Here is a 57,013-nt window from a genome sequence, read left to right on the forward strand (position 1 = left end):
CCAGGACATCTGGCAGCGAGTGTTCACCGCTCGCAGCGAAAGTGTGGCGAAAGTGGCTGGCACCGCCGCCGGCCTGTACTGCGTGCTGTACGGCCTGGCCGGTGCATTGATCGGCATGGCGGCCAAGGTCTTGCTGCCGGACCTGGCGAACGTCAACAACGCCTTCGCCAGCATCGTCCAGACCAGCCTGCCCAACGGCATTCGTGGATTGGTGATCGCCGCCGCCCTGGCAGCCCTGATGTCCACCGCCGCAGCGGGCCTGCTCGCGGCGTCCACCACGGTCGTCCAGGACTTGCTGCCCCGCCTGCGCCAGGGTCGTGAAAGCGGCAGCGGCGACGTCCATGAAAACCGCATCGCAACCTTGTTGATGGGAGCGGTGGTCTTGGTGATCGCCCTGGTGGTCAGCGACGTCATCAGCGCCCTGACCCTGGCCTACAACCTGTTGGTGGGCGGCATGCTGATCCCGCTGATCGGCGCCATCTACTGGAAACGCGCCACCACCGCCGGCGCGATCACCAGCATGTCGCTGGGCTTCCTGACCGCGCTGTTCTTCATGCTCAAGGACGGCCTGGACGCCAACACGCCGATCTACTACAGCCTGAGCGTGGCACTGGTGAGTTTCGTCGTGGTGAGTGTGTTGTCGCCACGGCCGAGTGCGGTGGCCAAGGTGGTTTGACCGCCAACTCTCGGCAATGAGATCCCTGTGGGAGCGAGCTTGCTCGCGATGACGGCGGTACATTCAACATAAATGCATCCCCGTCCACCGCTATCGCGAGCAAGCTCGCTCCCACAGATTCTGTCTTGAACAATAAAAAGATCGCAGTTCCGGGCCATCTCTATTGAAATGGTCCGGAACTGCGATCTCTCCAAATTCCTGGTGGGTTTACCGGCGGCGCGGTTGGCGGCGGCGTTGATCGTCATCGGTGCGGATCGGTATCGGTTGCATCGGTGGCTCGATCAGGCCAAGCGCAACACCCAGGTCGTGAAGCCAATTCTGGATTTTCTCTTTCATCGTGGTGCCCCCTCAGGGTGGTACGAGCGGCAAATTACTGTGGCCCCTTCGCACTGATAATAGTCCGATGTTCTACGCAATGCTCGTCTCAGTTTGCAATGATCTGTTACTGAATTGATCCAAATCCACCTCCCGGAGTTCAAGCCGATTGCGCCGTCGTCATGGACGCTCGCGGCCAGGCCTGTTGTTGCAATTCGATCCAGGCGTTGAGGTTGGCCCCGACCATGCCTTTGCGCCACATCAGCCAGGTCGTGGCGCTGGCAAACGGCTCGGCCAGCGGATGCACCGTCACCCGCTCGCGGCCCGGCAGGCTGGCCAGCATCGACTCGGACATCAACGCCACCCCGGACCCGGCGATCACACACGCCAGCATCCCTTGGTAAGACTCGATTTCCATCGCCCGGCCCATGGTCGCGTGGTCATGGGCAAACCAGGCCTCCAAACGCATCCGATAGGAGCAACCACGCCGGAACGTGAACACCGCGCGTCCCTGCACATCCAGCGCGCTGCGTACCGGCGCATGATCGGCCTCGGTAATCAGTACCAACCGCTCGTCGCACAACGGCACGCCGTCGAGCCCCGCCAGCTCCAGCGGGCCGTCCACCAACGCCGCGTCGAGACGATTGGTGAGCAGGCCCTCAAGCAATTCGCCACTCGGCCCGGACTGCACTTGCAGGTTCACCGCCGGATACGCCCGGTGATAAGTCGCCAGCAAGTCCGGCAGATGCGTCGCCGCCGTGCTGTACATCGTGCCCAGCAGAAAATCCCCGGCCGGCTGCCCGCCCTGCACGGCGGCATGGGCCTCGTCGTGCAAGGCGAACAGCCTGGCCGCATAGTCCAATAGGACTTTTCCTGCCGGTGACAACTGCAAACGCTGACGCTCACGCAGGAAAAGGTCCACGCCCAGTTGCTCTTCAAGCTGCTTGAGCCGGGTCGAAAGGTTCGACGGCACCCGGTGCAGGCGCTCGGCGGCCCGGGTGATGGAACCTTCCTCGGCCACGGCCTGGAAAATCCGTAATTGGCTGAACTCCACGACATTCTCCAAAAAAGAACAAGTTACTCACTATTATTCATTTTTAATGAAAGTCAATCGGTCCTAGCCTGACGGTCATTCGCCTCGACGCTGGAGAACGACCATGTCACCTCTTATTCGCCTGCTCGGCAGTTTCATCGCTCTGATGATGGCCATGGGCATCGGCCGCTTCGCCCTTACGCCCCAGTTACCTCATTTGATCGGCGAAGGTCAGATCGACTTGACCGCCGCCGGTCTGATTGCTGCGGCCAACTACCTGGGTTATTTCCTCGGCGCGCTGGATGCCATGTTCGCCCGCCGTCCGGAACAGGTGCGGCAGCGGTTGCTCGGCGGCTTGTGGTTGTGCGTGCTGCTGACCTTGTCGTCGTTCTGGGCCTGGGGTTTCTGGCCACACCTGGCCTTGCGTTTTGGCACTGGCGTGGCGAGCGCCTGGGTGCTGGTGATGATCACCGCCCTGAGCCAACCCTTGGCAGCCACGGCGGGACGGCCACGGCTCGGCGCACTGGTGTTTGCCGGACCGGGGCTGGGAATTTTCCTGACCGGCCTGCTCGCCCTGGGTTCGAACCTGCTGGGCCAGACCTCCGCGACGCTGTGGCTGGTGTATGCCGGCGTGGCGTTGGTGATGCTGCTGGTGATCTTGCCGATCCTGCCACAGCCCGCCGCCGCGGTCGTTGCAACACCCGTCAGCGCCTCGCCAAACCGTGGCATCACTCGACTTGGCGTGGTGTACGCCCTGTACGGTGTGGGCTACATCATTCCGGCGACATTCCTGTCGCAGATGGCCTCGGCGCAGTTCCACGGGCAATGGCAAGCAGACCTGTTCTGGCCCTGCTTCGGCTTGGCGGCCGCCAGCGGCGTGTTGCTGGTCAGCCTGCGTCGCCCCAACCCGAACACCACCGGTCGCTGGCTGATGGGTACGCTCTGGCTGCAAGCCGCTGGAGTATTTGCCTGCCTGCTGGGCAGTGGACCGGGGCTGGCGTTGGGGGTGATCCTGTGTGGCACGCCGTTCCTGGCTTGTATGCAGCTGGTGATGCTGCGCTCCCGGGAACTGGCGCCCCACGCCACCCAGCGCAACGCTGGCCTGTTGACCGCCTGCTTTGCCGTGGGCCAGCTCAGCGGGCCTCTGCTGGCGGCGTTGAGCAGCCATTTCAGCGGCGGCCTGCAACCAGCGCTGATCATCGCCGGCAGCGGTCTGCTGCTGGCCGGCGGCCTGCTGCTGCGGCCCGCCAGCCGGGGCGCGGCAAGGCCATGCGCCCAGACCGCGCTGCGTTGATCAGGCCTGGCTGAGCGATGGGCTCAGGTGCGCAGCCAACTCGCGTCGCGCCAAGGCGAAATACAACACCCCGCCGAGGAAGCAACCGGTGAACCAGGCAAAGTTGGCCATCGGTTGCAGCAGCGGTGTGAAGGTGATCGCCACGCCCATCAACGTCGCCGGGATCAACGCCTTCACCGCAGTCCAGTTAATGCCGCCACTGTAGTAATAGCGCCCGCTCGGCCCGTCATTGAACAGCGCGTCGACGTCGATCTGCTGTTTTTTGATCAGGTAGTAATCCACCAGCAGGATCCCGAACAGCGGGCCGATGAACGCCGCCAGCACGTCGAGGGTGTAGTGGATCACTTCAGGGTTATTGAACAGGTTCCACGGCGTGATGAAAATCGAGGCCACCGCCGCGATCATGCCGCCGGCGCGCCAGCTGATCTTGCTGGGCGCGACGTTGGCGAAGTCGAACGCCGGGGAAACGAAGTTGGCGACAATGTTGATGCCTATGGTGGCGGTCACGAAAGCAAAGGCGCCCAGCAAGACGGCCACACTGTTGTCGATGCGCGCCACGGTGGCAATCGGGTCGTGGAGCATTTCGCCGAACACCGGCAAGGTCCCGGAAACGATCACCACGGTGACCAGGGAGAACGCCAGGAAATTCACCGGCAGCCCCCAGAAATTCCCCCGGCGTACGTCAGACATGCTCCGGCAGTAACGGCTGAAATCGCCGAAGTTCAGGGTCGGACCGGAAAAGTACGACACCACCAGCGCCGTCGCCACGATTACCTGGCCGAACGCTTGCCAACCGGACAGGGACTTTTCCCCCAGGGTGAAGCTGATGTTGCTCCAGCCGGCCTTCCACACGATCCAACCGGCCAACAGGAACATCACCGCATAGACCACCGGCCCGGCCCAGTCGATGAAACGACGGATCGATTCCATACCGGTCCAGAACACCAGCGCCTGGACGAACCACAAGCTGAGGAAACCGAACCAGCCCAGGTAGGACAAACCGGCAAAATGCGGCGTCGCGTAGGCTTCCATCGAAGGAAAAAACCGCAACACCACAATGATCAACGCACTGGAGGCCAGGTACGTCTGAATGCCGTACCAGGCCACGGCGATCAAGCCACGAATGACGGCAGGAATATTCGCCCCGAACACGCCGAACGCCAGCCGACAGATCACCGGGTACGGTACTGCCGCCTGCTGGCTCGGCTTGGCGACCAGGTTGGCGATCAACTGCACGATGCAGATCCCACCCAGCAAGGCGATCAACACCTGCCAGCTTGCCAGGCCCAACGCGAACAGGCTGGCGGCGAATACGTAGCCACCCACGCTGTGCACATCGCTCATCCAGAAGGCGAAAATGTTGTACCAATTCCATTTCTGCGGCAGCGGGCCCAAGTCCTCGTTATAGAGGCGGGGGCTGTAGCCGTTGGGCAATTGCTCGGACATTGCGGGGCTCCTTTTGAGTACCGCCGTGCCCCCGCATCGACCTGCTCACCATACTGCGCACGGGAGCCGGCATGGTTTGTATACGAAGCGCTACGCAGAATGCGTGCCACAGGCGAAGAATGTGAGACAAACCGCGGTGTGCAGCGAGGTTAAAAGCCAAGCAAAAGCAGGCACACGCCCATGAACAGGGCGTGAGTGCATGCTAAAGGTGCAGGATTTTGTATACAGAGGAAGGTCGTAGCGCGCCGCGGTGTGGGAGCAAAGCTTGCTCGCGAAACAGGCGCCTCGGTATCAGAAAGACCGCATCGCCTTCATCGCGGGCAAGCCTTGCTCCCACAGCTGGCCTCCCTGGCCACATTAAATCCTTACTTGCCACAGATGCTGTGGCTCGGCTGAGATCAACTCAATTCAATGCGATCGGCATGAATGACAATCTGCCCATTCTTGTACAGCGCACCAATGGCTTTCTTGAAGTTGCCCTTGCTCACGCCAAACAGGCTGCTGATCAGCACCGGGTCGCTCTTGTCACTGACCGGCAACGTGCCGTTGTTCTCACGCAACTTGGCGAGGATCTTGGCGTTCAGGCTGGTGGCGGCTTCCTGGCCCACGGGCTGCAGGCTCAGGCTGATCTTGCCGTCCGGGCGGATTTCCTTGATGAAGCCTTTTTCCTGTTTGCCAGCACGCATGAACTTGAAGATTTCGTTCTTGTGGATCAGGCCCCAGTGCTTGTTGTTGATGATTGCCTTGAAGCCCATGTCAGTGGCTTCGGCGACCAGCAAGTCAACTTCCTGGCCCGGCGTGTAGTTGGCCGGGGTCTTGTCCAGATAACGATCCAGACGCGCGGTGGCGGTGATGCGGCGGGTGTGCTTGTCGAGGTAGACGTGCACCACGCAGTACTCGCCGGCGGTCAACTGGCGCTTTTCTTCGGAGTACGGCAGCAACAGATCCTTGGGCAGCCCCCAGTCCAGGAACACGCCGATGCTGTTGACTTCAGCCACTTTCAGGCTGGCGAACTCACCCACCTGAACTTTAGGCTTTTCCGTGGTGGCGATCAGTTTGTCGTCGCTGTCCAGATAAATAAAAACATTGAGCCAGTCTTCATCTTCACTGGGAATATCCTTGGGAATATATCGGTTGGGCAGCAGGATTTCGCCGTCCGCACCGCCGTCCAGATATAAACCGAAGTTAGTGTGTTTAACCACTTGCAAACTGTTGTAGCGCCCGACTAAAGCCATTTCCAATACCCTCATTGCGTGGGCGGCATTCTACCCGGTTTTGCGGCGCGATTCGTGGCCGCAGGCGATGTTTGCTGGCAAGGCCCTGCACAGCCATTGATTTTCCTGGGCTTTCGACGCAGGCACGGCCATTCGTCAGGCGGCCGACGGTGCGTACAGCTCGCCCTCAACGCCGTATTTCGCCCAGTGTGTTATTTAAAAACAGAGGCTTAGGGCAATAATTGCCAGATAACCGCTCATTATTCCCATCACGACAGCGATAATTCAGAAGGATATTTACCAAGCAATTGTCAAGTATTTCCTGTACGATGCCTGGCCCAATTAATTATCTACAGGTTAATGGCCGTCATGCGCGTAAAAGCATCCAACAGCAAAGCAAAGCCAGCTCCAGCCGTTGAAACCAGCGAGTCGATCAACGACCAGATCGCCGCGTTTCTCAAGTCCGGCGGCGAGATCCAGCAAATTGCCAAAGGCGTCAGCGGCCAGACATTCGGCCCGTCCAAGCAGATCAGCCTGGGCAAGAAGTAACCAACGCGTCACCTGGTCCCAAAGCGCTTTGAGCTTCGAAGCGCTTGGACTGGAACCCTCCCCCGCCCCACCCATTTCCCATGAATCGACGAACGGCCTTCGCAGCCGAGCATTCGCCGGTATGCTTTCACCTCTCTAGCTCAAGCGTTTCAGCTTCGTACCGATCCTGCTTCTCGCTATTTCTGGAGTGAAGCATGCGTATCCCTATTGTTGTGTCGATGATCGGCCTTATGACCTGTTCCCTCGCTCAGGGGCAGGTGTTCCAGCGCGAGCTCGGCGACTTCGACCTCAAGCTCGGCACCACGCCCAGCCGCAGCATGGCCCAGGGCCTGGTCACGCCGTCGAGCACCGGCTCGTTCCATGGTGGCCTGGACCTGAGCCATGACAGCGGCTGGTACGTCGGCCAGTGGTCACCCAGCGCCGGCCTGACACCTTCCGCCGATCTTGAAGTCGATTCCTACATGGGCTTTAAACAACCCTTCGACCAGACCCTCGGCTACGAAGTCGGCCTGATCCACTACAGTTACCCCACCGTCGATACCCTCGACAGCCAGGAGTTCTTCGGCGGCCTGACCGTGCTCGGCAGCCGCTTCGGCGCAGCCCTGAGCAACGACCCGGACAAACAGAACAGCACGCTGTTTGCCGACTTGGGCGGCAACATACCGTTCGGCATTGGCATCAGCGCCAAATACACCACCCACCAACTCAACACCCCTGTCTCGGTCGAGAACGGTTATGTCGGCAGTTTCAGTGACTGGTCATTGAAAATTTCCCGCCCATGGAAGGGCCTCGACCTGGACCTGATCTACAGCGACTCAAGCCTCAGCGGCAGCAGTTGCTCGGCGTATTCCGGCCACAACAGCGAATGCGACAGCCTGCTGACCCTCAAGATGGCCCACCCTTTTTACTAAGCGTTACGCATCTAATCGGCTGAACTGCCGCGCCTCTGCAATGCTCAAACAAAGCACCTACGCCCTCGCAAGGACTCGCTCATGCCGCGCTGGTTGACCCGCATTGCCATGTTCATCGCCCTGCTGCTGACGCTCACTGCCTGCAGCCGCATCGGCCTGGCCTACCGCAACCTCGACTTGATCATTCCCTGGACCCTCAACGATTACCTGGAGATCAATGGCGAGAAAAAGGACTGGTTCAACGAACGCCTCAAGGAACACCTGAGCTGGCATTGCACCACCCAACTGCCCGGCTACCTCGACTGGCTGGATCGCCTCAAGACCATGGTACAAACCGACCAGGTGACCGACGAAGCCCTCCAACAACGCACCCGGGAAGCCAAGGCCGCCATCGCCGAGACCGCCCGGGAAATCACCCCCTCGGCCATCGAACTGCTGCAAGGCCTGAACGACGACCAAGTCGATGACATGGACGCCGCCTTCGTCAAGGACCAGCGCAAACGCCAGAAGGAATACCTCAAGCCGTCCTTGCAGGAGCAGATCCAGGCACGCAGCGACCGCATGGAGAAACGCCTGAACGACTGGCTCGGCCCGCTCAATGATGCCCAGCGCCAGCGCGTGATGGCCTGGTCCACCGCCCTCGGCGACCAGAACCAGCAATGGATCGCCAACCGCGCCCACTGGCAAAACCAGTTCAGCCAAGCCGTGGCCCAACGCCACAGCCCCGACTTCCCCAAACGCATCGAACAATTGCTGGTCAACCGCGAAAGCCTCTGGACCCCCGCCTACCGCGAGGCCTTCAGCAAAACCGAAGCCCAGGCCCGCAGCCTGCTGGTGGACCTGATGGCCGAAAGCACACCGACCCAGCGCGAACGGCTGCTGAAGAAAATCGACGGGGTAAAGAAGGATTTCACTGATTTGAAGTGCCTGAAGGCAGCACGTTCCTAAAACCACTGAGATCCCATTTGAGAGCGAGCTTCTGTGGGAGCAAGGCTTGCCCGCGATAGCATCACCTCGGTCCATCTGATAGACCGTGTTGCCTGCATCGCGGGCAAGCCTTGCTCCCACACAAGCCCAGCTCCCACGGGATTCAGTACAGGCCTGTCAGGCAATCTGCGCCTTCGAAGCCAAATCCTCGAACGTAAACTCATCCAGCGCATCGTCCTGCTCATCCAGCACCTGGCGCGGATGATCATTGCCCGGGATGCTGCTGTCGATCAGGCTTAACAACCGCGAACCACGCGGCGTCAGCACAAAGTTCTCGCCATTACCGCCCTCTTCCTCCGGCCTAGGCTCGATATAGTTACGCTGCAGCAACAACTTTTCATACTCCCCGGCAACCGCTTTCAGATGATCGAGGTTCTCGATCGCCTCGCCTTCAGCCGCTTTCGCTGCCGCGTACTGCTCCGCGTAAGCCCGAGGAGCAAAGCTGTGACCGGCGCCGTTCTGCACTTCGTGCAACAACAGTTCGATCAAGTCCCAGTTATAAGTCGTCATCCTGGTCCATCCTCCAAAGAGTGAGATGCCTACCTAGGTTGTGACCGAGGCGCTGCGCCGCCGTTCAGCCGGGTTTCCAGGCGGTCTCAACCTTGAACCGACCAACGGCCTGTCGAATTGCTCCCAGGCCAGACGACCAACTGTTGAAGGCCGATTTAGCGGCCCTGACCACAGGAGACATCACCATGAACGTAGAGAATCATCCAGTCGTCTCGCGGGAAGAATGGCTCGCCGCCCGCCGCCAACACCTGGCCCACGAAAAAGCCTTCACCCGCGAACGAGACAAACTCAGCGCCGAACGCCGCGCACTGCCCTGGGTAAAAATCGAAAAACCCTACCGCTTCCAAGGCCCACAAGGCGAACTGAGCCTGACCGACCTGTTCGGCGGACGCAGCCAACTGATCATCTATCACTTCATGTTCGGCCCCGGCTGGACAGAAGGCTGCCAAGGCTGCTCGTTCCTATCCGACCACATCGACGGCGCCAACCAACACCTGGCCCACCACGACGTCGCCGTGGTGGCCGTTTCGCGAGCGTCCTTCGCCGAATTCCAACCCTTCAAGCACCGCATGGGCTGGAGGTTCGACTGGGTCTCGTCGCAAGCCTGCGACTTCAACTACGACTTCGGCGTCAGCTTCAAAGCCGAAGACACCGCCGCCGGAAAAGCCACCTACAACTACGAAAAAACCGACAGCGCCGAAGGCGAACTCCCTGGCCTGAGCGTCTTCTATCGCAACGAAGCCGGCGACATCTTCCACACCTACTCCACCTACGCCCGTGGCCTGGACATCCTGGTCGGTACCTACAACTACCTCGACCTGACGCCCAAGGGCCGCAACGAAGACGAAATCATGGACTGGGTGCGGCATCACGATAAGTACGAAAAGGCCGAGCCACGTAGCTGCTGCCATGGTTGATGCGCCAACCCGCGCAAGTCGAGCGCGATCCCCGTGGCGCGGGAGCTTGCTCCCGCTCGACTGTGCAGCAGTCGCCCGTTTTTGCCTTAACCACAGCGCTGCGCAACAGGTTTGAGGTAATCGGAAGAGCTGCGAGCGCAGGTAACAGAATTAATGACAACGGGCGACTTCTCAGTCGCCCGCTTCATAGCATTAATTTGCTTATCGACGATGGCCCTGCTGAGCCTGCATGTATTGGCGAAGAAGCTGATTGATGCGTGTTTGATAGCCCGCGCCCTGCCCCTTGAACCACTCGACCACATCGGCATCAAGGCGAATGGTCACCGCCTGCTTGACCGGCACACGCAGCTCAGCGCGCCGGAAGAAATCCTCATCTAGTTCAGGGATATCGCTGGTATCGATGTCCGCGTCATTCAACTTGGCCAAGCGCTCCCAGTCAGTTTTCGATGTTTTCGACATAACGTATGGCCTCTTGTTTAGTGGCTTTACGAGCGGAGATGATGCGAATCACATTACCCCGTCGCTCGGTGTACACGACCACGCCAATCATCGCTTTGATCAGTCCAATAGTGATCCAGCGCTCTTCGCCGTAGTCCATTCGCTCATCGTGCAAGGCCAGCATCGGGTGCTGAAAGATGTCCGGCACGTCGTTGAAGTCGATACCGTGCTTAAGGACGTTGGCCCGGTTCTTGGCTTCGTCCCATTCAAATAGCATGGGACCTTCTGTACTTACTTACGTACATACACACTACTCTCCTCCGCAAAAATACACAGCCCTTGGTAGCTCAAGAACTGACCATCGGATCACTAGCGACATTGGAAAAAATTCAGGAGACGAAAACGTGTTCGGCGCAGGACGCCTCGTTCCCTAAGATTATTGTCGTAACTGCCCATCTAAAATCAGTCGCATCCGGTAAAGAAGTGCGAAAGGTCCTGTACGGAGATGGAAACCTCCTGCGAAACGGACAGACAAGATGACAAACAGGTCCTAAGTAGGAAACGGGGGCTCACTCCGCCATTACGATGAATACGAAGGAGCCAAGCTCCACGCTCGCTGCTGCTAAGCACAACCCTCAAATCAATCGCTGCTCCCGTGGCGAGGGAGCTCCCGCTCGGCTGCGCAGCAGGCGCTTGCTTTACCTGGGCCAAAGCCAACAACTGCTAGGTCAAAGGTCCTACATAAAGCTCGGAAAGCGGCGTCTTGTGAGCTGAGAGCGGACCACCCTATATTGCTTCGTCGCCCAAATAGACGACCGGGTTTGGCGACCCGAATCGACAGAGAGACTCACCAACTTTCGAGGCTCTTGCTATGACCAGATACATGCCCATCACCGGCATCGACTGCATCCCCGCCACCCTGCTCATCGACACCGAAGCACCACTCGACGTCCTGTTCGAAACCGCCGACTACCGCATCCGCACCGTGACCCAAGTGCTGGAAAACATCGCATTCCGCTCGGATATCAGCTCCGATACGCTGGTGCTTTCGGACTTTTGCAAGATGCTGACGATAGCCTTGCGTGATGGGTGCGACGTGATGGATGTGATTGGAAGACGGCTGCGAGCTCAAGCGGCTGAATAACGAAAACGGGCGCCCCTTGGGTCGCCCGTTTTTCACATGCACAGATAGCAAAAGTGATCGAGATATTTACAGCGTTTGACCCCGCAGAATATCTCAGCACACCAGAGGCCATTGCGAGAAAACCAGAGAAAAGGCCCCGCCTCAGAAAGCGGGGCTATTTTGCTTCGCAGGTGCATGGCGACTACTTGCCCGCCTCCTCAACTGCCTCCGTGTTCCGAGGACCGAAAGAATATTTCAGGGCCCGTGCCTTCATGGTCCGCGGATCAGGTAAACCTACAGTCTCTGGGCCCGCAAAGCCGGTGACACCTTTGCTGAACGTGGGATTGATCGCATCGAACAGGAAGCTGAAACCTTGTTTGAGCGAGCTCTGGGCGATGCCGTGACACCCCATGCAGCCGCCCATGGTCAGGCTTTGAGTGCTGTGGTCGTAATCCGGTACCTTGATGTTTGGCTGGTTGCGCGCATTGGTCAGGATGTTGGTATTCGGGATGGGGAATACGTTGCTCCCACGAAACAGCTGGATTCCCGGCTGGCTGCTTTCGACCATGATATTGGCCAGGTAGTAATCCGGATCGGTTTGAGTGCTCGACGGGATGGCCTGTACCCCCTTGAGCCGATAGTGCTTCCAGACCGAACTGTTGAACTCGCTGCTGCCGTCCATGAGCTGCTTGACCTGGTCGTTCACCGCTACGACTTCGGAATGCATAGTGAGCGGTTGCACGACCCGGATCGGCCCGGCCTGCCCTTCGGGGATCCCGTTACTGCCGGAGTACACCGGCGGATTAAGGGCCGCGTTTGCGACTTCGCCCTCTTTCGGCAGGGAAACCGTGTAGGTTTTATTGCCGTCAGAGAAGGTGGCGGTCGGGGGATTGTTTATATCGAAACCGGGATAATCAATCTTGTTGTAGTTGGCGATGTAGTAGAGCCCGGTCGGTGATTTACCGTCGGCCAGCGTCAGGGCGTCCTCGTGCTCGAACGTGGCGAAGATGAAGGTTGGGTAGTTGGGCGTCTTATGGATGATGTGCAAGGCTACCAGTGCGTAGTCTTCGTTCTGCGCCACCGGGTCACTGTCGAGGCCCTTATAGGTCACCACCTTCGCCGTATGGTAGCGCCCGCGATTTTGTGCCGGGATGTCTGCCAGCTTGCGCCATGTCGCCTTGACCTCAACCGCGCCGTCGGGCAGCACTACATGGGTATCCGGGAAGCTGCTCAGGCCTTTCGCATACTCATAAATGACGGGGTTCGCCTTGGCCTCGAACAGAATCTGGCTGTCGTTTGACGGGGCATAATCGCCCCGTGTCTTCGCCACATTTGGCGGATTGGTCGGGAAGAAAATAGCGTTTTGTCCTATTTGGGTCGCTTCATCCAGATTGTTGTAAAGATTAAAGGTGGCGCCTGGCGCCAAACGAATACCCTTGGGAAATTGTATATAGCTGTATTGCGGGTCAGAACCAAACGGACGCGTCGGACCACCTGCGGTGTTTTTTTGTGGTCCTGCTGGAAACAACTCGGTGCGGTGAGCGAAGGTTTGCCATAACAAGGGGCTGGGAGACGTTGGCATCATGCCCGAATCGGCAAAGCTGCTGCCGGGGTTGCCGACGCCACGGTTGGCCGGCAACGGTGCCTTGGCGGTATTGTTCAGTGCGAAAAAGCTCCGCCAGGCGAACGTTGCATAGTCGGTATGACTCAGGCCCGTCGCCAGGTCAGCGGGCAATTGCGGGTTGTTCCCCGTGAGATCGTTTGTAGTAATGCCATAGGAAACACCCAATCCGGAGGGGTAGGCAGAACGTCCGGAAAAAGCGAAATAGGGTGCCCATTTGAGCCCATCGGTTGAATAAAAAGTATTGGGGCCACTGCTGATGAATAGGCGGTCATTGAACATCGTCGCGCTGTTCAAGAAACTCTTGCCAGGGATCCCCGTCAGTCCCTGCTTCGCGCCCCAATTACCTCCTCGGTCATAAGTACGTTCGAACAGGCCGCCGTTAAAAAAAGTGTAATAGACCCTCAAATTACCGTTATAGACGACCGGTACCAGGTTCCCAATCGTGTCGGGGCCTTCCTGGAATGCGGTTTTTTCCGGGCTCCATCTAAGGCCGTCGTAGGTCACGTAGTAAACCGCCTTGCCGCCGTTCTCGTTGTACAAGACAAACAACTGACCGTTGTACACGACGGCTTTGTTACTCAGCGCGGTATGGATTGTATTGACCGAGTCCACAGGGGACCAATGGGTGCCGTCGTCGGAACTGATGGTCTTTAACTGTTGGCGCGGGGCGTCGGCAAAGGTCAGTACCAGCTTTTGCTTGAATACGGTGACGGAGACGCCACTGTAGATGTTACCGACCGGGATAGTGTTCGGTGCAGACCAGGCCTTCCCCTCTGTTGAATACGAGAAATAGATATTTTTTTGATCAGTGTTGCTGGCCCAGAACATGTAGACCTTGCCCTTGAACGACTGCACCACGGGGACAAAGTACGATGAACTGTAGGGCACCACGCTCGTTGAAGAAGGCTTGCCACTTGAGGCATCCGGATGATCAAAAACATCGACTTCAATCCCCACGCCTTGTTGCGGCGTTGCGACAATCACACTCTGCGCATAGGTCGAGGAGATAATAAATAAACCACACAAGCACAACATCAGCCGACTGAGTATTGCTTCAATGCTCATAGATTCATTCCTTGAGTGAGTGTCTACCACAGGCCTGACATGTGCCTGGGTAGTTATTCCATTGCTGAAGCGTGATCTGCACTGACCGCGAAGTGCCAGGCTCAACCGTTTTTGTACTCACCTGCGTTGTTATTCATGGATAACACATGGGGTTGGAGGGCATCGACTGCAGGCACGCTCCGGCTTTTGCAGGCGGATGTGCGGCAGGCGCATCCTCCATGGTAGTCGACTGTTTAATATCGGCTAGGCGAACGCCGAAAAAGACCTCAAGCGGTGGCGACTCAAGGTGAACTTTCCATCCAACTCGGGCCTCAACCCATTATCTGCCCAACAAGGAATACGAGGCTCCATGATGAAAAACCTCCTGAAGCTCACCCTCGCCGCCGCCCTCACCTGCGCCTTGCCAGCCTGGGCCACTTGCACGCCAGAGGAAGCGACCGCCAAGCGCGAACAATTGGCAAATGAAGTGACCAAGCTCACCGAGCAGAACCCGGACAAGGCCAAGGAAATGAACGACGAGTTGCAGGCCATGGACCTGGAGACTGCCAGCAAGGATGTGCCGGACAAGTGCCAGTTGATTGATAAGCGCTTGGAAGAGTTGAAGAACGCGAAAAAGAAAGCCGGGTAATCAGCCAAAGCCGAGCATCACCCGCTTTTTGTGGCGAGGGGATTTGTGGGAGCAAGGCTTGCCCGCGATGAAGGCGACGCGGCTTTTCAGAAATCGAAGCGCCTGTGTCGCGAGCAAGCTTTGCTCCCACAAATCCCTCACCACAGGGCCTGGTTCACTTCCTCGCCACGGGGCTTTGCGTTAGATTCAATTACCCATAAAAAAACCGGACCCAAGTCCGGTTTTTTATGGGGCACAGTCGCCAACTCACTCAGCCGCTGGCGCCTCTGGCTTGCGGCGCTTGAGCGGGGCCATGCCGTCCTTGCTGACCAGCGACAGGGCGTCGGTCTTCGGGCGGTTGGCGATTTTGCGTTTGGTTGGAGCCTTGGCGCCGGTTTTCTTCTTGTCGCCCTTGGCGTCGACCTTTTTCTTCTTCACGCCAACCGCTTTGCCCGAGGCCTTGACCTTCTTCGGCCCGCCGTAGGTGCCTTTGACTTCCTTGATGGTGCGGCGCTCGAAGCTCTGCTTGAGGTAGCGCTCGATGCTCGACATCAGGTTCCAGTCGCCGTGGCAGATCAGCGAGATCGCCAGGCCGTCGTTACCGGCGCGGCCGGTACGACCGATGCGGTGCACGTACTCATCGCCGCTGCGAGGCATGTCGAAGTTGATGACCATGTCCAGGCCGTCCACGTCCAGGCCGCGAGCGGCGACGTCGGTGGCGACGAGGATTTTCACCCCGCCCTGCTTGAGACGGTCGATGGCCAGCTTGCGGTCCTTCTGGTCTTTCTCGCCGTGCAGCACGAACGCCTTGTATTCCTGAGCCACCAGGCGGCCGTAGATGCGGTCGGCCATGGCCCGGGTGTTGGTGAATACGATGGCTTTTTCGTAGGTCTCGTTGGCCAGCAACCAGTTGACGATCTGTTCTTTGTGCTGGTTGTGGTCAGCGGTGATGATCTGCTGGCGGGTGGTGGCGTTCAGTTGGCTGACCGCGTTGAGCTGCAAGTGCTCAGGGTTGTTCAGCACCTTGGCGATCATCTCGCGCAGGCCCGAGCCGCCAGTGGTGGCGGAAAACAGCATGGTCTGCTGGCGATTGACGCATTCGTCCACCAGGCGCTGCACGTCTTCGGCAAAGCCCATGTCGAGCATGCGATCGGCTTCGTCCAGCACCAGTACTTCGACTTCCTTGAGGTCAAGGTTGCCGGCGTTCAACTGCTCGATCATCCGCCCTGGGGTGCCGATCAGAATGTCCGGCACCTTGCGCAGCATGGCGGCCTGGACCTTGAAGTCTTCGCCGCCGGTGATCAGGCCGGACTTGATGAAGGTGAATTGCGAGAAGCGCTCCACTTCCTTCAGGGTCTGCTGGGCCAGTTCACGGGTCGGCAGCAGGATCAGGGTCTTGATGCTGACGCGGACCTTGGCTGGGCCGATCAGGCGGTTGAGGATCGGCAGCACGAACGCGGCGGTCTTGCCGCTGCCGGTTTGCGCCGTCACCCGCAGGTCACGCCCCTGGAGCGCGAGCGGAATAGCCGCTGCCTGCACCGGCGTTGGCTCGACAAATTTAAGCTCGGCCACGGCTTTGAGCAGGCGTTCGTGCAGGGCGAATTGGGAAAACACGGGTGCTACCTCGAAGAAATGCAAAAAAACAGCTGCATAGGGTAACGGTTTCGAGCGCGAAGGCCGAGTTTCTTTATACAAACGGCGGTAAATCAGTGCATTTTTATCAGCCGTTATTGCATCAACGGTCACTTGAGCGGGCTTAAATGCTCTAATCGTCCCGTCGCGTCTTTATAGAAGAACCCTTTTTTCCATGGACATCAAACAACTCTGGGTCAACATTCAAGACCTCTGGGGTGCCCTTGACCAGCACCCGCTCCTGCATTCCAGCCTAGCCCTGATGTTGCTGCTGGTCATCGCCCTCGTGCTTGGGCGCGTGGCGCGCTACCTGATTTTGCACGCCGCCAAGTTGCTGGGGCGCCAACCGGCCTTGAACTGGGTCAACGACCTGCGCCAGAACAAGGTCTTTCATCGCCTGGCGCAGATGACGCCGTCGCTGATCATCCAGTTCGGCCTGCACCTGGTGCCGGAACTGAGCAAGACCAGCATGATTTTCCTGGGCAATGTCGCCCTGGCTTTCACCATCCTGTTCATGGTGTTGAGCCTCAGTGCCCTGCTCAGCGCCCTGCTGGATGTCTACGCCCGCACTGAGCATGCACGTACCCGCTCGATCAAAGGCTACGTGCAACTGACGAAGATGGTGCTGTATGTCTTTGGCGCGATCATCATCGTTGCCACCCTGATCGACCGTTCGCCACTGTTGCTGCTGTCGGGCCTGGGGGCGATGTCGGCGGTGATCCTGTTGGTCTACAAGGACACCCTGCTGTCGTTCGTCGCCAGCGTGCAACTGACCAGCAACGACATGCTGCGGGTCGGCGACTGGATCGAGATGCCCCAGGTCGGCGCCGACGGTGACGTGGTGGACATCACGCTGCACACGGTCAAGGTGCAGAATTTCGACAAGACCATTGTCTCGATCCCGACCTGGCGCCTGATGTCCGAATCGTTCAAGAACTGGCGCGGCATGCAGCAATCCGGCGGCCGGCGGATCAAGCGCAGCCTGTTCATCGACGCCAGCGGCGTGCGTTTCCTGCATGACGAGGAAGAACAGCGCCTGACCCAGGTGCGCCTGCTGACCGACTACATCGGTCGCAAGCAGGCCGAACTCAAGGCCTGGAACGAGGCCCAGGGCAACGTCGCGGCCATGTCGGCCAACCGTCGGCGCATGACCAACCTGGGCACGTTCCGCGCCTATGCGCTGGCGTACCTGAAAAGCCACGCCGAGATCCAGCCGAACATGACCTGCATGGTCCGTCAGCTACAGACCACCGCCCAGGGCATCCCGCTGGAAATCTACTGCTTCACCCGCACCACCGCATGGACCGACTACGAGCGCATCCAGGGGGATATCTTCGATTACCTGCTGGCGGTGATGCCGGAGTTCGGGCTGAACCTGTACCAGCAGCCCAGCGGCACGGACTTGCGCTCGGGCTTGCTGCCGGCGGTGCTGGGGGTGAGCCATCTCCCGGAGCCACAGAAGCAGGTGGTCTAAAGCCAACCCCCATTCCCCTGTGGAAGAGATGCGTGACAGCCCAAAACAGCAAAACCCCGGCGGGGCGAGCAAGCTCGACTCCCACCAGGGTTGTGTCCCGACGCCGGGTTACTTGACCTGGCGCTGCGGCGCCTTGTGCACCATCGTGTAGGCGTAGTCCACGCCCATGCCATAGGCGCCGCTGTGTTCCAGTACCAGTTCCATGACCGCCTCGTAAGTGTCCTTGTGCGCCCAGTCACGCTGGTATTCCAGCAGCACTTGTTGCCAGGTCACCGGCACCGCGCCAGCCTGAATCATCCGCTGTACCGACATGTCGTGGGCTTCTTTGCTGGTACCACCGGAGGCGTCGGTGACGATGTACACCTCGTAGCCTTCGGCCAATGCTTCCAGTGCCGGGAAGGTCAGGCAGACCTCGGTCCACAGCGCCGCGATGATCAGTTTCTTGCGCCCGGTGGCCTTTACCGCGTCAACCAGCGCCTTGTCTTCCCAGGAGTTCATCGAGGTGCGCTCGATGGGTTTCTGGTCCGGGTGAACCGCCAGCAACTCAGGCCAGATGTAGCCGCTGAAGCTCTCGGTTTCGACCGAGGTGTAGATCGTCGGCACGTTGAAGATCTTCGCCGCCTTGGCCAGGCCGACGGTGTTGTTCTTCAAGGTCTGGCGGTCGATCGACTGCACGCCGAAGGCCATTTGTGGCTGGTGGTCGATCAGGATCAGAGCGGAGTTGGTTGGGTTCAGCAGTTCGCGGATAGACATGATGTGGTCCTTTTTAATTTCGTCAATTCAATGAGTTAGGTAAGTTTTCGTGGCCTTCGTCAGTGTTGTCGTCGGCATGGGTGCTACTTTAGGGGCTAGCACCTTTAGGGACAATTACCTAAAATTGAGAATCATTGATTCTAAAAAAGGGACAGTCATGGATCGCATCGAATGCATGCGCGCGTTCGTCGTTACGGTCGGCGAGAACGGCTTCGCCGCAGCCGCACGGGCCATGGACGTACCGAGGTCGAAAGTCAGCAAACAGATTCAGGCGCTGGAAGATGCGATCGGCGTGCAGTTGCTGCAGCGCACCACCCGCAGCCTGCACCTCACCGAGGCCGGTGCGGAGTATTTCGAAGCGGCGCGGGAGGTCCTGGCTGCCCTGGACGAAGCCGAACAGCGGGCCCGGGACGGGATCGGTGAGCTGCGGGGGGTATTGCGGGTCAATGCACCGATGTCATTCGGCCTGAGGCGGCTGGGCAAGCTGATTCCGCTGTTCCATGAGCGGCACCCGAACATCGAGCTGCAGGTGGTGCTCAGCGACCAGCAGGTCGATCCGGTACGTGGCGGTTTCGACGTCACCATCCGCATCGCCAGCATGCCCGACTCGACCATGATCGCCCGGCAACTGGCGCCGGCACCGCGAATCATGGTGGCCGCCCCCGCGTACCTGGCGCGGGCGGGCGTCCCGCAGGCACCCCAGGACCTGCGTAATCACCAGTGCCTCAACTACGGCTACCTGCAAAGTGGTGTGAGCTTACAATTGAGCAACGGCAAGGAGACGCAACGGGTCAACGTCACCGGCCCGTTGCACGTCAACAACGGCGACCTGCTGGCCCAGGCCGCCGAGGCCGGCATGGGCATTGCGCTGTTGCCGGATTTCATCGTTGAAGACGGCTTGGCTGCCGGGCGGCTGGTACCGGTGCTGTGCGAATGGCAGGCGCCAGCGATCAGCATCAACGCGGTGTATTCGTCAGCCCGGCGCCTGCCGCAGAAGACCCGGGCCTTCATCGAGTTCCTGGTGGAGCAATTGGCGGCTAGATAGCCGGCGACCTGCGCAGGCCCAGGCGACTGATCCACACGGCCGCCAGGATAACGCCACCGCCCAGGAACAGCCGGCCCAGTTCCTCGTGCTGGTTCCAGATCAGCAGGTTCACCAGCAGCCCCACCGGCACGTGCAGGTTATTCATCACCGCCAGCGTCCCGCCGTTGACCAGACACGCGCCTTTGTTCCACCAGTACAATCCCAGCGCCGTGGAGACCAGACCGAGAAACACCAGCACGCCCCATTGCAGCGGCGCTTCGGGCCAGAAATCCGCCTTGCCGAACAGCAGGAAAGCCGGCAACGCCACCATCAACGCACCGAGATAAAAATAACCGAAACGCCGGTAATGCGGCAGGTCACTCGGGTGACGGGCCACCAGATGCTTGTACAGCACTTGCCCGGCCGCGTAGGTGAAGTTAGCCAGTTGCAGCAGCAAAAAACCCATGAAGAAATCCGGGTTGATCCGGTCATAGCGAATCACCGCCGCACCGGCCACGGCCACCAACGCCGCGATCAGCGCCCAAGGGTTGAAGCGGCGGTTCAGCGCGTCTTCGATCAGGGTCACGTGCAGCGGCGTGAGGATGGTGAACAGCAGCACTTCCGGCACCGTCAGCACGCGAAAGCTCAGGTACAGGCAGACGTAGGTCACGCCGAACTGCAAGGCACCGATCACCAGCATCCCGCGCATGAACGACGGTTCCACCTGGCGCCAGCGCGTCAGCGGGATGAACACCAGCCCGGCCAGCAGCACCCGCACCAGCACCGCGAAGTAACTGTCCACGTGCCCGGCCAGGTACTCGCCGATCAGGCTGAAGGAAAACGCCTGGATCAGCGTCACAAAAAGTAGATAGCCCATACGCCCCTCGTTTCGAATGGCGGCGAAGATAGCGGTTTTGCACGGTGGGGGCGAGTTTGCTTGCGATGGCATCGACCAGTCAGCCCATCTGCCAACTGACCCACCGCCGTCGCGAGCAGGCTCGCTCCCACCTGGACTGGGGCCAGGCCCATACCTGCGCAATAAACACAGATCCCCTGTGGAAGCGAGCCTGCTCGCGATGGCGGAGTGTCAGGTGATCTCTCTGTCACAGTCACACCGCAATCGCGAGCAGGCTCGCTCCCACAGGGTTATGCAGTGGCCATGGAATAGCAGGCAAAAAAAAGCCCGATCTCGCTAAAGCGTTCAATCGGGCTGATGCACTCAGGAGCAATAAGTGCAAAGGGAGGTTCGATGCGCAAAACGGTTTGAAGGGAAGCGCCAGGTCAATAGACCACCTGGCGATTATCCGAGGATTAACGGATCAGGCGACCTGGGACAGTTTGGCGTTGGCCTGATTCAGGCCCTTCTCCTGGAAGTCGCCGCCCAGGTTCATGCCCTCGGCATGGATGAAGGTCACGTCATGGATCCCGATGAAGCCCATGACCTGGCGCAGGTAGGGTTCCTGGTGATCAGTGCTGCCACCGGCGTGAATGCCGCCCCGGGCGGTGAGCACGAAGGCACGCTTGTCGACCAGCAGGCCTTGGGGGCCGGTGGGGGTGTACTTGAACGTCACGCCGGCACGCAGTACATGGTCGAGCCACGCCTTCAAAGTGCTGGGAATGGCGAAGTTGTACATCGGCGCGGCCATCACCAATACGTCGGCAGCCAGCAACTCATCGGTCAGTTGGTTGGAGCGCTCCAGCGAAGCGTTTTCAATGTCGTTGCGCTGCTCGACAGGCTTCATCCAGCCACCCAGCAGATTGGCATCCAGGTGCGGCACCGGATTGATGGCCAGGTCGCGAACATTGATTTCGTCGGCCGGGTGCGCCGCTTTCCACTGGCTGATAAAGGTCTGGGTCAGTTGGCGGGACACCGAGTCTTGCTGGCGGGCACTGCTTTCGATGATCAGAACGCGGGACATGGCTTGTAGGCTCCATCTGAGAATGTTGTCAGTCGATGGAGTGAAGGTTAAACGCGAGCATATCGATGAAAAAGCGCAAATAACTGCTGTAAAGCATCGATAAATTCGTTTATAAGCGGAGCAAGCAATATTGCTTGCCCCACTGCTGGGCTATTTCGGCTGGCAGGTCAGCTTGATGCGCAGCTTGATGATGTTGCGGTTGAACTTGGCCGTGGCGTTCTTGAACTTGCCGGCGGCGACTTCGATCTTGCGGGTGCGAGGGGCTTCAGGGCCATTGCTGAAGACCACGGTACAAGCCGCGTCGGTGCTGCCGTAGTTGTTGACCTGGATGGAACCGATATCGGCATCGGTGTCGTAGGCGTTGTAGTCGATGCTCAGGCCGTTGAGGTGTTTTTCCACATCGATCGGGTAGGCAAACGCAGTCAGTGGCAGCAAGGCCAGCACCACACAACAGATTTTCTTCATTCGGCAGTCTCCACCAGGGGACTGCCAGCTTAGGACAAGAGGAGCCCGATATGAAAGCGCCCCGCGTGACCCTTGATCAATGGCGCACCTTGCAGGCCGTGGTCGACCACGGCGGTTTCGCCCAGGCCGCCGAAGTGCTGCATCGCTCCCAGTCGTCAGTGAGCTACACCGTGGCCCGCATGCAAGACCAGCTCGGCGTGCCGTTGCTGCGCATCGATGGGCGCAAGGCTGTGTTGACCGAAGCCGGCGGCGTGCTGCTGCGCCGCTCGCGGCAACTGGTGAAACAGGCCAGCCAACTGGAAGACCTGGCCCACCACATGGAACAAGGCTGGGAAGCGGAAGTGCGCCTGGTGGTCGACGCGGCCTACCCCAACGCCCGCCTCGTCCGCGCCTTGACCGCGTTCATGCCACAAAGCCGTGGCTGCCGGGTGCGGCTGCGCGAAGAAGTGTTATCAGGTGTCGAAGAAGTGCTGCTCGAAGGCGTGGCCGACCTGGCCATCAGCGGCTTCAGCATTCCCGGTTACCTGGGCGCGGAATTGAGCGACGTGGAGTTCATCGCGGTGGCCCATCCCGAGCATGCCTTGCACCGCCTCAATCGGGAGCTGAACTTCCAGGACCTGGAAAGCCAGTTGCAAGTGGTCATCCGCGACTCCGGCCGCCAGCAACCCCGGGACGTCGGCTGGCTCGGCGCCGAACAGCGCTGGACCGTGGGCAGCCTGGCCACCGCCGCGAGCTTTGTCGGCAGCGGCCTGGGATTCGCCTGGTTGCCCCGCCACATGATCGAACGGGAACTCAAGGAAGGCGTGCTCAAGCGTCTACCCTTGGAACAAGGAGGCAGTCGCAACTCGACCTTCTATCTTTTTTCAAACAAGGAAAAACCCCTGGGCCCGGCCACGCAAATCCTGATCGAATTGCTGCGCACCTTCGACACCGCGCCGCTGGATGCGCCGTTCGCCGCCCCTGAACAAGCCTGACAAGGACTTCGCCGATGGCCTATTTCGAGCACGAAGGTTGCAACCTGCACTACGAGGAATACGGCCACGGCGCGCCCTTGGTGCTGGTCCACGGGCTGGGCTCCAGCACCCGGGACTGGGAAAAGCAGATCCCGGTGCTGTCGGCCCATTACCACCTGATTGTGGTGGATGTGCGCGGCCACGGTCGCTCCGACAAGCCGCGCGAACGCTACAGCATCAAAGGCTTCAGCGCCGACCTGAGCGCCCTGATCGAGCACCTGGGCCTGGGCCCGGTGCATTTGGTCGGCTGGTCCATGGGTGGCATGATCTGCTTTCAACTGGCTGTGGATGAACCCGGGCGGATCAAGAGCCTGTGCATCGTCAACAGCGCCCCTGAAGTCAAGGTCCGCACGCCCGACGACTGCTGGCAATGGTTCAAGCGCTGGAGCCTGATGCGCCTGCTGAGCCTGGAAACCATCGGCAAGGCCCTGGGCGCCAAGCTGTTCCCCAGGCCTGAGCAGACCGAGTTACGCCTGGAAATGGCCCGACGCTGGGCAAAGAACGACAAACGTGCTTATCTCGCCAGCTTCGATGCGATCGTAGGCTGGGGCGTTCAGGAACGACTTTCACAGGTCGCCTGTCCAACCCTCGTCATCTGCGCCGACCACGACTACACCAAGGTGGCGCTGAAAGAAGCCTATGTAAAACTGCTGCCCGACGCACGGCTGACGGTCATCGCCGATTCACGGCACGCTACCCCGCTGGATCAACCCGAACGCTTCAACCAAACCCTGCTCGACTTTTTGACCGCAACCGACTCCATCACTCAGGATCACTGACCCCATGCTGAAAAAAATCGCCCTCGCCGCCGGCACCGTACTGTTTGCCGCCAACCTGATGGCCGCGCAACCGACCAAGGCACCACACGTGCTGCTGGATACCACCAACGGCCAGATCGAAATCGAACTGGACCCGGTCAAGGCCCCCATCAGTACCAAGAACTTCCTTGAGTACGTGGACAGTGGCTTCTACAACAACACGATTTTTCACCGCGTGATCCCGGGCTTCATGGCCCAGGGCGGCGGCTTTACCACACAGATGCAGCAAAAAGACACCAAGGCGCCGATCAAGAACGAAGCCAGCAATGGCCTGCACAACGTTCGCGGCACCTTGTCGATGGCCCGCACGTCCAACCCGGACTCGGCCACCAGCCAATTCTTCATCAACGTGGCCGACAACGCGTTCCTCGATCCGGGCCGTGACGCCGGCTACGCGGTGTTCGCCAAAGTGGTCAAGGGCATGGACGTGGTAGACATCATCGTCAACTCCCAGACCACGACCAAACAAGGCATGCAAAACGTGCCGATCGACCCTGTGCTCATCAAGTCGGCCAAGCGCATCGACTGAAGAGGCACACGGCAAGCCTGGGCGGCGCGGTGATCCCGCGCCACCCATAGCAATAAGGAGAGCCCCTGCCAGGGCATTGACTGATGGTTTATCGCCGCTTCGAAACACTGATCGATATCTTCCGCGACGCCCCCACCTCGGCCCCGCCGAATCGCGTCCTGCCCTTCTACACCTATTATCTGAAACAGGTCTGGCCCAGCTTCGCCGTACTGCTGGTGGTCGGCCTGATCGGCGCGCTCATCGAAGTGGCGTTGTTCAGCTACCTGAGCCGCATCATCGACCTGACCCAGGGCACGCCCAATGTGGACTTCTTCAAGGTCCATGGCCTGGAGCTGGCCTGGATGGCCGTGGTGGCGCTGATCTTCCGGCCCATCTTCGTCACCCTGCATGACCTGCTGGTGCACCAGACCCTGAGCCCCGGCATGACCAGCCTGATCCGCTGGCAGAACCACAGCTACGTGCTCAAGCAGAGCCTGAATTTCTTCCAGAACGACTTCGCCGGACGTATCGCCCAGCGCATCATGCAGACCGGCAACTCCCTGCGCGACTCGGCGGTCCAGGCGGTGGATGCCCTGTGGCACGTGCTGATCTATGCCATCAGCTCCCTGGTGCTGTTCGCCGAAGCCGACTGGCGCCTGATGATCCCGCTGTTGATGTGGATTGCCGCGTATATCGGCGCACTCTGCTATTTCGTGCCACGGGTCAAGGAGCGCTCGGTGGTGTCGTCCGATGCCCGCTCCAAACTCATGGGCCGGATCGTCGACGGCTACACCAACATCACCACCCTGAAGCTGTTCGCCCACACCAACTTCGAACAGCAATACGCCCGCGAGGCGATCCAGGAACAGACCGAAAAGGCCCAGTTGGCCGGCCGCGTGGTAACCAGCATGGACGTGGTCATCACCAGCATGAACGGCCTGCTGATCGTCGGCACCACAGGCCTGGCGCTGTGGCTGTGGACCCAATCGCTGATCAGCGTTGGCGCGATCGCCCTGGCGACCGGGCTGGTGATCCGCATCGTCAATATGTCCGGCTGGATCATGTGGGTGGTCAACGGCATCTTCGAAAACATCGGCATGGTCCAGGACGGTTTGCAGACCATTGCCCAACCGGTCAGCGTCACCGACCGCGACCAGGCCAAGCCCCTGGCGGTGGCCCGGGGCGAGGTGCGTTTCGAGCATGTGGATTTCCACTATGGCAAAAAAAGCGGCGTGATCGGCGACCTCAACCTGACCATCAGGCCCGGCGAGAAAATCGGCCTGATCGGTCCGTCCGGCGCCGGTAAATCCACCTTGGTCAACCTGCTGCTGCGCCTCTATGACGTGCAAGGCGGGCACATTCTCATCGACGGCCAGGACATCGCCGAAGTCGGCCAGGAAAGCCTGCGCGAGCGCATCGGCATGATCACCCAGGACACGTCGCTGCTGCATCGCTCGATTCGCGAGAACCTGCTCTACGGCAAGCCAGACGCCACCGATGCGCAACTCTGGGAAGCCGTGCGCAAGGCCCGCGCCGACGAGTTCATCCCACTGCTGTCGGACGCCGAAGGCCGCACCGGCTTCGATGCCCATGTGGGTGAGCGCGGCGTGAAACTGTCCGGCGGCCAGCGCCAGCGCATCGCTATCGCGCGGGTGCTGCTCAAGGACGCGCCGATCCTGATCATGGACGAAGCAACGTCAGCACTGGACTCCGAAGTCGAGGCGGCGATCCAGGAAAGCCTCGAGACCTTGATGCAAGGCAAGACCGTGATCGCCATCGCCCACCGCCTCTCCACCATCGCCCGCATGGATCGGCTGGTGGTGCTGGAGAATGGTCGCATCGCCGAAACCGGCAGCCATGCCGAACTGCTGGCTCATGGCGGGTTGTATGCGCGATTGTGGCAACACCAGACCGGGGGGTTTGTGGGGATCGACTAAGTCGAGTTGGCTTCTACAGGCAGGAGGCGCGGGGATCGTGTGGGAGCCAGGCTTGCCCGCGATGAAGTTGACACGGTCTCCCGGATAGCCCGAGGCGCCTGTATCGCGAGCAAGCTTTGCTCCCACAGCCCTGTGCCCGAGCGCCATTCTGAAAAAATCTGTCCAGGATCCATCTAGCCCATACCGCCACCCCATACTCCTCCCCGACCACGGCCAAAACCGCCACCGTCCATGACGCTGGCGTTTTTTTGTCGCTGGATTTGTCGCCGCGCTCTGCTGTACTCAACTCAGGCTCTGGAGATGAACCTGTCGTAATACTGCTGGATGCATAACCGATTTATCACGACTGTTTTATCAAGGATTGCTTATGTCTTTACTCAAACGTTCAACGACTGAGTTGTTGGGTACGTTCTGGCTGGTACTGGGTGGCTGTGGCAGCGCAGTATTGGCCGCCTCGGGGATTGGCGTGCTGGGGGTGGCCCTGGCGTTCGGCTTGACGGTGTTGACCATGGCCTTCGCCATCGGTCATATCTCCGGTTGCCACCTCAACCCAGCGGTGTCGGTGGGCTTGTACGTGGGCGGGCGGTTTCCGGCCAGGGAATTGCCCGCTTACATCATCGCTCAGGTCATCGGTGGCGTGCTGGCTGCCACGTTGATCTACTTCATCGCCAGCGGCAAGGAAGGCTTTGACCTGGCCGCGTCCGGCCTGGCAGCGAACGGTTATGGCGAGCATTCGCCCGGTGGTTATTCGATGGCGGCCGGTTTTGTCACCGAGCTGGTCATGACGGCGATGTTCATCCTGATCATCCTCGGCGCCACCGATAAACGTGCGCCGGCCGGGCTGGCACCGATAGCCATCGGCCTGGCCCTGACGCTCATTCACCTGATCTCGATTCCGGTCACCAACACGTCCGTCAACCCGGCCCGCAGTACCGGTCCGGCGCTGATTGTCGGTGGCTGGGCCATCGGGCAACTGTGGCTGTTCTGGGTAGCGCCGCTGCTGGGCGCCGTCATTGGCGGTGTCTCGTACCGCTGGCTGGGCCAGGAAAACCGCTGAGTCATACCCGCGAAGATCAGCACTGCCGATAAGGCAGTGCTGTTTTCGCCTCTTCGGCATACGCCAACACACCCTCCTGCTCCCGGGCGAGAAAATCTTCGACCGCCGCTTTCAAACCGGGGTGGCGCAGGTAATGCCATGAGCGGGTAATCACCGGCTCGAACCCGCGAATCAACTTGTGCTCGCCCTGGGCGCCCGCATCAAAACGCTGCAAGCCATGAGCAATCGCGTAGTCCATGCCCTGGTAGAAACAGGTCTCGAAATGCAAGCGGTCGAACTCCGCCAGGCAGCCCCAGTACCGCCCGTAGAAACTGTCACCGCCCACCAGGCTGAACGCCATTGCCACCGGCCGCGAACCTTGCTTGGCCAGCACCACGCGAATGGCCTCGGGCATGCGTTCAGCCAGCAGGCTGAAAAACGCCCGGGTCAGATACGGCGCCTGCCGCCGCACGGCGTAGGTGTTGGCGTAACAGGCGTAGACAAAATCCCACTGCGCCTCGTCCAACTGATGACCTTCGAGCCATTCGAACGCGATGCCCTGCCCCGCCACTTGTTCGCGCTCCTTGCGCATCTGCTTGCGCTTGCGGGAACTGAGCGCGTCGAGAAAATCCTGGAAGTCCCGATAGCCGCGATTTTGCCAGTGATACTGACAGCCGATCCGCTGCAGCCAGCCCTCCTGCCCGGCGAGTGCCGCGTCGGTGAAGGCGTCGGTGAAATTGATGTGGGCGCTGGAAAGCCCTTCGATTTCCAGATAACCCGGCAGGCTGCCCAACAATTCCAGGCCGTCCTCCACACAGGCCGCCAGCAATCGCGGACCGCTGACCGGACTGAACGGCACCGCCGTCAGCAGCTTGGGGTAGTAATCGATCCCCGCCCGGGCGCAGGCGTCGGCCCAAGCGTGGTCGAACACGTACTCGCCGTAGGAATGCCACTTGCGGTAGCTGGGCATGGCCGCCAGCAAGCGGCCGTCTTCAATGTGCAGCAAATGCTCGGGCTGCCAACCGGAACTCGGTCCCAGGCTAGCGCTGTCCTCCAACGTGCTCAGGAAGGCGTGGCGCAGGAACGGTTGATTGGCGGGCACCATCGCGTCCCATTCTTGAGACGCGATGGCGGACAGGCTTTTCAAGACTTGAAGCGACATGCGGTTCCTCGACATCCGGACGGCGGTGGGGTGAGTATCGCCGATCTGGACCGGGTGAGACGAGGAGCAAAGTAGTTTTTGAGTTCATGGGCGATGGGCATTGAATCCCATCGCTATTCCATCGATAAATTAAACATCGTCAGGTTGATAACCTAAGTACCGGGTCCTTACGTTTCTCTCGCGTTTTCCTTTTTTTCTGATTTCCTCCATTTCGCGTGCTTGCTGTGCCTTGTCTCTAGCTTTTTTATTAGCAGCTCTTCTTGCCATTATAGAATCGTAATCCGCGGCGACTCTCTTTATTGTTGCAGCGCCTTCCTTAGTGATACCGGGTTGACCTTTGTTTTCTTTAGCATGGTTGTAAGCTTCAGTGGCTGATTCCGCTTCACGTTCTAAATTAAAGAAGTTTGAAGAATCCTCGCGCCCTGCTTTTTCCGTGTCGTCCCAAAACAAAAGCGCTCTTTTTCTCAAACGAGAAACATGCTTGTCCTTAATAGGATACAAAGTTGTCGGATGAGACTTTTTGTTTTTAGCAAGTATCTCTGGCAACTTATTATAACCAGGAGTAGCCGTGGTAACTCTTTGAGATCCAACTATACTCCTAAGGCCTCTAAGAAACCCGCCCCACGGAGTGTGCCCTGTCGGATCCACGCTATTTATCGGATCCCCCACACAATACATATACGCATTCAAGCCCCCTCCCCAAACGGACTCAAGTTGTCCGGGCTGTGAAACCTCATCAACAGCGGATTGAACACTCGGTAGCCATTGCCCAGCAAATACCAACCAGTCTGCCTTTCACGCCGCTCGCCGTTGTAACCCAAATGACTATTCACCAAGCTGCCTTCTAACTGATGACCATACGGCGAATAGGCTATGCCCTTGATGACCTCCCTGCTGATCTCACACAACACACTGTTCTTGTCATCGCCCGCCAGTAAAAGGGCTTTTACGCCGGCCTCCGACCGACGCTCGGCGAGCACAACGCCTTCGGCCCGAACGAAGGTGCTGTTGGCGCTTCCCTGGATCTCGGTGGTCAGCTCATTGTTTCGGTAAAACCGTTGTTCCTTGCCGTCGGCAGTGTCGCGTCCAATCAATGTGTCCATTGCATCATAGTGAAAGCTGACCGCCGTTTGGCCGGACGCAAGGAGCCTTGTTTTATCTGAACCCGTCATGGTGCTCTCCACATCACCATGAGCCGCTCATGGCGCTTCATTTCGACATACAGAGCGAGTATTGCCAGGCACTTACCATCGTTCTGCGACTGAACAAAGTAAGCACTTTTTCCAACCTCCACGAAACTGTCAGGGTTGACAGGTGATTGCACGTACAGTGTTTCAGGGAAATGCGCCAAAAAAAAACCCCGCCAGAGGCGGGGTTCAAAGGAGCGCTTTAACGGATGAAGTCAGAGCGGTGTATCAAGTCAGCACGATTTAGAACACGTACTGAGCACGCATCACAAAACCGTCGCCGTCGTCGTCGCCATTGACGTTGGTGACTTTGTCGGTCTTGGCCTTGATGTAGGCGGCGGAAATTTTTACCGCTTCGTTGGCGTACCAGTTCACGCCCAGGTTGTGCACCTTGGCTTCGGCGTCGCCCACTTCACGGGTGGCGCTGGCGGTGGTGATGTTGTCGTCTTCGACGGTCATGCTGTCGTAGCGATAGAACACTTCCCAGGCGCCGATGGATTTGTTCTGAGGCTTGATCGCATCAAACTTGCCGACTTTATAACCACGGGACTCACCGGTGAGGGTGTAGGCACCCTGGACGTAGAAGCCATGGCCTTTGAGGTCTTCGAAGGCACTGCTGTCAGCCTTGGTCTTGCGGGTGATGTATTCACCCTGGATCGACGCAGGCCCCATGGCGAACGCAGCTTCCAGGCCGAATGCGGTGTCACGGTCGTACGAACCGGCCGGCGAGTTGTTGGCGCCGCCCAGTACGGGACGGTTGCCGTTAGGGCCGGCGTCGTTGCCACCCAGGGTTTCAACGCCACGCATGCCCAGGCGGGAGCGATAACGTGCGTCGAACGCGGTGTCGGAAACGTCGCGCGAAGCCACGTTCAGACCGAAGTGCAGCACGTTGCCGGCTTCGTGCATCGGGGCGAACACAAAGCGACCGTTGACTTGCTTGACGCTGTCGCCGTCGGTGTCGTCGGTGTCCTTGCTGAACACACCGGCCGAGGCATAGAACGAATCGGCGAAAGTGCTGGAAGCTTGGATGCCCAGGCCGTTCTGGTGGCTGTTGGCCCAGTCGATCAGGTCGTAAGCGGCGTTACGCTCAGGTGCAGTGACCCACTTGGAGCTGGTGGCTTTTTCCAGGCCGAAGTCGGGGTCAAAACGACCGACCTTGATCGACACCGGCTTGAAGCCGTTATAGGCCAGGGACGCTTCGTCGAAGTAGCCGTTATCGGAGTCGCCACTGTTGTGGGACATGTCGTAGTTGATGGTGTAGGCCCAATCCGTGTACAGCACGCCGGACAGTTCCAGGAAGGCGCGACGGATGTAAGCGGCGTCGGCCGAGTTGCCGTTGTCGGTGTAGATACCATCGAACTGGCTGTAGTCAGCCTGCAAACGACCACCGAGCTTGAAGCTGAACTCTTTGTCAGTGGTAGCGACCTCAAGGCCGCCCTTGGTTTTGACCACGATATCGGCGCCATCGGTGGTGACGGTGCCGGCGAAAGCCTGGGCGGTTACTGCCATTGCCAGTGCGCTGGCGGCAACACCTGCGAAGTGCTTACGGATCATCGAAGAATTCCCCTGTTGGTAGTCTATGCGTTAGAAAACACGCGGAACTGGGCCCGCTGGTGTTGGGAGGGGATCTTGGCGACCGGTTGTGTCAGGCGAGTTGCTATCACATAAAGATTTTATGACAGCGGAACTTTTTACTTCGAAAGGGAATAACCGCAACCCCCCTGTGGAAGCGAGCTTGCTCGCGATAGGGGTGGTTCAGTTTGCAGTGATTTGATTGATACGCCGCTATCGCGAGCAAGCTCGCTCCCACAGGGGTTGGGCGGCAGATAGAGGTTTAGCGGATGTTTTTGCGACGTTCGGCCGCGAGCTTTTCGGCGAGGTGGTCCAGGTCGGCAACGGGCGGTTCCGGAAGTTTTCTGAGGGTGGCCTGCATCAGGCGCATCTGGCGGATGAATCGCCGGCAATTGGGGCAGAACATCAGGTGATGGCGCACCATCAGGCGTTCACGAAAGCTCAACTGGCCGTCGAGATAATCGCTGGAGCGCGCCACTTGTTCCTTGCAGGTCAGCATTCGCCGGTTTCCTCGAAATGTTCCACGGTCGCGAAGACCTTCAGCCGGGCGCGATGCAACAGCACACGTACGTTGGAGAGCGAGATGTCGAGAAGATTACAGATCTCTTCCAACTCCAGCCCCTGGCGTTCACGCAGGGTCAGCACGCTGCCTTGCAGTTCCGACAGGTTGAGCAAGGTATGCTCAAGGCAATCGCGCAGCTCGCTTTCCGTCAGCAGTGCTTCCGGTGTGTCCTGGTGCCAGGCGAACGGCGCCAGCAGCCAATGGCCATCGGCGGCAAAGCGATCATCGCCCACAGTGCCATGGGGCGACGGGATATCATCGAGCAGCACTTCCCGACGATTCTGTTTGTAGCGGCTCTTGGCCGAATTGGCAGTAATGGTCAGCAGCCAGGTCTTGAGACTGGAACGGCCTTGGAAACCATTGAGATTACGCACCACCGACAACCACGCGTCCTGCACCACTTCATCGGCATTACGGCTGCCGACGATGGCATAGGCCACGGCGCGCATCGGGCCCTGATAAGTGCTGACCAGTTCTTTGTAGGCCTTCTGCTCACCGGCCAGGAGGCGTTGGAGCAGGAGGGTATCGTCGGTGACCGTCATTCAACGCCCTATTGCTGGATAGATCGCTGTGGTGGCGAGGGGATTCATGTGGGAGCAAGCTTTGCTCCCACAACCACTGGGGATAAATCCTTTAACCAACCAAAATGGATCAATGCTTGCGCAAAATCACGCTGCCAATCGAATAGCCGGCGCCGAACGAGCTGAGTACGGCAACCGAGCCGCTAGGCAGATCATCCTGGTACATGTGAAAGGCAATCACCGACCCCGCCGAACTGGTGTTGGCATAACGGTCGAGGATCACCGGCGCTTCCTCTTCGGTGGCTTCGCGCCCCAGCAATTTGCGCACGATCAGGTGATTCATGCTCAGGTTGGCCTGGTGCAGCCAGAAGCGCTTGACCTCGCCAACACTCAACTGGTTCTCCTCCAAGTGAGCACCGATCAGCTCGGCCACCATCGGGCAGACGTCGCGGAACACCTTGCGGCCTTCCTGGACGAACAGCTTGTCGCGGCTACCGGCGCCCTCTTCTGCGGCGCGGTTGAGGAAGCCGAAGTTGTTGCGGATGTTGTTGGAGAACTTGGTCAGCAGCTTGGTGCTGACCACGTCGAACTGGTACGGCGAAGTCGCCAGGTCCGCTCGCTCGATGATCACGGCAGTGGCCGCGTCGCCGAAGATGAAGTGGCTGTCGCGATCACGGAAGTTCAGGTGGCCGGTGCACACTTCCGGGTTGACCATCAGGATCGCCCGGGCCTGGCCCAATTGCACGCTATTGGCTGCTGCCTGAATACCGAAAGTGGCCGAGGAACAAGCCACGTTCATGTCGAAACCGAAACCTTCGATGCCCAGGGCTTCCTGGACTTCGACGGCAATGGCCGGGTACGGACGCTGCAGGTTGGAACAGGCGACGATCACCCCATCGATGTCGGCAACGGTGCGGCCGGCGCGCTCCAGGGCCTGTTTCGCAGCACCGATGGCCATTTCACACAGCACCGACCACTCGTCGTTGGAGCGCTCGGGCAACCGTGGGGTCATGCGTTGTGGATCGAGGATGCCGTCCTTGTCCATGACAAAGCGGCTCTTGATGCCGGAGGCCTTTTCGATGAACGCGGCGTTGGATTCGGTCAAGGCCTCGACTTCACCACGCGCGATGGCGTCGGCGTTGTCGGCGTTGAATTGCGCGACATAGGTATTGAAAGATTGCACCAGCTCTTCGTTGGAGATGCTATTGGCCGGGGTGTACAGGCCGGTGCCGCTGATGACGACGTTATGCATGGTCGTGTCTCTGATCTGTTCAGGCAGAAAGCATTGGCACCGACGTACCAATACACAAAGGGACTTTTCCCATCCGGGGAAGCAGCCCTGGCATCGCTTTATTCCGATCCGCCCGGGGCATTGAAGCTCAAAACCACGGGACCGGCATTTATAGGCGCGAAGTTTGCCATAAACGCTGGCGTTTGGCCCATTCTCAGTTCACTACAGCGCCATACCCTGTGGGAGCGAGCTTGCTCGCTCCCACAGGGTATGGTGGTCTTTGCCATCAGGACTCCACCTGCCCCCACTGCTTGCCCAGGCGCTTGTCCGAGATCGGCACCTTGGTCCCCAGTTGCTGGGCGAACAGCGACACCCGGTATTCCTCCAGCCACCAGCGATACAGCTCCAGTTGCGGGTCGCGCTTGCCTTCCTGGGCGTGTTTGCTGGCGCGGGCCTGATATTGGGCCCAGAGGTTCGACAACTCGCCGCTCCAGACCCGGTCTTTCTGCACTTGGCTACCGAGTTTCTCGAAGCGTTGCTCGATGGCCTTGAGGTAGCGCGGCAGCTCCTTGAGCCATTGATGCGGGGTTTCGCGGACGAAGCCCGGGTACACCAGGTGGCTGAGTTGCTGCTTGATGTCGTTCAGCGCCACGGCCTGGGCCAGGTCGATCTTGCCCTTGAAGCGTTTTTGCAGGCCGTGCCAGAGCTTGAGGATCTCCAGGGTCAGCTTCGCCAGGCGTTCGGCGTGCTCGATCCAGCCGCCGCGCTTGCGCTCGGCCAGGGAGGCCAGGGCGGCGCCGTCACGGGGCAAGCTCGCTTCGCCTTCGAGCACGCAACTGTCGAGGCTGGCGAGCAGGATGTCTTCCACCAGGCTGTCGATGCGGCCCAGGTCGCGGTACAGCAGGCCCAACTCCGTCAGCCCTGGCAGCTTGCCGCGCAGGAACTTGGCCGACTCGGCCAGTTGCTGCATGAGCAAGCGCTGCAAGGCACGCCGATGCTGGAACTCGGCTTCGGCCGGCGTCGGAAAACGCCCTTCCTTGACCACGCCGCCCTCTTCCACCAACGCCGGGTAGACGGTCATCGACAGCCCGGCGATCTTCTGTTGGGTTTTCTCGGCCACTGGCGCGAAGACCTTCGCCTCCACCGGCGCCTGGCTTTTCGCCGTTTGCGGAACGGCCAGGGCCGCTTGGCTGGCTTCGGCAAAACGCGCCGTCAGCTCGGCCAGGTCGCGGCCCTCGCCGAGGAACTTGCCCTGGCCGTCGACGATTTCCAGGTTCATGCGCAGGTGACTTTCTACCTGCTGGGCCGCTTCGGCCCAGGCTTCGTCACTGACCCGCGCCCCGGTCATGCGCAGCAGTTCGCGGCCCAGGGACTGCGGCAACGAACCCTCGGCGAAGGTGATGCGCTGCAGCGCCGCCTTGACGAAATCCGGCACCGGCACGAAGTTCTTGCGCAGCGCCTTGGGCAGGTTGCGCACCAGGGCGATGCACTTGGCCTCGATCACCCCCGGCACCAGCCATTCCAGGCGTTCCGGCGGCAGCATCGGAAGCAGCGGCGCCGGTACCCGCAACGTCACGCCGTCGCGCGGGTGGTTGGGCTCGAAGTGATAGCTCAGCGGCAAGGTCAGGTCGCCGACGCGCAAGGTGTCGGGGTAATGCGCGGCGGTGACTTCGCTGGCTTCGCGGGCCAGCACGTCTTCTTCGCGCATGATCAGCAGTTGCGGGTCTTTCTGGCTGGTGATCCGGTACCAACTGTCGAACGTCGCGGTCTGGTGGATCTCGGCCGGCAAGCGCGCGTCGTAGAAGGCAAACAGGGTTTCCTCGTCCGCCAGAATATCGCGGCGACGGGCCTTGGCTTCCAGCTCGTCGAGTTGTTCCAGCAACCGGGTATTGGCACTCAGGCACTTGGCCTTGGACTGGATCTCGCCGCGCACCAGCGCCTCGCGGATGAACAGTTCACGGGAGACCACCGGGTCCACCGGCCCGTAATGCACGGGCCTTCGACCAACGACGATGAGCCCGAACAGGGTGATTTGCTCATAGGCCACCACCTGCCCGCGCTTCTTTTCCCAATGGGGTTCGAAGTGGTTTTTCTTGATCAGGTGCCCGGCCAGCGGTTCGATCCAGTCCGGTTCGATCTTGGCCACCATGCGCGCATACAGCTTGGTGGTTTCCACCAACTCGGCGGTCATCAGCCACTGCGGACGCTTCTTGCCCAGGCCCGACGAGGGGTGGACCCAGAACCGTCGCTGACGGGCGCCCAGGTAATCGCCGTCTTCGGTTTTCTGGCCGATCTGGCTCAACAGGCCCGAGAGCACCGCCTTGTGCAATTTCGGGAAGTCGGCCGGTTCTTTGTTGAGGCTCAACTGCATGTCACGGCAGATCAGGCTCAACTGCCGATGGGAATCACGCCACTCGCGCAGGCGCAGGTAATTGAGGAAGTTCTTGCGACACCAATTGCGCAGCGGGCTGGCGGTCAGGGCCTGGCGCTGCTCCTCGAAACCGCGCCACAGATTGACCAGCCCGGCGAAGTCCGAATCCGCGTCCTTCCACTGAGCGTGGGCCTGGTCCGCCGCCTGCTGGCGCTCCGGCGGCCGCTCGCGCGGGTCCTGGATCGACATGGCGCTGGCGACGATCAACACTTCCTGCAAACTACCCAGCTTCGCCGCTTCCAACAGCATGCGGCCCATGCGCGGGTCCACCGGCAGGCGCGCCAACTGGCGACCGAGCGGGGTCAACTGGCTGTTGCGGTCCACCGCCGACAATTCTTGCAGCAGGTTGAAACCGTCACTGATGGCCTTGCCATCCGGCGGTTCGATGAACGGGAAATCGGTGATCTCGCCCAGGCGCAGGTGCAGCATCTGCAGGATCACCGCGGCCAGGTTGGTGCGCAGGATCTCCGGGTCGGTGAATTCCGGCCGGCCGAGGAAATCTTCTTCGCTGTACAGCCGCACGCAGATCCCCGGCTCGACTCGCCCGCAGCGGCCCTTGCGCTGGTTGGCACTGGCCTGGGAAATGGCTTCGATGGGCAGGCGCTGGACCTTGGCCCGATAGCTGTAGCGGCTGATACGCGCGGTGCCGCTGTCGATCACGTAGCGGATGCCCGGGACGGTCAGCGAGGTTTCGGCGACGTTGGTCGCCAGCACCACGCGACGGCCCGGATGGGACTGGAAGATCCGCTGCTGTTCGGCCGGCGACAGTCGCGCATACAGCGGCAGAATCTCGGTGTGCTTGAGCTGCGCCTTGCGCAGCATCTCCGCCGCGTCGCGAATCTCCCGCTCGCCCGGCAGGAACACCAGCACGTCCCCGGGGCTGCGGCGCTCGCTGCGCTCGTAGGCGGCGATTTCATCGAGGGTGGCGAGAATCGCCTGATCGACCGTCAAGTCGTCCTCGACGCGGTTGCCCTCCTCGTCCTGCTCCAGCGTCAGCGGGCGGTACCAGGTTTCCACCGGGAAGGTGCGGCCCGAGACTTCCACGATCGGTGCGTCATCGAAATGCTTGGAGAAACGCTCCAGGTCGATGGTCGCCGAGGTGATGATGACTTTCAGGTCCGGGCGACGCGGCAGCAGGGTCTTGAGGTAGCCGAGCAGGAAGTCGATGTTCAGGCTGCGTTCGTGGGCTTCGTCGACGATGATCGTGTCGTAGCGCTCGAGGTAGCGGTCATTCTGGGTCTCTGCCAGCAGGATGCCGTCGGTCATCAGCTTGATCAGGGTATTGGCGTCGCTCTGGTCCTCGAACCGCACCTGATAGCCCACCAGCGCCCCCAAGGGCGTGGCCAACTCCTCGGCCACCCGGCTCGCCACACTGCGCGCGGCGATCCGGCGCGGTTGGGTGTGGCCAATCAAGCCATGCTGGCCGCGACCGATTTCCAGGCAGATCTTCGGCAACTGCGTGGTTTTCCCCGAGCCGGTTTCGCCGGCAATGATCAGCACCTGGTGCTTGAGCAGCGCGTCCTTGATTTCGTCGCGCTTGGCGGCGATCGGCAAGTTGTCGTCGTAGCGGATCACCGGCAGGCTCGCCTTGCGCGCCAGCACCTGATCACACGACGCCTGCATGCGCGTCACCCATTGGGCCAGCTTGGCCTCGTCGGGCTTCTTGCGCAGCTCGAGCAACTGACGCCGCAACCGGTGACGGTCGGCGAGCATGGCGTGGTCGAGGTTTTTCAGCAGCTTGTCGATAGCGGGGGCTTGGTCAGTCATCAGGTACGCAAGGGTCTTGGGTGTGCAGGGGGGCGATTGTCGCAGATTTGCGCACATGTGGGAGCAAGGCTTGCCCGCGATGAAAATGACGCGGTCTCCCGGGGGACCGAGGCGCCTACATCGCGAGCAAGCTTTGCTCCCACACGGTTATTCGTTGTCCAGGTCCTTGCGCCGATACGGGAACACATCGATCACCTTCCCCGCCCGAATCGCCTCTTGCAGGCCTTTCCAGTAGTCGGCGTTGTACAACTCGCCGTGCAACTGGTCGAACAGCTTACGCTGCCCGGCGTCGGCGAACAGGAACGGCGGGAACTCTTCGGGAAAGACGTCCAGCGGGCCGATGGAATACCAGGGCTCGGAGGCCATTTCGTCTTCCGGTGTGCGGGGCTGGGGAATGTGGCGAAAATTGGCTTCGGTCAGGAAGCAGATTTCATCGTAGTCGTAGAACACCACGCGGCCGTGGCGGGTCACGCCGAAGTTCTTGAGCAGCATGTCGCCAGGGAAGATATTGGCCGCCGCCAGCTGCTTGATGGCCAGGCCATAGTCTTCCAGCGCCTCACGCACCTGGTCCTGGTTGGCGTTTTCGAGGTACAGGTTCAGCGGCGTCATCCGGCGTTCGGTCCAGCAGTGACGAATCAGCACCGTGTCGCCTTCCACCGACACCGTGGACGGCGCCACTTCCAGCAGTTCCTCCAGGCACGCCGGCTCGAACTTGCTCAGGGGAAAACGGAAATCGGCGAACTCCTGGGTATCGGCCATGCGTCCGACCCGGTCGACGCTCTTCACCAAGCGGTACTTCTCGATCACCGTGGCCCGGTCGACGTTTTTCGACGGCGAGAAGCGGTCCTTGATGATCTTGAATACCGTGTTGAAGCCCGGCAGGGTGAACACGCTCATGACCATGCCACGCACACCCGGGGCCATGATGAACTGGTCGTCGGTGTTCGCCAGGTGGTTGATCAACGCTCGGTAGAACTCGGACTTGCCGTGCTTGTAGAAACCGATGGAGGTGTATAACTCGGCGATGTGCTTGCCCGGCAGGATGCGCTTGAGAAAGCCGATGAATTCCGCCGGCACCGGCACGTCCACCATGAAGTACGAGCGGGTGAACGAGAAGATGATCGACACCTGTGCCTCGTCGGTAATCAGCGCATCGATCTGGATACCCCGGCCCTCGCGGTGCAACAGCGGGATCACCAGCGGCCATTGGTCTTCGTGGGTGTAGATCCGGCCCACCAGGTAGGCGCCCTTGTTGCGATAGAGCACCGAAGAAAACAACTCCACCGTCAGCTCCGGGTCCTTGCAGACCCAGTCCGGCAGGTTCTCGCGCAACTGCGCTTCGAGACGCTGCAGGTCGCCCGGCAAATCGGCGTAGTCCTCGCTGAAACGGTAATCGGCGAACACGCTCGCCAGCATCCGGTCCAACTGCCCCTGGGGTTTGTAGGTGCGGGTCTGGGCGGCGCGGGCCCGGCGCAGGCTGGGCCGCGTGGTGTGGATGAACATGGTGCCGTCGCTGATCAGGTCGTGACTGAACAGCCCGCAAAAGATCGAGTTGTACCAGGTTTCCGACAGTTCATCGTCGAAGCGCAGGTCGATCAGGCTGATGTAGGCGCTTTTGACCAGCGGCCAGCAGCCCACATCCATCAGGGTTTCGGCCTCGAAGGCCTTGTGCAGCTTGGCAACGGTTTCGAAGACTTTTTCTTCATACAGGTTGATGCGCGCTGCCGAAGCCGCTTGCGCCTCCAGCCACAGCGCCTGCTCGAACCGGGCGCGAGCGCCGTCGGTGATCTGCCGGAAATGCTCACGATAATCGTCGAAGCCGTCAAGGATCGAACGGGCGATTTCGAGGGCGGGCCATGGCTGCGGCATAGGATAAACCTCGGCGGGTCATGCTTGTTATTGGCGACTGAGCTTAGAGGCCAATCAGGCGGCAACGCAACCATTGCCATCGCTATTCAGGACGGCGACACTTGCCGCCCAATCAAGGAAGGAATGACTCGTGAACCTCGTCGATATCCTGCGTTTACTGTCACTGGCCGCCATCTGGGGGGCCAGCTTTCTGTTCATGCGCATTATCGCCCCCGTCATTGGCACCATCCCCACTGCCTTTTTTCGCGTGTCCATCGCCTTCGTCGGGTTGCTGGTGATCCTGGCCCTGATGCGTGTCGACTGGAATTTTCGCGGCAAGCTCAAGGTCGTGATGGGGCTGGGCCTGATCAACTCGGGCATTCCGGCCACGTTCTATTCGTTGGCGGCCCAGGTGCTGCCGGCCGGTTACTCGGCGATCTTCAACGCCACCACGCCGTTGATGGGGGTGTTGATCGGCGGCTTGTTCTTCAGCGAAAAGCTCACCCTGGCCAAGGTCAGCGGCGTTTGCCTGGGATTGTTCGGCGTCGGCATCCTGACCCGCGCCGGCCCGGTGGCGTTCGACCTGCAATTGCTGATGGGCGCCCTCGCCTGCCTGCTGGCCACGACCTGCTATGGCTTTGCCGGTTTCCTCACCCGCCGCTGGCTCGATCAGCAAGGTGGCTTGGACAGCCGTCTCTCGACCCTGGGCAGCATGTTCGGCGCCACGGTGTTCTTGCTGCCGCTGTTTGGCTACAGCGTCATCAGTCAACCACCGGCCAGTTGGGGTGGCTGGAGCGTCTGGTTGTCACTGCTGGGGCTGGGCCTGGTGTGTACCGCACTGGCGTACATTCTTTACTTCCGCCTGCTCAGCTCCATCGGCCCGGTCAAATCGATGACCGTGACGTTCCTGATTCCGCCGTTCGGCGTGTTGTGGGGGCGTTGCTGCTGGATGAGCCGTTGGGGATGGCGCATCTTTATGGTGGGGTGTTGATTGCGGCGGCGTTGTGGTTGGTGCTCAAGCCTGGGGCCGTTAAACCGGCTGAAGCGTCTGCCTGATAGCCCATCGGCGCGGCTGAGAATGCCATCGCGGGCAAGCCTTGCTCCCACAGAAGTTCACATTGCTTGAGTGAAGCCAGCCTTGCTCCTGCAAGGGTTGCACATAACCTGTGGGAGCAAGGCTTGCCCGCGATGGCGGTTGTTCAGTCAGCGAGCATTCAAAGCTCAGCGGCTCTTACGAAACACAAACACCAACCCCACAATGATCAACCCCATCCCCAGCAAGCTCAACAACGCCAACCGGTTGCCAAAAACCAGGTAGTCCATGATCGCCGTCACCGCCGGCACCAGGTAGAACAGGCTGGTGACATTCACCAGATTGCCGCGGGCGATCAGTCGGTACAGCAGCAATGTCGCCAGCACCGACACCACCAACCCCATCCACAACACGGGCACGAAGAACCCGGTGCTGTACTCGAAATGGAACGGCTGGAACGGCACGAACACCGCGCACAGCACCAGCCCGGCCAGGTACTGCACCGGCAGCGTACCCAATGGGTTGTCGGTGATGCGCTTCTGCATGATCGAACCGACCGTCATGCTCACCAAGGCCAGCAACCCGCAGAGCATCCCGGCCAGGGACATGCCGGCCAGGCCGATGCCTTGGTACACCACCATGACCAACCCGACCAACCCCAGCATCAGGCCGAACAGCCGTGACCAGGAACGCTGCCGTTCCACGAGCACCACGGTCAGGATCGGTTGCACGCCCATCAGGGTCGCCATGACCCCCGGCGTGACACTCATTTGCAGCGCCAGCAGATAAAAAATCTGATAGGCGCCCAGCAGCACGAGCCCGGTGGTCGCCGCGTACAGCATCGGCTTGCCGGTCTTGGGTAGCTTGAACTTGAACAACGGAATCAACAGCACCAGCGCCGACAGCGCGATGGCAAAACGGATCAGCAAAAAGGCGAAGGGAGAAGCGTGGGCCAGGCCCAGCTTGGAAAAGATCGCCCCGCTGCTCCACAGCAAAACGAACAGGCTCGTGGAAGCCGCCGCCAACAAGGCGTTTTTGGAAAGGGAAAACATGGATACCACCTGTAGTCAGGCAAAAAGCCAACTCAGCCGAGGCTGAAGTCCAGTAGTTTTTTCAGGCGGGCACAGGGGATGGCAACCGTTGCCGATCAGCCCTGAATGCCAACACCCGGCGGTGATACGAAGGCGTACACCGATGAGCTACTGACAGGTGGGGGGTATTGACCGATCTGCGCAGGCTGCTGGCTCCCACACGGCACGACGCCAGCGTTGAACGCTGGGACCACGACCGCGATGACAGGGGATGCAGGCATGAGCCGATCTCTTGAAGGAGTGGGTTCGAAAACCCGAGGAGCGCTGACTATAACCAGCGCTCGATGGATTGCGCAATCTAAACGAACAACCAATAGCCAAGCGCCGTCAGCACCACCACGGCCAACACGGGCCGCATCACTCGGTAGGCCTTGGAATGCTTGCGCTTGAATTGCTTGACCCGGCCGCTGATGCCGTCGCTGAACGTTTTGCTCCAGGCATAGGCCCGGTTGATGCCACCGACATGTTCATCATCCAGGTTCTGGGGCGCGGTGGCGCGGCCGAGGAATGCGCTGATGGTGCGGTTGAGGCGGGTCATCAACCGGCTTTTCAAGGGCCGCTCGACATCACAGAACAGAATCACGCGGGTCTGCGGGGTTTCGTTCTTGACCCAGTGCACATAGGTTTCATCGAACATGACGTCTTCGCCGTCGCGCCAAGCGTAGATCTGACCGTCGACGAAGATTCGGCAGTCGTCGGAATTGGGGGTCGACAACCCCAGGTGATAACGCAACGAACCGGCGAAGGGGTCTCGGTGGGGATTCAGATGGCTGTCACCCGGCAGCAGGGCAAACATGGCGCCCCGGACATTGGGGATCTGGCTGACCAGCGCGACCGTCCTGGGGCACAGCAGCTCAGCCGACGGCAGCGGTTTGTCGTACCACTTGAGGTAAAAACGCTTCCAGCCCTTCTTGAAGAACGAGCCGAAACCCGCGTCGTTGTTCTTCTCGGCAGCGCGAATGTAGCCCTCGTCGAACAGGTGCATGGCCTCGTCGCGGATGACTTGCCAATTGTCCTTGAGCACATCCAGTTCGGGGAATTTGCTGCGGTCCAGGTAAGGTTTCGAGGGCACGCCGGAGAACAGGTACATCAAGGTGTTATAGGGGGCGAACAGCGCCGAGTGGTTGACGAACTGCCGCAACACCGGCAAACGCGCCTTGCCACGCAAATGCACATAAAGCGTACTGCCCAAAAACAGCAGCAACACCAAGGCCTTGGCGACAAACGAAACGGTCATTTTACAACTCCTTGTCCAAAAACAACTGACAAAACGCCATCAGCCCAGCGCAGCGGCCGGCCATGTTATAGATCATGGCCTGACCGGGAAACCGTCGGGCGCAACATTCACTGTTGAGGATTACGCAATAATGACCTTCTTACCATGCGTGACCTGAACTTTGGCTGACGCCCGTCGATACCTTTCCAAATGTGATTTAACCGCCTGCCACATCCTGCAGACAGTTACTGCTTGATTTCCTGCTCGGTAAACAGATCACTGAACAACATGCTCGACAAGTACCGCTCGCCCGAATCCGGCAGGATCACGACGATGGTCTTGCCCTGCATCTCCGGTTTTTCCGCCAGGCGCACGGCCACGGCCATCGCCGCGCCACAAGAGATTCCGCAGAGGATGCCCTCCTCCTGCATCAAGCGCAGGGCCATGGCCTTGGACTCGTCGTCAGAGACCCGTTCGACCAGGTCAACGATCGACAGGTCAAGGTTCTTCGGCACGAACCCGGCACCGATCCCCTGGATCTTGTGGGGGCTGGGCTTGATCTCCTGGCCGGCCATCGCCTGGGTAATCACCGGCGAAACCTCGGGCTCGACTGCCACCGACAGGATCGGTTTGCCGCAGGTGTTCTTGATGTACCGCGAAACCCCAGTGATGGTTCCGCCGGTGCCCACACCGGCCACCAGCACGTCCACCGCGCCGTCGGTGTCGTTCCAGATTTCCGGACCGGTGGTTTTTTCGTGGATCGCCGGGTTCGCCGGGTTATCGAACTGCTGCGGCATAAAGTATTTGGTGGGATCGCTGGCCATGATCTCGGCGGCTTTGTCGATCGCCCCTTTCATGCCCTTCGCCGGTTCGGTGAGCACCAGCTCCGCGCCCAGGGCCTTGAGCACCTTGCGCCGCTCGATGCTCATGGAGGCGGGCATGGTCAGCATCAGCTTGTAGCCACGGGCGGCGGCGACGAACGCCAGGCCGATCCCGGTGTTACCCGAAGTCGGTTCGACGATGGTCATGCCCGGCTTGAGTTTGCCTGAGCTTTCAGCGTCCCAGATCATGTTCGCGCCGATCCGGCACTTGACCGAATACCCTGGGTTACGCCCCTCGATCTTGGCCAGGATGGTCACACCGCGCGGGGCAATGCGGTTGATCTGCACCAGCGGTGTATTACCGATGGAATGGGCGTTGTCAGCGAATATACGGCTCATGGCTGGGTCCTTGATGCAGCGGGAATGTAAGCCTTTAAAGGTATGCCTGTTGCCCATGGGCGTCCAGTTGCACCGAACGTTCCCGTTGTCGCGACAGTCAATGACATTAGAAGGCGCTCCCCCAACAAACGCTGGAGACTGACTGACATGAAGCGTCGATACCGTTGGCCATTGTGGGTTTTCGCCGCCATCGCCGCGGTGCTGGTGACCCTGCATTTCACCTTGCCTTACCTGGTACGTGATTACCTGAACGACAAACTGGCCGACATGGGCGATTACCGCGGCCGGATCACCGACGTGGACCTGGCCCTGTGGCGAGGTGCCTACCGGATCAATGGCCTGGAAATCGTCAAGGTCGACGGCAAGGTGCCGGTGCCGTTCGTCAGAGCACCGCTGGTGGACCTGTCTGTGAGCTGGCACTCGTTGTGGCATGACCATGCGGTGGTCGCCGAGGTGGAATTCGCCCGCCCGGAAGTGAACTTCGTCGACGGCGGCCCCAACCGCCAGAACTCCCAGACCGGCCGGGGCACCAACTGGCGCGAGCAGTTGAGCAAATTGCTGCCCATCACCTTCAACGAAGTGCGCATCCGCAATGGCGAGGTCACCTTCCGCAACTTCAACTCCAAGCCCCCGGTCAACCTGCGGGCCACCGACGTCAACGCCAGCTTCTACAACTTGACCAACGTGGTCGACACCAAAGGCAAGCGCGACGCCCGTTTCGAGGGCAAGGCCCTTGTGGCCGAACACGCGCCGCTGGAAATGCAGGCCACCTTCGACCCATTGAGCAACTTCGAGGATTTCGACTTCCGCCTGCGGGCCAGGAACATCGAGCTCAAGCGCCTGAACGATTTCGCCGCGGCTTATGGCAAATTCGATTTCAATGCCGGCCACGGCGACCTGGTGATCGAGGCTGAAGCCGATAACGCCAGGCTCAGCGGCTACATCAAGCCATTACTGCGCGATGTCGACGTGTTCGACTGGCAGCAGGACGTGGAAAACCAGAACAAGAACATCTTCCGCTCGGTCTGGGAAGCGTTGGTCGGCACAGGCGAAACGGCCCTCAAGAACCAGCGCAAGAACCAGTTCGCCACCCGGGTGGAACTCAGCGGCAATGTTCACCAGCAGGACATCAGCGCCTTCGAGGCCTTCCTGCAGATCCTGCGCAACGGTTTCGTCCAGGCGTTCAATGCCCGATATGAACAACCGCCGCCGTCGACCGATTAGCGCGACCACTGCTGTAGCGAGTGATGCTGCGAGCGCTGAATGTGGATCCCCTGTGGCGAGGGAGCTTGCTCCCGCTCGAGTGCGCAGCGCTCGCAGGCTTTTGGGGCCGCTTCGCAGCCCAGCGGGAGCAAGCTCCCTCGCCACAGACCGTCAGTCAGAAACGTATCGCCAAATTGGCGATACGCAATCTGGCAAGGCGCCGAGACTGAGTCAACATGTGACGCTCCATTCAGAGACTGAATACAGCGTCTGCGTTCACAGTCGGCGGGGCGCCGCGTTATAGTCGGGCACGATATTTATTTCCCGCGCCCCGCCTCGTCAGGCCGGCGACACCGTTCGAGGAATTGCAGAATGAAGTTCGAAGGCACCAGCGCCTACGTGGCCACCGATGACCTGAAACTGGCCGTGAACGCCGCCATCACCCTGGAACGGCCGCTGCTGGTCAAGGGCGAACCGGGCACCGGCAAGACCATGCTGGCCGAACAACTGGCCGAATCCTTCGGGGCGCGGCTGATTACTTGGCACATCAAGTCCACCACCAAGGCCCACCAGGGCCTCTACGAGTACGACGCGGTCAGCCGCCTGCGGGACTCGCAGTTGGGCGTGGACAAGGTCCATGACGTGCGCAACTACCTGAAGAAGGGCAAGCTCTGGGAAGCGTTTGAATCCGAAGAGCGGGTGATCCTGCTGATCGACGAAATCGACAAGGCCGACATCGAATTCCCCAACGACCTGCTGCAAGAACTCGACAAGATGGAGTTCTACGTCTACGAGACCGACGAAACCATCAAGGCCAAGCAACGGCCGATCATCATCATTACCTCCAACAACGAGAAGGAACTGCCGGATGCGTTCCTGCGCCGCTGCTTCTTCCACTACATCGCCTTCCCGGACCGCGTCACCCTGCAGAAAATCGTCGACGTGCATTACCCGGACATCAAGAAAGACCTGGTCAGCGAAGCGCTGGACGTGTTCTTCGACGTACGCAAGGTGCCAGGCCTGAAGAAAAAACCCTCCACCTCCGAACTGGTGGACTGGCTCAAGCTGCTGATGGCCGACAACATCGGCGAAGCGGTACTGCGCGAACGTGATCCGACCAAGGCCATCCCGCCGCTGGCCGGCGCCCTGGTCAAGAACGAACAGGACGTGCAATTGCTCGAACGCCTGGCGTTCATGAGCCGTCGCGGCACTCGCTGATCCTCTTCGTCTAACAAGAGCGAGGGCGATTGCCATGCTGCTTAACCTGTTCAATGAGATGCGCGCCGCCAAGGTGCCCGTGTCGGTGCGCGAACTGCTGGACCTGATCAACGCGCTGAAACAGCGGGTGATCTTCGCCGACATGGACGAATTCTATTACCTGTCCCGGGCGATCCTGGTGAAGGACGAACGGCATTTCGACAAGTTCGACCGGGCGTTCGCCGCGTATTTCAACGGCCTGGAAAAACTCGACGATCACCTCCAGGCGTTGATCCCCGAGGACTGGCTGCGCAAGGAGTTCGAGCGTTCGCTGACCGACGAAGAGCGGGCGCAGATCCAGTCCCTGGGTGGCCTGGACAAGCTGATCGAAGAATTCAAGAAACGCCTGGAAGAACAGAAGGAACGCCATGCCGGCGGCAACAAGTGGATCGGCACCGGCGGTACCAGCCCGTTCGGCTCCGGTGGCTTCAACCCCGAAGGCATTCGGGTCGGCGACGCCGGCAAGCGCCAGGGCAAGGCCGTGAAGGTCTGGGACCAGCGCGAATACAAGAACCTCGACGACCAGGTGGAACTGGGCACGCGCAACATCAAGATCGCCCTGCGCCGCCTGCGCAAGTTCGCCCGCCAGGGTGCGGCCGAAGAGCTGGACATCGACGGCACCATCGACCACACCGCCCGCGACGCCGGTCTTTTGAACATCCAGATGCGCCCGGAACGACGCAACACCGTCAAATTGTTGCTGCTGTTCGACATCGGTGGCTCGATGGACGCCCACGTGAAGATCTGCGAAGAGCTGTTCTCGGCCTGCAAGACCGAATTCAAGCACCTGGAGTATTTCTACTTCCACAACTTCGTCTACGAATCGGTGTGGAAGAACAACCTGCGCCGCACTTCGGAACGGACCTCGACCCAGGATTTGCTGCACAAGTACGGCGCCGACTACAAAGTGATCTTCATCGGCGACGCCGCCATGGCGCCTTATGAAATCACCCAGGCCGGCGGTAGCGTCGAACATTGGAACGAAGAAGCCGGTTATGTGTGGATGCAGCGCTTCATGGAGAAGTACAAGAAGCTCATCTGGATCAATCCGTACCCCAAGGACACCTGGGGCTATACCGCCTCGACCAACATCGTGCGCGAGTTGGTGGAAGACCGGATGTATCCGCTGACCTTGCGGGGGTTGGAGGAAGGGATGCGGTTTCTTTCCAAGTGATCCTTGGTGCCCTTCAGGGCCTCATCGCGAGCAAGCTCGCTCCCACATTGGATCTTCGTCATATATGAGATCCAGTGTGAGGATTTATTGTCTGTGCGGGCCTCATCGCGAGCAGGCTCGCTCCCACACTGGATCTCTGTCACACATAGGACCCTTGTGGGAGCGAGCTTGCTCGCGATGCTTTTAGCGGTTTAACAGCCCCTGCAAGCACTCAACCTGCTGGTGATGCGCAACCTCCTGCACCACCGGTCGCAACCGCACCTGCGCCCCCGGCAGGCATTGCGCCAACCGGGCCAGGGACAACGGGGTCAAGGCGCCCAGGCGTGGATACCCACCGATGGTTTGCCGGTCGTTGAGCAACACAATCGGCTGGCCGTCCGGCGGCACCTGCACGGCACCGAGCGCAATCCCTTCGGAAATCATTGCTGGCCCCTGATATTCCAACGCCGTACCCAGCAAGCGAATGCCCATGCGGTCGGCGCGACTGTCCAGCGTCCATGAGGTGTTGAACGCATCGAACAGGCTCTGTCCACTGAAAGCACCGTTCTGCGCCCCCAGGATCAAGTCCAGCGGCTGCGCTTGCTGGAAATCCGGAATCCGCGTGTGCGGCATGGGCCGAGGCGTCGCCGCGCCGCAATAGCTCAGGTGCTCGCCACGACTCAGCGCCCGCCCTCGCCCATCCAGGCCACCGAGCTCCTCACGCACCACCGTCGCCCGGCTGCCCAGCACCGCAGGCGCATTGAAACCACCGGGAGCGGCCAGGTAGGCCCGGGCACCGAGCACGGGCTGGGTGAGCGCCAGCACCTGACCTTTGCGCAAGCTGAAGAAGCGCCACGACGCCACCCCCTGGCCGTCTATCCGTGCGCCCAGGTCCGCTCCGGCCAATGCAAGCACGCAATCCTCTTCGGCCACCACGGTGAAACCGCCGAGGGTAATCTCCACCACCGCCGCCCCCAGGGCATTGCCGAGCATCCAGTTGGCCCAGGCCATCGACAACCAGTCCGCCGCGCCACCCTGGGTCACACCCAGATGCCTCACGCCGAAACGGCCGGCGTCCTGCAACAGGCACAGCGGGGTGCTGGCCTCGATCAACAACCGGCTCATATCTGGGCCTCCAACGGTGTGTCGTCGCCACCCAGCGCGATGAATTCGCCATGGTCCACGGGGGCAAAACGCACCGTGTCCCCCGGCTGCATCAGGCTGTAGCCATCGCGCTCGCGATCAAACAGTTTGGTCGGGGTGCGACCGATCAGGTTCCAGCCCCGGGCGATACCACCGGATACGCCGCGGTCTGGCGCTCGGCGATACCAACACTGCCCGCTGCCACGCGTTTGCGCGGGGTGTCGAGGCGCGGTGCGGCCAGTTCCTCGTCCACCAGCCCCATGAAGGCGAAACCGGGGGCGAAGCCCAGGGCAAACACCTGGTACTCGCGTTCGCTGTGACGACGGATCACCTGGGCGACCGTCAGCCCGCTGCGGTTCGCCAGCAGCGCAAGCTCCGGCCCGACACGGAGGTCGTACCACACCGGCAGCACGTGGCATTGGCCGGCGGACCGGGCATCCGGTGAAAGATTATTCAACGCCTCGTCGATCAATTCACGAGCCTGCACCGGGTTCAGGGCGAGCACATCGTAGTGCACCATCAACGTGGTATAGGACGGCACCAAGTCAATCAGATGCTCGGCAAACACCGCTCGCAGGCGTTCGCTGGCGGCGAGCATCCAGGGCATATTCGCCTCGGCGATCTCATCGAACAGGCGCACCATAAAGCAGTCCACCGCCACCACTTCCAAGCGTGCTCTCATGGCGCACTCTGCCGGTCCAGGGCTTCGCGGATGCGTTGCACAGCTGCCACGGAGCTGGCGTTGTCGCCGTGTACGCACAAGGTGTTGGCCATAAGGTGCAAGGCGCTGCCGTCACTGGCAGTCAACGCATCGCCGCGGGCGATGGTCAGGGCCTGCCCGACAATGACTTCGGGATCGTGGTGCACCGCGCCCGGCGCTTGCCGCGAAACCAGGCGACCGGCACTGTCATAGGCGCGGTCGGCAAAGGCTTCGAACCACAGGGTCAGGCCGTACTCGTCGCCCAGGGCCTGGGCGGCGCTGTTGTCCCGGGTCGCCATGAGCATCAGCGGCAATTGCCGATCATAGGTCGCGACGGCCTGGATCACCGCACGCAGTTGCGCCGGGTTGGCCATCATGTCGTTGTACATCGCGCCGTGGGGCTTGACGTAGCTGACCCGCCCGCCTTGCGCCCGGCAGATGCCGTCGAGGGCGCCGATCTGGTAGTGCAGCAAGTCCTGCAACTCCTGGGCGCCATAGGCCATGGAGCGGCGGCCGAAGCCCGCCAGGTCCTGATAGGCCGGGTGCGCGCCGATCCGCACGCTGTTGGCCAGGGCCAGGCTGACGGTCTTGCGCATGATGCTCGGATCGCCGGCGTGAAAGCCGCAGGCGATGTTGGCGCAATCGATGAAGGGCATCACCTCGGCGTCCAGACCCATGGTCCAGCTGCCGAAGCTTTCGCCAATGTCGCAGTTCAATAGCAGGCGGCTCACGGTGAACGCTCCTGTAGGTTCTTTCTTTTGATCATGGGGCCAAGCCATGAAGCCCAGGCCCCACAAGTTATCAGTTACTCGGCTTCCAACTGCTTGCCTTGGGTTTCCGGCAGGCTCAGGGCCGCGAGGATCACCACGCCATAGGACACTGCGGCGAACGCTCCGATACCCACGCTCAGCGGCACTTTCTGGCTCAGCAGACCAATCAACAGCGGGAACAATGCTGCCACCGCCCGGCCAATGTTGTAGCAGAACCCCTGCCCCGAACCACGGATGCGCGTAGGGAACAGTTCGGTGAGGAACGAGCCCATGCCGCTGAACATCCCCGACGCGAAGAACCCAAGGGGAAAGCCCAGCCAGAGCATCACGTCATTGCTCACGTGCAACTGGGTATACAACAGCACGATGGTGAAAGAGCCGACGGCATACAGGACGAAGTTCTTTTTCCGACCCAGGATGTCCGACAGGTAGGCGCTGACGACGTAACCGACGTAGGAACCGACGATCACCATCGCCAGGTAGCCACCGGTGCTCAACACGCTCAAGCCACGCTCATTCTTGAGGAACGTTGGCAACCAGGAGGTGATGGCGTAGTAACCGCCCAAGGCACCGGTGGTCAGCAACGAGGCACGAATGGTGGTGAAGAGGATGCCGGGGGCGAAGATCTCGTAGAATTTCGCCGGGTTGCTCGGCGTTTGCCGAGCCTTGGCCTGGCTATAGACTTCCGGATCCTTGACCAGCCGGCGGACGAAAATCACGAACACCGCTGGCACGATGCCGAGGATGAACAGTGCGCGCCAGGCGTCTTCCGGCGGCAACACCGAGAACAGCAGCGCATACAGGATCGCCGTCATGCCCCAGCCCAGCGCCCACCCCGACTGCACCATGCCCACCGCCTTGCCGCGATCCTTGGCGCGGATCACCTCACCCATCAACACCGCACCGGCAGTCCACTCGCCGCCGAAACCAAAGCCCATCAGCGTGCGGGCGATCAACAGTTGTTCGTAGTTCTGGGCAAAGCCGCACAGGAAAGTGAAGAAGGCGAACCACAGCACCGTCAGTTGCAGGGTACGCACCCGACCGATGCGGTCCGAGAGAATGCCCGCCACCCAGCCGCCAATGGCCGAAGCGATCAAGGTACTGGTGTGGATCAGGCCGGCCTGGCCAGTGGTAATGCCCCACATCGCGATCAGGGTCGGCACCACGAAACTGAGCATCTGCGTGTCCATACCGTCCAGGGCGTAGCCGATCTTGCAACTCCAGAAGGTGCGACGTTCCTGCTTATTGATGTTGCGATACCAATCGAACGGACCAGAACGGGCCTGGGGTTGGGGGACGCCGAGCGTGTCGGGTGCACTCATGGTGGTTTCTCCACGGTTTTATTGTTGTAAGTCTCAACGACGCTGACGTGGAGACCGATGCGTCGATTCTTGAGCGCGCGGCCGATCCCGTCCAACGAATAAAACCCTGGCTGGGTCATAAGAAAAACTTGATTGGGTTCATCGCAGGGCCTGACTGAACACTTTTGTGGGAGCAAGGCTTGCCCTCGATGAAGCTGACGCGGTCATTCAGAGACCGAGGCGTCTGTTTCGCGAGCAAGCTTTGCTCCCACGCAGCGGGGGATAGAATCCCCTCGCCACAAAAAAGCCCTATGAGCCGAGCGTCAGAGCCCGCGCAAATCCCGCTCTTCGATCGGCCGGCCCTGGCGCAGGCGCTTGCCGCCCAACACCACCCAGTCGATCAGGCGGAACAGGCATTCCAGGCCGAACGACAGCAACAACGCACCGCTGACACCCCAGATCATGGCCTCGGGGGTCAACAGGATCTGGTAGCTGTAGCCGTTCCAGGTTTCCTTGCGGATGTCCGGATCGGCGGCCAGCGCCACTTGCAGCAAGCGGATGTACCACGGGCCTTGCATCGCCTGGAACTGCTTGTCCAGGGCCTGCTGGCGCACGAGCAAGGTGTTCAGGCTGTCGGCGTCGCTGCGAAAAATCGGGTCTTCGCTGGCACGGTAATGGGCCACCAGGGCTTGCATGTCGCCCTTGAAGAACTGGTTGGCAGTGCCCTGGAACCCTTGCAGGCCGGTCTGCGCCTCGATCAGGTGGGCCTCGACCCGTTTGGCGTAATCATTGATGAAGCCCGGCACCTGGACCCCAACCAACAGGCCCACCGCGAACAACACCAGCCGTAGATAACTGAGCAACATAGCGTGACGTCCTTATTCGGTCCGGCCGTGGCTGACGCATTCGCCGCGTCGCCACAGGCTCCATTGGCCCGGTTCGTAGCGGGTCCAGGTTTCATTTTCGGTCAAGGGTTCGGTGGCAATCACCGTGACCACGTCGTTGGGCGTGGTTTCAGCCTGGAAATCGACAATCACATCCACATCCTTGAGGCGAGCCGGGCCGAACGGCGCACGACGGGTGATCTGGGCCAGTTTGGTCGAGCAATAGCAGAACAGCCAGTCGCCATCGCTGAGCAAACAGTTGAACACGCCTTTGCTGCGGTATTCAGCGCAGGCCTCGATCAACGACGGTAACAGCTGTTCCACCTCCACCGGTTCGGGGAAGGCCTGGCGCACGCGGTTGAGCAGATCGCAGAACGCCGCTTCGCTGTCGGTATCGCCCACTGGGCGGTAGAAGCTCACGCCCGGCTGGAAATCGGCGAGCTGGCCGTTGTGGGCAAAACACCAGTTGCGGCCCCACAACTCACGCACGAACGGGTGGGTGTTGGACAGGCAGACCTTGCCGACGTTGGCCTGGCGAATATGCCCGATCACCACTTCGCTCTTGATCGGATAGCGCTGCACCAGGTTCGCCACTTCCGATTCGCTGCTGGCGGCCGGGTCCTGGAACAGGCGCAGGCCACGGCCTTCATAGAAGGCGATGCCCCAACCGTCGCGGTGCGGCCCGGTCTTGCCGCCGCGCTGCATCAGCCCGGTAAAGCTGAACACGATGTCGGTCGGCACATTGGCGCTCATGCCCAATAACTCACACATGCTCGAACTCTCGCTTCAAGGGGCAGGCCCGGCTACAGGCGCGGTTCGATACGCGAACGCTGGGGATTGCTCGGCACGGGCGGGCGACCGTAACGGTCATCACCGGCCACGCCAAACGGTGGCTCGTCTTCCGGCTCATCGGCCGCGGCCGCGGCTTTTGCGGCGGCGGCCCGTTCCTTGCGAGCGTTAGCGGCCCGCTCGATGGGGAAGCGGACCAGCACCAAAATGAAGTAGAGGCCGAAGGCGATCATGCCGTACATGAGCAGATCGGAAGCCGCCCGCCAGACGTTGTTGCCGACTTTGAACAGCACGTCCAGGGCAACAATGGCCAGGGCCGGGGCGACCTTGTCCTTCACCGGATCAACAATGGTCGGGCAAAACAGCAACACCGCCATCAGCAACCGCAGCGGTTCGCGCAACCAGCGCCACATCCAGCGGGTCATGCGCATCCACACCAGCAGGCAGCCCAGGGCGGCGAAGGCGTAGAGGCCCCAGGCAATCAGATAGTCATTCTCGGTCATGGTGTCCATGGCAAGGCAGGCAAAGAGACGCTTATAGTAACGGCTTTTCGCTCGTCAGGCTGCCCCGGCGTCTGGCGAATGGCCTGTGTGGTTGGTTCTGTCCAGGCCACGTGTCTTTTTTCGTTCAACGTTCGAGAGCCTTTCATGTCCCTATCTGCCCACGTTTCCAACGCCCCGATTGCCCGCAGGGACGCCGGTGTTGACCCGTACGCCTGGTTGCAGGAACGCGACACCGACGCCGTGCTCGACTACCTCAAGGCCGAAAACAGCTACCAGCAGGCGCAACTGGCCGATCAGGCTGAACTGCGCGAAACCCTGTTCCAGGAGATCAAGGGCCGGATCCTCGAGACCGACCTGTCGCTGCCCTCGCCTTGGGGCCCGTACCTGTATTACACCCGCACCACGGCCGGTGACGAATACCCGCGCCACTACCGCTGCCCGCGCCCGGCCGACGACAGCCTGAGCGTGGATGAAAGCCGCGAACAACTGCTGCTGGACCCGAACGTGCTGGCCGGCGGCGGCTTCTTTTCCCTGGGCGCCTTCAGTATCAGCCCCGACCACCAGCGCCTGGCCTACAGCCTGGACACCACGGGCGAGGAGATCTACACCCTGTTCGTGAAGGAATTATCCAACGACAAGGTCAGCGAACTGTCCTTCGCCGATTGCGACGGCAGCATGACTTGGGCCAACGATAGCTTGACGCTGTTTTTTGGCGAGTTGGACGATACCCATCGCCCTCACAAGCTCTGGCGCTATCGCCTGGACGGCACTGCCGCCGAGCAAGTGTTCCATGAGCCGGACGGGCGTTTCTTCCTGCATTGCTACCGTTCGAGCTCGGAAAAGCAGTTGATCCTGTCCCTGGGCAGCAAGACCACCAGTGAAGTCTGGGTGCTGGACGCCGCGCAACCGCAGCGCCCCTTTACCTGCCTGGCGCCTCGCGTGGAAAACCATGAATACGACGTCGACCACGGCCTGCTCGATAACCAATGGACCTGGTTGATCCGCAGCAACCGCGACGGGATCAACTTCGCCCTGTACCAGGCCGCCGATACGGGCGTGGCGCCGACCGAGGCTGACTGGCAGAACCTGATCCCCCACAGCGACACGGTGATGATCGACGGCCTGAGCCTGAACGCCGGGGCCATGACCTTGAGCCTGCGTGAGGGCGGCTTGCCAATCATTGAAGTGCACCCACAGGGCTTGCCGGCCTATCGGGTGCAACTGCCGGATGCGGCCTACAGCCTGCATGTGCAGAACAGCCTGGAATTCACCAGCGACCGCATTCGCCTGCGCTATGAGGCCTTGAATCGTCCGGCGCAGATCCGCCAGTTGGACCTGGCCAGCGGCGCACAGGTGGTGCTCAAGCAAACCCCGGTGCTGGGCCCGTTCGACGCCGATGCCTACGTCAGCCAGCGGCTCTGGGCGACCGCACCGGACGGCACCCAGGTGCCCATCAGCCTGGTGGTCAAGCGCGAAGCCCTCGGCCAGCCGGTACCGCTGTACCTGTACGGCTACGGGGCCTATGGCGAAAGCCTCGACCCGTGGTTTTCCCATTCGCGGCTGAGCCTGCTTGACCGCGGCGTAGCGTTTGCCATCGCCCATGTGCGGGGCGGAGGCGAGCTGGGGGAAGCCTGGTATCGCGCCGGCAAGCAGGAACACAAGCACAACACGTTCAGCGACTTCATCGCCTGCGCCGAACACTTGATCGGCAACGGTTTCACCACCGCCGAACAACTGGCAATCAGCGGCGGCAGCGCCGGTGGCCTGCTGATCGGCGCGGTGCTCAACCAACGCCCGGAGCTGTTCAAGGTTGCGATTGCGGAGGTGCCGTTCGTCGACGTACTCAACACCATGCTCGACCCGGACTTGCCGCTGACGGTCACCGAATACGACGAATGGGGTAATCCAGAGGAGCCGGACGTTTATGATCGGATCCGGGCCTACGCCCCGTACGAAAACGTCAGCGCCCAGGCCTACCCGGCGCTGCTGGTGATCGCTGGTTACAACGACAGCCGTGTGCAGTACTGGGAAGCGGCCAAGTGGGTGGCGAAATTGCGGGCCACCAAGACCGACGACAACCCCCTGCTGCTCAAGACCGAACTGGGCGCCGGCCATGGCGGAATGAGCGGGCGCTACCAGGGATTGCGTGACGTAGCGCTCGAATATGCATTTGTCCTGAAGGTTTTGGGGATGGCCTGAGGAACTCTGTGGGATGGCCGGGTCTTAGCTCCATGCGCCAGTCCATGATGCAACCACAATCCACTGTGGGAGCGAGCCTTTGTGGGAGCAAGGCTTGCCCGCGATGGCATCAGCTTGATCTGATAGACAGACCGAGTCGCCTGTATCGCGGGCAAGCCTTGCTCCCACAAGAACCGGTTATGGGTATCGTCTTACACCCAGGCCAGCCCAAACCTGTAACAAACACAAGAAAAAGACCGTGCCGACATGTCAGAACCGACCTTACTGAACAAAGAAATCCGCGACTGGTTGATGGACTGCGGTCTGTTCGACCAGTTGCTGCCTGTCGACTTCGCCGCGGCGTCGGGCTATTTCAGCATCAGCGCCATCGCCGAGGGTGAAGCGATTTTCCACGAGGGAGATGCCGGCAGCTTCATGTGCATCATCCACACCGGCCAGGTGGCCGTGCAGAAAACCGGCCCCGACGGCCAACCCGTGACCATCGCCACACTGCGAAGTGGCCGGGCATTCGGTGAAATGGCCGTGCTCGACGGAGAGCGACGCTCGGCCAGTTGCATCGCCGCCAGCGATTGCCAGTTGCTGAATCTGGGCAAGGACTCCCTGGAGAAAATGCTCAACGACGCCCCCAAGATCGCCGCCAAGATCATCCGCGCCCTCGCCGTCTCCCTGTCCAAGCGCCTGCGCATGGCCGATGGGCAGTTGTTGTCGCAGCAGGTCTGACCCCCTCAGTCAGTTGAAACACAGAACCTGAGAGGGGTGCCTGTGGGAGCAAAGCTTGCTCGCGATAGCGGTGTTGCATATGCCGACGTCATCGCGAGCAAGCTTTGCTCCCACAGAGTTCACCGCAATGCTCGAACCCACCGTTTTTTACCATTCAGTTGTTTCACCGACTGGCTACAGGGTTACCCCCCGGCGACTTGGCCTTCGGCGCTTGCGGTTCCATACCCGGTATCGGCTGGTCCTTGGGTGGCTTGGGCATTTC

The 57,013-nt window shown here is 60.4% G+C and carries 51 protein-coding genes and 3 pseudogenes (2 of these 54 only partly in view); 21 read left to right on the forward strand and 33 right to left on the reverse strand.

The features are described 5' to 3' along the window. Positions 1 to 676, forward strand: partial view of a sodium:solute symporter family protein gene (locus KI237_RS22355; protein ID WP_212797096.1) — the final stretch only. 713 nt of this gene lie to the left of the window's left edge; the window shows 676 of its 1,389 coding nt (coding positions 714–1,389); the start codon falls outside the window, past its left edge; its stop codon occupies positions 674 to 676. A 207-nt stretch (positions 677 to 883) separates the two neighbouring features. Here KI237_RS22355 and KI237_RS30775 read toward each other — a convergent pair whose 3' ends face one another. Then, positions 884 to 1,012: a PA1414 family protein gene (locus tag KI237_RS30775; protein ID WP_283246241.1), complete on the reverse strand. Its 129-nt coding sequence runs from the start codon at positions 1,010 to 1,012 to the stop codon at positions 884 to 886. 139 nt (positions 1,013 to 1,151) lie between these two features. Further along, positions 1,152 to 2,045 (reverse strand): putrescine utilization regulator PtrR, encoded by an 894-nt coding sequence (gene ptrR, locus KI237_RS22360; protein WP_212797097.1) that lies wholly within the window; start codon positions 2,043 to 2,045, stop codon positions 1,152 to 1,154. Between the two features lie 103 nt (positions 2,046 to 2,148). Here ptrR and KI237_RS22365 point away from each other — a divergent pair, with 103 nt between their 5' ends. Continuing rightward, positions 2,149 to 3,318, forward strand: coding sequence for an MFS transporter (locus KI237_RS22365; protein ID WP_212797098.1), 1,170 nt, complete (start codon positions 2,149 to 2,151; stop codon positions 3,316 to 3,318). On the opposite strand, the gene KI237_RS22370 is transcribed toward KI237_RS22365, so the two are convergent. Beyond that, positions 3,319 to 4,764: an NCS1 family nucleobase:cation symporter-1 gene (locus KI237_RS22370; protein WP_212797099.1), complete on the reverse strand. Its 1,446-nt coding sequence runs from the start codon at positions 4,762 to 4,764 to the stop codon at positions 3,319 to 3,321. Positions 4,765 to 5,162: 398 nt separating this feature from the next. Next, positions 5,163 to 5,999, reverse strand: a complete 837-nt coding sequence (locus tag KI237_RS22375) for a CvfB family protein (protein WP_212797100.1) — start codon at positions 5,997 to 5,999, stop codon at positions 5,163 to 5,165. A gap of 339 nt (positions 6,000 to 6,338) precedes the next feature. Between KI237_RS22375 and KI237_RS22380 the strand changes: the two genes are divergently transcribed. The 3 genes from KI237_RS22380 to KI237_RS22390 all read left to right on the forward strand — a co-directional run bounded on the left by KI237_RS22380 (position 6,339) and on the right by KI237_RS22390 (position 8,386). Then, on the forward strand, positions 6,339 to 6,527 hold the full coding sequence (locus tag KI237_RS22380) for a PFL_1563 family small protein (protein WP_018607615.1): 189 nt from the start codon (positions 6,339 to 6,341) through the stop codon (positions 6,525 to 6,527). A 194-nt stretch (positions 6,528 to 6,721) separates the two neighbouring features. Then, on the forward strand, positions 6,722 to 7,438 hold the full coding sequence (locus tag KI237_RS22385; RefSeq protein WP_212797101.1) for a TorF family putative porin: 717 nt from the start codon (positions 6,722 to 6,724) through the stop codon (positions 7,436 to 7,438). A gap of 81 nt (positions 7,439 to 7,519) precedes the next feature. Beyond that, the gene (locus tag KI237_RS22390; protein ID WP_212797102.1) at positions 7,520 to 8,386 is read left to right on the forward strand and encodes a DUF6279 family lipoprotein; all 867 of its coding nucleotides are present in this window, start codon (positions 7,520 to 7,522) and stop codon (positions 8,384 to 8,386) included. Between the two features lie 156 nt (positions 8,387 to 8,542). On the opposite strand, the gene KI237_RS22395 is transcribed toward KI237_RS22390, so the two are convergent. After that, complete coding sequence (locus tag KI237_RS22395; protein WP_212797103.1) at positions 8,543 to 8,935, reverse strand: transcriptional regulator; 393 nt, start codon at positions 8,933 to 8,935, stop codon at positions 8,543 to 8,545. A 185-nt stretch (positions 8,936 to 9,120) separates the two neighbouring features. Between KI237_RS22395 and KI237_RS22400 the strand changes: the two genes are divergently transcribed. Further along, entirely contained in the window at positions 9,121 to 9,852 is a 732-nt protein-coding gene (locus KI237_RS22400) for a DUF899 domain-containing protein (RefSeq protein WP_212797104.1), read from the forward strand. 201 nt (positions 9,853 to 10,053) lie between these two features. Here KI237_RS22400 and KI237_RS22405 read toward each other — a convergent pair whose 3' ends face one another. Beyond that, positions 10,054 to 10,311, reverse strand: a complete 258-nt coding sequence (locus KI237_RS22405; RefSeq protein ID WP_212797105.1) for a BrnA antitoxin family protein — start codon at positions 10,309 to 10,311, stop codon at positions 10,054 to 10,056. Then, positions 10,289 to 10,567 carry a BrnT family toxin gene (locus tag KI237_RS22410; RefSeq protein ID WP_212797106.1) on the reverse strand — a complete coding sequence of 93 codons (279 nt, stop codon included), beginning with the start codon at positions 10,565 to 10,567 and terminating at the stop codon, positions 10,289 to 10,291. The genes KI237_RS22405 and KI237_RS22410 overlap by 23 nt, the downstream gene beginning before the upstream one ends. A 594-nt stretch (positions 10,568 to 11,161) precedes the next feature. Between KI237_RS22410 and KI237_RS22415 the strand changes: the two genes are divergently transcribed. After that, a complete protein-coding gene (locus KI237_RS22415; protein WP_212797107.1) occupies positions 11,162 to 11,434 on the forward strand; it encodes a hypothetical protein in 273 nt (90 codons plus the stop codon). Positions 11,435 to 11,615: 181 nt separating this feature from the next. Here KI237_RS22415 and KI237_RS22420 read toward each other — a convergent pair whose 3' ends face one another. Continuing rightward, complete coding sequence (locus KI237_RS22420) at positions 11,616 to 14,102, reverse strand: sialidase family protein (protein WP_212797108.1); 2,487 nt, start codon at positions 14,100 to 14,102, stop codon at positions 11,616 to 11,618. Between the two features lie 352 nt (positions 14,103 to 14,454). On the opposite strand from KI237_RS22420, the gene KI237_RS22425 reads away from it, so the two are divergent. Beyond that, on the forward strand, positions 14,455 to 14,730 hold the full coding sequence (locus KI237_RS22425; protein WP_212800678.1) for a hypothetical protein: 276 nt from the start codon (positions 14,455 to 14,457) through the stop codon (positions 14,728 to 14,730). Positions 14,731 to 14,976: 246 nt separating this feature from the next. Here the strand turns inward: KI237_RS22425 and KI237_RS22430 are convergent, their stop codons facing one another. Then, a complete protein-coding gene (locus tag KI237_RS22430) occupies positions 14,977 to 16,323 on the reverse strand; it encodes a DEAD/DEAH box helicase (protein ID WP_212797109.1) in 1,347 nt (448 codons plus the stop codon). 193 nt (positions 16,324 to 16,516) lie between these two features. Here KI237_RS22430 and KI237_RS22435 point away from each other — a divergent pair, with 193 nt between their 5' ends. Further along, the gene (locus KI237_RS22435; protein WP_212797110.1) at positions 16,517 to 17,815 is read left to right on the forward strand and encodes a mechanosensitive ion channel family protein; all 1,299 of its coding nucleotides are present in this window, start codon (positions 16,517 to 16,519) and stop codon (positions 17,813 to 17,815) included. 108 nt (positions 17,816 to 17,923) lie between these two features. On the opposite strand, the gene KI237_RS22440 is transcribed toward KI237_RS22435, so the two are convergent. Continuing rightward, positions 17,924 to 18,568 carry a hydrolase gene (locus tag KI237_RS22440; RefSeq protein WP_008018228.1) on the reverse strand — a complete coding sequence of 215 codons (645 nt, stop codon included), beginning with the start codon at positions 18,566 to 18,568 and terminating at the stop codon, positions 17,924 to 17,926. A gap of 157 nt (positions 18,569 to 18,725) precedes the next feature. On the opposite strand from KI237_RS22440, the gene KI237_RS22445 reads away from it, so the two are divergent. Further along, positions 18,726 to 19,613 (forward strand): LysR family transcriptional regulator, encoded by an 888-nt coding sequence (locus KI237_RS22445; RefSeq protein ID WP_212797111.1) that lies wholly within the window; start codon positions 18,726 to 18,728, stop codon positions 19,611 to 19,613. On the opposite strand, the gene KI237_RS22450 is transcribed toward KI237_RS22445, so the two are convergent. The 3 genes from KI237_RS22450 to KI237_RS22460 form a co-directional block, all read right to left on the reverse strand. Beyond that, positions 19,606 to 20,469, reverse strand: a complete 864-nt coding sequence (locus KI237_RS22450) for a carboxylate/amino acid/amine transporter (protein WP_212797112.1) — start codon at positions 20,467 to 20,469, stop codon at positions 19,606 to 19,608. The genes KI237_RS22445 and KI237_RS22450 overlap by 8 nt on opposite strands. Before the next feature lie 442 nt (positions 20,470 to 20,911). After that, the gene (locus KI237_RS22455) at positions 20,912 to 21,511 is read right to left on the reverse strand and encodes an FMN-dependent NADH-azoreductase (protein WP_212797113.1); all 600 of its coding nucleotides are present in this window, start codon (positions 21,509 to 21,511) and stop codon (positions 20,912 to 20,914) included. A 150-nt stretch (positions 21,512 to 21,661) separates the two neighbouring features. Next, positions 21,662 to 21,976 carry a hypothetical protein gene (locus tag KI237_RS22460; protein ID WP_003198925.1) on the reverse strand — a complete coding sequence of 105 codons (315 nt, stop codon included), beginning with the start codon at positions 21,974 to 21,976 and terminating at the stop codon, positions 21,662 to 21,664. Between the two features lie 50 nt (positions 21,977 to 22,026). Here KI237_RS22460 and KI237_RS22465 point away from each other — a divergent pair, with 50 nt between their 5' ends. The 5 genes from KI237_RS22465 to aqpZ all read left to right on the forward strand — a co-directional run bounded on the left by KI237_RS22465 (position 22,027) and on the right by aqpZ (position 27,309). Further along, positions 22,027 to 22,950: a PA3225 family LysR-type transcriptional regulator gene (locus tag KI237_RS22465; protein WP_060738713.1), complete on the forward strand. Its 924-nt coding sequence runs from the start codon at positions 22,027 to 22,029 to the stop codon at positions 22,948 to 22,950. A gap of 14 nt (positions 22,951 to 22,964) precedes the next feature. Continuing rightward, complete coding sequence (locus KI237_RS22470) at positions 22,965 to 23,768, forward strand: alpha/beta fold hydrolase (RefSeq protein WP_212797114.1); 804 nt, start codon at positions 22,965 to 22,967, stop codon at positions 23,766 to 23,768. Between the two features lie 4 nt (positions 23,769 to 23,772). Then, on the forward strand, positions 23,773 to 24,336 hold the full coding sequence (locus KI237_RS22475) for a peptidylprolyl isomerase (protein ID WP_212797115.1): 564 nt from the start codon (positions 23,773 to 23,775) through the stop codon (positions 24,334 to 24,336). Between the two features lie 83 nt (positions 24,337 to 24,419). Next, positions 24,420 to 26,252 (forward strand): ABC transporter ATP-binding protein, encoded by a 1,833-nt coding sequence (locus KI237_RS22480; protein WP_212797116.1) that lies wholly within the window; start codon positions 24,420 to 24,422, stop codon positions 26,250 to 26,252. A gap of 367 nt (positions 26,253 to 26,619) precedes the next feature. Next, positions 26,620 to 27,309 (forward strand): aquaporin Z, encoded by a 690-nt coding sequence (aqpZ, locus tag KI237_RS22485; protein ID WP_212797117.1) that lies wholly within the window; start codon positions 26,620 to 26,622, stop codon positions 27,307 to 27,309. 16 nt (positions 27,310 to 27,325) lie between these two features. On the opposite strand, the gene KI237_RS22490 is transcribed toward aqpZ, so the two are convergent. The 9 genes from KI237_RS22490 to aceK form a co-directional block, all read right to left on the reverse strand. Beyond that, the gene (locus KI237_RS22490; protein WP_212797118.1) at positions 27,326 to 28,450 is read right to left on the reverse strand and encodes a GNAT family N-acetyltransferase; all 1,125 of its coding nucleotides are present in this window, start codon (positions 28,448 to 28,450) and stop codon (positions 27,326 to 27,328) included. Between the two features lie 129 nt (positions 28,451 to 28,579). Continuing rightward, a complete protein-coding gene (locus tag KI237_RS30620; RefSeq protein ID WP_249410660.1) occupies positions 28,580 to 28,996 on the reverse strand; it encodes a hypothetical protein in 417 nt (138 codons plus the stop codon). A gap of 140 nt (positions 28,997 to 29,136) precedes the next feature. Continuing rightward, positions 29,137 to 29,622 (reverse strand): RHS repeat-associated core domain-containing protein, encoded by a 486-nt coding sequence (locus KI237_RS30625; protein WP_249410661.1) that lies wholly within the window; start codon positions 29,620 to 29,622, stop codon positions 29,137 to 29,139. Between the two features lie 258 nt (positions 29,623 to 29,880). Beyond that, positions 29,881 to 31,191: an OprO/OprP family phosphate-selective porin gene (locus tag KI237_RS22500; RefSeq protein ID WP_212797119.1), complete on the reverse strand. Its 1,311-nt coding sequence runs from the start codon at positions 31,189 to 31,191 to the stop codon at positions 29,881 to 29,883. A gap of 280 nt (positions 31,192 to 31,471) precedes the next feature. Beyond that, a complete protein-coding gene (locus KI237_RS22505) occupies positions 31,472 to 31,708 on the reverse strand; it encodes an anti-sigma factor family protein (protein ID WP_212797120.1) in 237 nt (78 codons plus the stop codon). Next, positions 31,702 to 32,313 (reverse strand): RNA polymerase sigma factor, encoded by a 612-nt coding sequence (locus tag KI237_RS22510; RefSeq protein WP_212797121.1) that lies wholly within the window; start codon positions 32,311 to 32,313, stop codon positions 31,702 to 31,704. Before KI237_RS22510 ends, KI237_RS22505 begins: the two co-directional genes overlap by 7 nt. Before the next feature lie 109 nt (positions 32,314 to 32,422). After that, positions 32,423 to 33,544, reverse strand: coding sequence for a beta-ketoacyl-ACP synthase III (locus tag KI237_RS22515; RefSeq protein WP_212797122.1), 1,122 nt, complete (start codon positions 33,542 to 33,544; stop codon positions 32,423 to 32,425). A 265-nt stretch (positions 33,545 to 33,809) separates the two neighbouring features. Next, positions 33,810 to 37,721, reverse strand: coding sequence for an ATP-dependent RNA helicase HrpA (gene hrpA / locus KI237_RS22520; RefSeq protein WP_212797123.1), 3,912 nt, complete (start codon positions 37,719 to 37,721; stop codon positions 33,810 to 33,812). 147 nt (positions 37,722 to 37,868) lie between these two features. After that, positions 37,869 to 39,590: a bifunctional isocitrate dehydrogenase kinase/phosphatase gene (gene aceK / locus KI237_RS22525; RefSeq protein WP_212797124.1), complete on the reverse strand. Its 1,722-nt coding sequence runs from the start codon at positions 39,588 to 39,590 to the stop codon at positions 37,869 to 37,871. Between the two features lie 130 nt (positions 39,591 to 39,720). Between aceK and KI237_RS22530 the strand changes: the two are divergent. Then, a pseudogene (locus KI237_RS22530) lies at positions 39,721 to 40,625 on the forward strand (DMT family transporter). Between the two features lie 165 nt (positions 40,626 to 40,790). Here the strand turns inward: KI237_RS22530 and KI237_RS22535 are convergent. The 3 genes from KI237_RS22535 to cysK form a co-directional block, all read right to left on the reverse strand. Next, entirely contained in the window at positions 40,791 to 41,654 is an 864-nt protein-coding gene (locus KI237_RS22535; protein WP_212797125.1) for a DMT family transporter, read from the reverse strand. Between the two features lie 337 nt (positions 41,655 to 41,991). Continuing rightward, positions 41,992 to 42,930: an aspartyl/asparaginyl beta-hydroxylase domain-containing protein gene (locus KI237_RS22540; protein WP_212797126.1), complete on the reverse strand. Its 939-nt coding sequence runs from the start codon at positions 42,928 to 42,930 to the stop codon at positions 41,992 to 41,994. 224 nt (positions 42,931 to 43,154) lie between these two features. Next, the gene (gene cysK / locus KI237_RS22545) at positions 43,155 to 44,129 is read right to left on the reverse strand and encodes a cysteine synthase A (protein WP_212797127.1); all 975 of its coding nucleotides are present in this window, start codon (positions 44,127 to 44,129) and stop codon (positions 43,155 to 43,157) included. A gap of 147 nt (positions 44,130 to 44,276) precedes the next feature. Here cysK and KI237_RS22550 point away from each other — a divergent pair, with 147 nt between their 5' ends. The 3 genes from KI237_RS22550 (at position 44,277) to KI237_RS22560 (ending at position 47,763) form a co-directional block, all read left to right on the forward strand. Further along, positions 44,277 to 45,353, forward strand: coding sequence for a DUF748 domain-containing protein (locus KI237_RS22550; RefSeq protein ID WP_212797128.1), 1,077 nt, complete (start codon positions 44,277 to 44,279; stop codon positions 45,351 to 45,353). A gap of 351 nt (positions 45,354 to 45,704) precedes the next feature. Beyond that, positions 45,705 to 46,550 carry an AAA family ATPase gene (locus KI237_RS22555; protein ID WP_003184225.1) on the forward strand — a complete coding sequence of 282 codons (846 nt, stop codon included), beginning with the start codon at positions 45,705 to 45,707 and terminating at the stop codon, positions 46,548 to 46,550. A gap of 34 nt (positions 46,551 to 46,584) precedes the next feature. Further along, positions 46,585 to 47,763, forward strand: coding sequence for a vWA domain-containing protein (locus KI237_RS22560; protein WP_003198888.1), 1,179 nt, complete (start codon positions 46,585 to 46,587; stop codon positions 47,761 to 47,763). Positions 47,764 to 47,946: 183 nt separating this feature from the next. Here KI237_RS22560 and KI237_RS22565 read toward each other — a convergent pair whose 3' ends face one another. From KI237_RS22565 to KI237_RS22595, 7 genes and pseudogenes are all read right to left on the reverse strand, one after another. Further along, positions 47,947 to 48,867 carry a 5-oxoprolinase subunit C family protein gene (locus KI237_RS22565; RefSeq protein WP_212797129.1) on the reverse strand — a complete coding sequence of 307 codons (921 nt, stop codon included), beginning with the start codon at positions 48,865 to 48,867 and terminating at the stop codon, positions 47,947 to 47,949. After that, positions 48,864 to 49,567, reverse strand: a pseudogene (locus tag KI237_RS22570) (5-oxoprolinase subunit B family protein). The gene KI237_RS22565 and the pseudogene KI237_RS22570 overlap by 4 nt, the downstream one beginning before the upstream one ends. Then, positions 49,564 to 50,316: a 5-oxoprolinase subunit PxpA gene (locus tag KI237_RS22575; protein ID WP_212797130.1), complete on the reverse strand. Its 753-nt coding sequence runs from the start codon at positions 50,314 to 50,316 to the stop codon at positions 49,564 to 49,566. The pseudogene KI237_RS22570 and the gene KI237_RS22575 overlap by 4 nt, the downstream one beginning before the upstream one ends. A 74-nt stretch (positions 50,317 to 50,390) precedes the next feature. Next, positions 50,391 to 51,677 carry an MFS transporter gene (locus KI237_RS22580; RefSeq protein WP_212797131.1) on the reverse strand — a complete coding sequence of 429 codons (1,287 nt, stop codon included), beginning with the start codon at positions 51,675 to 51,677 and terminating at the stop codon, positions 50,391 to 50,393. Positions 51,678 to 51,979: 302 nt separating this feature from the next. Next, positions 51,980 to 52,522, reverse strand: coding sequence for a DUF2937 family protein (locus KI237_RS22585; RefSeq protein ID WP_212797132.1), 543 nt, complete (start codon positions 52,520 to 52,522; stop codon positions 51,980 to 51,982). A gap of 12 nt (positions 52,523 to 52,534) precedes the next feature. Further along, a complete protein-coding gene (locus tag KI237_RS22590) occupies positions 52,535 to 53,311 on the reverse strand; it encodes a class II glutamine amidotransferase (protein WP_003198875.1) in 777 nt (258 codons plus the stop codon). A gap of 32 nt (positions 53,312 to 53,343) precedes the next feature. After that, positions 53,344 to 53,841 carry an MFS transporter gene (locus KI237_RS22595; protein ID WP_212797133.1) on the reverse strand — a complete coding sequence of 166 codons (498 nt, stop codon included), beginning with the start codon at positions 53,839 to 53,841 and terminating at the stop codon, positions 53,344 to 53,346. 135 nt (positions 53,842 to 53,976) lie between these two features. Here KI237_RS22595 and KI237_RS22600 point away from each other — a divergent pair, with 135 nt between their 5' ends. Both KI237_RS22600 and KI237_RS22605 read left to right on the forward strand, forming a co-directional pair. Further along, a complete protein-coding gene (locus KI237_RS22600; protein ID WP_212797134.1) occupies positions 53,977 to 56,031 on the forward strand; it encodes a S9 family peptidase in 2,055 nt (684 codons plus the stop codon). Positions 56,032 to 56,277: 246 nt separating this feature from the next. Beyond that, positions 56,278 to 56,751 (forward strand): cyclic nucleotide-binding domain-containing protein, encoded by a 474-nt coding sequence (locus KI237_RS22605; protein WP_057449793.1) that lies wholly within the window; start codon positions 56,278 to 56,280, stop codon positions 56,749 to 56,751. A 163-nt stretch (positions 56,752 to 56,914) separates the two neighbouring features. On the opposite strand, the pseudogene KI237_RS30630 reads toward KI237_RS22605, so the two are convergent. Next, positions 56,915 to 57,013, reverse strand: a pseudogene (locus KI237_RS30630) (hypothetical protein); it runs 206 nt beyond the window's last position.

The organism is Pseudomonas sp. St316 (genome assembly GCF_018325905.1).
Lineage (GTDB): Bacteria > Pseudomonadota > Gammaproteobacteria > Pseudomonadales > Pseudomonadaceae > Aquipseudomonas.

Coding starts and splice junctions, on each gene's coding strand:
- KI237_RS22565 (WP_212797129.1), bottom strand. CDS start 48,867: ATGAGCCGGTTGTTGATCGAGGCCAGCACCCCGCTGTGCCTGTTGCAG.
- KI237_RS22400 (WP_212797104.1), top strand. CDS start 9,121: ATGAACGTAGAGAATCATCCAGTCGTCTCGCGGGAAGAATGGCTCGCC.
- KI237_RS22420 (WP_212797108.1), bottom strand. CDS start 14,102: ATGAGCATTGAAGCAATACTCAGTCGGCTGATGTTGTGCTTGTGTGGT.
- KI237_RS22595 (WP_212797133.1), bottom strand. CDS start 53,841: ATGGACACCATGACCGAGAATGACTATCTGATTGCCTGGGGCCTCTAC.
- KI237_RS22455 (WP_212797113.1), bottom strand. CDS start 21,511: ATGTCCCGCGTTCTGATCATCGAAAGCAGTGCCCGCCAGCAAGACTCG.
- KI237_RS22375 (WP_212797100.1), bottom strand. CDS start 5,999: ATGGCTTTAGTCGGGCGCTACAACAGTTTGCAAGTGGTTAAACACACT.
- KI237_RS22560 (WP_003198888.1), top strand. CDS start 46,585: ATGCTGCTTAACCTGTTCAATGAGATGCGCGCCGCCAAGGTGCCCGTG.
- aceK (WP_212797124.1), bottom strand. CDS start 39,590: ATGCCGCAGCCATGGCCCGCCCTCGAAATCGCCCGTTCGATCCTTGAC.
- KI237_RS22460 (WP_003198925.1), bottom strand. CDS start 21,976: ATGAAGAAAATCTGTTGTGTGGTGCTGGCCTTGCTGCCACTGACTGCG.
- KI237_RS22600 (WP_212797134.1), top strand. CDS start 53,977: ATGTCCCTATCTGCCCACGTTTCCAACGCCCCGATTGCCCGCAGGGAC.
- KI237_RS22540 (WP_212797126.1), bottom strand. CDS start 42,930: ATGACCGTTTCGTTTGTCGCCAAGGCCTTGGTGTTGCTGCTGTTTTTG.
- KI237_RS22580 (WP_212797131.1), bottom strand. CDS start 51,677: ATGAGTGCACCCGACACGCTCGGCGTCCCCCAACCCCAGGCCCGTTCT.
- KI237_RS22605 (WP_057449793.1), top strand. CDS start 56,278: ATGTCAGAACCGACCTTACTGAACAAAGAAATCCGCGACTGGTTGATG.
- KI237_RS22425 (WP_212800678.1), top strand. CDS start 14,455: ATGAAAAACCTCCTGAAGCTCACCCTCGCCGCCGCCCTCACCTGCGCC.
- KI237_RS22480 (WP_212797116.1), top strand. CDS start 24,420: ATGGTTTATCGCCGCTTCGAAACACTGATCGATATCTTCCGCGACGCC.
- KI237_RS22395 (WP_212797103.1), bottom strand. CDS start 8,935: ATGACGACTTATAACTGGGACTTGATCGAACTGTTGTTGCACGAAGTG.
- aqpZ (WP_212797117.1), top strand. CDS start 26,620: ATGTCTTTACTCAAACGTTCAACGACTGAGTTGTTGGGTACGTTCTGG.
- KI237_RS22515 (WP_212797122.1), bottom strand. CDS start 33,544: ATGCATAACGTCGTCATCAGCGGCACCGGCCTGTACACCCCGGCCAAT.
- KI237_RS30775 (WP_283246241.1), bottom strand. CDS start 1,012: ATGAAAGAGAAAATCCAGAATTGGCTTCACGACCTGGGTGTTGCGCTT.
- KI237_RS22475 (WP_212797115.1), top strand. CDS start 23,773: ATGCTGAAAAAAATCGCCCTCGCCGCCGGCACCGTACTGTTTGCCGCC.
- KI237_RS22380 (WP_018607615.1), top strand. CDS start 6,339: ATGGCCGTCATGCGCGTAAAAGCATCCAACAGCAAAGCAAAGCCAGCT.
- KI237_RS22405 (WP_212797105.1), bottom strand. CDS start 10,311: ATGTCGAAAACATCGAAAACTGACTGGGAGCGCTTGGCCAAGTTGAAT.
- KI237_RS22445 (WP_212797111.1), top strand. CDS start 18,726: ATGGATCGCATCGAATGCATGCGCGCGTTCGTCGTTACGGTCGGCGAG.
- KI237_RS22450 (WP_212797112.1), bottom strand. CDS start 20,469: ATGGGCTATCTACTTTTTGTGACGCTGATCCAGGCGTTTTCCTTCAGC.
- KI237_RS22550 (WP_212797128.1), top strand. CDS start 44,277: ATGAAGCGTCGATACCGTTGGCCATTGTGGGTTTTCGCCGCCATCGCC.
- KI237_RS22585 (WP_212797132.1), bottom strand. CDS start 52,522: ATGTTGCTCAGTTATCTACGGCTGGTGTTGTTCGCGGTGGGCCTGTTG.
- KI237_RS22410 (WP_212797106.1), bottom strand. CDS start 10,567: ATGCTATTTGAATGGGACGAAGCCAAGAACCGGGCCAACGTCCTTAAG.
- KI237_RS22415 (WP_212797107.1), top strand. CDS start 11,162: ATGACCAGATACATGCCCATCACCGGCATCGACTGCATCCCCGCCACC.
- KI237_RS22465 (WP_060738713.1), top strand. CDS start 22,027: ATGAAAGCGCCCCGCGTGACCCTTGATCAATGGCGCACCTTGCAGGCC.
- KI237_RS22370 (WP_212797099.1), bottom strand. CDS start 4,764: ATGTCCGAGCAATTGCCCAACGGCTACAGCCCCCGCCTCTATAACGAG.
- KI237_RS30625 (WP_249410661.1), bottom strand. CDS start 29,622: ATGACGGGTTCAGATAAAACAAGGCTCCTTGCGTCCGGCCAAACGGCG.
- KI237_RS22470 (WP_212797114.1), top strand. CDS start 22,965: ATGGCCTATTTCGAGCACGAAGGTTGCAACCTGCACTACGAGGAATAC.
- KI237_RS22505 (WP_212797120.1), bottom strand. CDS start 31,708: ATGCTGACCTGCAAGGAACAAGTGGCGCGCTCCAGCGATTATCTCGAC.
- KI237_RS22390 (WP_212797102.1), top strand. CDS start 7,520: ATGCCGCGCTGGTTGACCCGCATTGCCATGTTCATCGCCCTGCTGCTG.
- hrpA (WP_212797123.1), bottom strand. CDS start 37,721: ATGACTGACCAAGCCCCCGCTATCGACAAGCTGCTGAAAAACCTCGAC.
- KI237_RS22510 (WP_212797121.1), bottom strand. CDS start 32,313: ATGACGGTCACCGACGATACCCTCCTGCTCCAACGCCTCCTGGCCGGT.
- KI237_RS22490 (WP_212797118.1), bottom strand. CDS start 28,450: ATGTCGCTTCAAGTCTTGAAAAGCCTGTCCGCCATCGCGTCTCAAGAA.
- KI237_RS22500 (WP_212797119.1), bottom strand. CDS start 31,191: ATGATCCGTAAGCACTTCGCAGGTGTTGCCGCCAGCGCACTGGCAATG.
- KI237_RS22555 (WP_003184225.1), top strand. CDS start 45,705: ATGAAGTTCGAAGGCACCAGCGCCTACGTGGCCACCGATGACCTGAAA.
- KI237_RS22535 (WP_212797125.1), bottom strand. CDS start 41,654: ATGTTTTCCCTTTCCAAAAACGCCTTGTTGGCGGCGGCTTCCACGAGC.
- KI237_RS22435 (WP_212797110.1), top strand. CDS start 16,517: ATGGACATCAAACAACTCTGGGTCAACATTCAAGACCTCTGGGGTGCC.
- KI237_RS22590 (WP_003198875.1), bottom strand. CDS start 53,311: ATGTGTGAGTTATTGGGCATGAGCGCCAATGTGCCGACCGACATCGTG.
- KI237_RS22385 (WP_212797101.1), top strand. CDS start 6,722: ATGCGTATCCCTATTGTTGTGTCGATGATCGGCCTTATGACCTGTTCC.
- KI237_RS22440 (WP_008018228.1), bottom strand. CDS start 18,568: ATGTCTATCCGCGAACTGCTGAACCCAACCAACTCCGCTCTGATCCTG.
- cysK (WP_212797127.1), bottom strand. CDS start 44,129: ATGAGCCGTATATTCGCTGACAACGCCCATTCCATCGGTAATACACCG.
- KI237_RS22365 (WP_212797098.1), top strand. CDS start 2,149: ATGTCACCTCTTATTCGCCTGCTCGGCAGTTTCATCGCTCTGATGATG.